The sequence below is a fragment of the Vibrio wakamikoensis genome (genome assembly GCF_050337275.1).
GTDB classification, from domain to species: Bacteria; Pseudomonadota; Gammaproteobacteria; order Enterobacterales; family Vibrionaceae; genus Vibrio; species Vibrio chaetopteri.
Genome location: NZ_JAKJST010000042.1, coordinates 1 through 44,012, shown reverse-complemented (window position 1 = coordinate 44,012; position 44,012 = coordinate 1). Strand labels below are relative to the sequence as shown.

Genomic DNA, 44,012 nt, shown 5'->3' with positions numbered 1-44,012 from the left:
TCACGATTACAGGCACCAATGACTTGCCAGTGATGGCAGGGCAGTCGCAATCAGTGAAAGAAGATGGCGCGGTCTTCCACGGCCAAATGGTGGCAACAGATGTTGACCACGATTTACTGACTTACAGCACCTCAAATCCGATTGATGGGCTGACGTTCAATCCTGATGGCAGTTACACGTTCGATCCAAGCCATGCGTCGTATCAACACTTATCAAAAGGTGACACCCAAGTCGTCACCACTATGGTGACAGTGACCGATACGGCGGGCGGCTCGCATCGAGAACTTCTCAAGTTCACCATCACAGGCACCAATGATTTGCCAGTGATGTCTGGCCAATCACAATCAGTGAAAGAAGATGGCGCGGTCTTCCACGGTCAAATGGTGACAACCGATGTTGATCAAGACTTGCTGACTTACACCACTTCGAATCCAATTGATGGCCTAACATTCAACTCAGATGGTGGTTACACCTTCGACCCAAGTCATGCTTCCTATCAGCATTTGGCGGTTGGCGATACGCAAACCGTGAAAACCACAGTTATTGTGACTGATACTGCGGGTGGAAAAGATCAAAAAGAGCTGTCTTTCGTTATTGAAGGTACTAATGATAAGCCGACGGTGACGCCAATAAGTGCGCAGTTCCATGAAGATCAGTCACAGCATCTTGACATTAACTTGTTATCTCATGCTCAAGATGTGGATGGTGATGCGCTAAGCGTTGGCAGCTTGTTCCAAGTTAAGGTAAATGGACATATAGAGAGGCTTCCTGATGGCTTTGGTATCGTTAATGGTCATTTGCAGGTCGACCCTTCCAGCTCTACATTCCAGAATCTTGCGAAAGGCGAGGTTGCTACATTTGAGTTGAGTTACCAAGTCACGGATAGTCATGGAGCGTCAAAACCTCAAAGTGTCACTGTAAAAATTGTCGGTACCGATGACAAAGCACAGCTGGCTTCGAGTTCGATAAATATCGGTGAAGCCGCTGCCGAGCACACCTATCACGGTACTTCTATCAAAGGGACACTTCAACTGACGGATATCGACACTACAGATAATCCTCAGTTCGTCGATATGATCTATCAATCAAGCTCTAGATTGGGTGCACTCGCCCTGCGTGCTGATGGGCATTACAATTACTTCCTTCAAGGCAATTATGCTGGCACTGTCAATGCTCAAAAAACGGTTGCCGCATTGAAGCCAGGTGAGAGTATCACTGAAACCTTCAATGTGAAGACCGCCGATGGGCAAACAAAACCCGTCGCCGTGACGATTCATGGTGAAGAAGATAGCGCTCAGATTGTTGTTAATTACGGCACGATAGATAATCACTTACACGAAGACTCGATGACGTCTCCGGCATACCCAACTGAGCTATTTGCAACTGGTCTCGTTAAGGCTATCGACCCTGACCATGATGACGATCAATTGAAGCCTCAAACGTTGGTGTCGAGCCACGGAGGCCACTTCACGGTTACAGAAACGGGCATGTGGCAGTATCACATTGACAACAGCTTGTCTGCGATTCAGCAGTTGGGTAAGGGAGAAAGCTTCCAAGAGCAATTTACCGTTGAATCAAAAGATGGTTCTGCGCAAAAAGTTATTACAGTAACGGTGCACGGTACCAATGACGATCCAGAAGTCTCTACGACCGTGACATTACCGCCAGGCAATGAGGATAAGCCCTATATCATCAGCAGCGCCGCCTTGCTTGCCAATGCATCGGATGTTGATGCTAACGATGCTGGACATCTATCAGTAGCCAGTCTTGTCGCGCTCAAGACAGATGGTTCTTCCGCTGGAACCATTACAGATAATCACAATGGCTCGTTCACATTTACCCCAGAACTCAACTATAACGGATCAGTACGTTTTAACTACGAAGTCCATGACGGACATGGTGGAAGCGTCGCTACTTCAGTGAGCGCCGCGCTCAAACCGGTCTCAGATAACGCACAAATAAGCTACGCATCGACCGACCATCATTTGGCTGGCGTGACAGAAGACAGAGGCTACATTGATACCCATGACAAGCTTCACTTTGAAGGCAAACTCGACATCGTTGATCCTGACCAAGGAGAAGCGATGTTTGATATTAACTATGGTCCGCAAACCTATACCGGCATAGGCTATGATACCAAGCTTGGCGGTCATATTTTGTTGATGCGAGATGGCCACTATACCTACACGATCCGAGACCATCAGCCCCAAGTTCAATCATTAGGCCAAGGTGAAGTGCTTACCGATCAATGCGTGGTTCGAGCGAAAGATGGCACCACGTTTACGATTGAAGTAAATATACATGGCACTAATGATGCGCCAACCCTCAGCGCACAAACACAGTCAGTGACAGAGGATGGCAACAGTCTTAATGGACAGATGCAAGGCCGAGATATTGACCATGGTGCGACGCTCACATATTCGATAGCTCACGCTATTGATGGGCTGATATTTAACGCCGATGGCAGCTACTCGTTTGACCCTTCTCATACTAGCTATCAACAGCTCAAAGACGGTGAGCATAAGGTCATCACCATTCCAGTTACTGGAACTGATGAGCATGGTGCAAGTTCGACGCAAAACCTGACAATTAATCTTCAAGGTACAGGAGACACTGCGGTTATTGGTGGTGTAGATACAGGGGATGTACATGAGAATCAGGCAGGGCAGGATAAGTCTCCTGACTATGCACAGCCAGGTATGGGGGTCATTGGTCAAGACTCTCTGACTATGAGCGGCCAACTGACGATTGTGGATCCAGATTCTGGTGAAAGCGTGTTTGATCCCAATGGCCAGGTGTATTCATACAGCGGTCAATATGGGCATCTACTGCTTCGTCCAGATGGGCATTGGGAGTATGCCGTAGCTGCGGGTACTCACGATTGGCACCTAGGCTCCACCAAAACTACCGTTGGCTCGACAATAGACCAGTTGGGTCAAGGCGAAACACTCACTGATACTGTCACCGTGCATTCTAAAGATGGCACAACTCATGACATTGTAATCACAATACATGGCGATAATGATGCGCCATATGTGTCATCGCAAGTGGCCTTGCAGTCTGGTAAAGAAGACATAAGCCAAACCTTCACGAAAACAGAATTGTTAGCAAATGCGGTTGATGTCGACAGCAACGATGCAGGATTGTTGACGGTCGCCAACTTACTCGCTGACCATGGTTCTATCCGTGACAACCACGACGGCACCTATACTTACACACCCGAACTGAACTATCACGGCAAAGTACATTTCAGTTACGACATCAATGATACGCATGGCGGTTCAACGCCAACAGGTGCGTCATTGGATCTCGCATCAGTTAATGACGCAGGTGTACTGGCTGCAGGGCAAGATTCAGGCTCGGTGACTGAAGATCACTTACGATCTGGCACAGCTTCACAGCTATGGTCGGGCTGGACAAACTTGGATGTTACCGATGTTGACGGCGCTTCGGAAACAGAGATTGCGTTTATTGAAGTTAATGGTGTCCAACACGCGGTACCAGCAGATTTTGCCATGAGTCTGACTGCAAACCATGGCTATTTCTCAACGACACACAGCACCGATGGTCATAACAAATGGAGTTACACCGCCGACAACACGAGTTCTGAAATTCAAGGACTGAAAACTGGGCAGCAGCTTCAGGACAGCATGGTGCTCATCACAAAAGATGGTACCCGAATACCGGTAACAGCGACCATTCAAGGTCAAGACGATCATGTCATTATTGACACTCCAGATGCGCTAACAGCGGCAATAGGGACAGTGGTCGAAGATATCAAAACGACGGTTGTTGGGATGCTGCAGGCGCACGATCTTGATAAGGACGATCAAGTCTCTTTTGAATTAGCTGGCTCTGCGTCATCTCAAGCAGGCAGTTACGGAACCTTTTATGTCGATCGTTCTGGACATTGGCACTATGACTTGGATGCTTCAAAAGTTGACTCACTAAGAAGTGGTGATGGTAAGGCTGAGGCATTCAACATCGTCGCTATTTCTAGTGATGGTTCCCGCGCAACTCAGAAAGTGGAAATACTTGTTGAGGGCACGGATGATGCGGCAATCATTACTGGTCAAAGTACTGGCTCAGTGACAGAAGATCTTCACGTGCAAGGCGACGCGAGACACACGGTATTTACTGGCGGTGTTCTAGATGCAAAAGATCCTGATGTCGGTCAGAGCGGTTTCCATCAAACTTTGAATGCTCGCGCGATTAGCGACCCTTATGGTGGCAGTTTATCAATAGGTAAAGCGGGAGGGTGGACCTATAGCGTTCCGAACGCAAACCTGCAGCATTTAGCACAAGGTGAAACTGTTCATGTTCAGTATCGGGTGCAAACTCTTGGTGGTGACATTCATGTGATTACTGTTGATATCGTGGGCACCAACGATACACCGACTCTTGCGGCGCAAACCCAAACCGTGAACGAGGACGGCTCATTGCTCAATGGCCAGATGCAGGGAAGTGATATCGACCATGGTGCGACATTAGCTTATTCCATTGCCCAGTCTGTGGACGGGTTAACTTTCAATACTGACGGTAGCTACACGTTTGATCCGACCAATGCGAGCTACGACCACCTAGCAAAAGGTCAGACTCAGACGCTTACCATTCCGGTTACGGTTACCGACGAACATGGAGCAAGCTCGACGCAAAACCTTGAGATAGTGATAACAGGTTCAAATGATGCGGCTACGGTATCAGGTGTGGACACGGGAGATGTGCGTGAAAACCAAGCAGGTCAGGATATGTCACCTGACTTCGCACAGCCGGGTATGTCTAAAATAAGTCATGATGGATTGATGACAAGCGGTCAGTTGTTGGTTACCGATCCTGATTCGGGTGAAGCGAAATTTGATATAAAAAGCGGGGTCTTTTCTTATCACGGTCAGTATGGACATCTCCTGCTTCGCGAGGACGGCCATTGGGACTATAAAGTCGCAGCAGGCCAGACGGATTGGCTAAGGCAGGGTGCGAGCACCACTGTGGGAACAACCATAGATAAGTTAGGTTTTGGTGAAACGCTCACAGACACCATTACTGTTCAAACCAAAGATGGTACCACCCACGATATTGTTATCACCATTCATGGGGATAACGATGCCCCTTATGTTTCTGGAGAGGTGCAGCTCAAAACAGGCAAAGAAGATCTCCCACAAGTCATTACTCAAGCAGAACTGCTCGCCAACAGTGTCGATGTTGATCATAACGATCAAGGTCTGCTTACCATCACTAATCTTATTGCTGATCATGGCTCAATTCTAGATAACCAAGATGGCACCTATACCTTCACACCAGACAGAGATTACAACGGTCAGGTTCACTTTAACTACGATGTGGTGGACGCTCACGGAGGAAAGACACATACAGGAGCAAATACTACCCTAGCTGCAGTCAATGACAGCCCTGATGTTCAGCCCATTACTGATCGGGTCAAAGAGGATTCAACCAATCATCACGCGGTTGATCTCTTGGCAGGCGCAACAGATAAAGAAGGGGATGCATTGTCTGTGTCCCAAATTAGATATTCAGTCGATGGTGCTACCGCAGCGGCTAGTTTGCCTGACGGTTTGACTTTAGGTGCAGATGGACATTCTGTGATTATTGATGCGACTCACTCGAGCTTTCAGCATCTCGCCGTAGGCCAGACACAGCAAGTTGTCGTGAGTTACCTTGTTGATGATGGGCATGGAGGGCAAACACCACAATCTGCGACCTTAACGGTTGAAGGTACCGATGACAAAGCAGTGTTGACATCCAATGTTATTCAGATGACGGAATCTGAAGCCTTATTAAGTAAAACAAAGATTTATCATGGCAACTTGCAACTTACTGACCCTGATACGGGTGATCATACTCAATTCGCATTCAGCGGAAGATACATGGGACAAGGTTATGCGCCGGGCTATTTCACTATCTGGCCTGACGGTAGTTATCATTTCCGCTTAGAGTCAGCACTGAATCGCCACGCTGATGACAGAATTGATAGTTTACATAAAGGGGAGTCGATGGAGATCCCCTATCAGGTAAGAACCAGTGATGGCCAAAGGCTTAACATCATCGTTAAAGTCATTGGTGAAGATGATCAAGCTCGTATAGTCGTGGGGCAATATTCGTCATTAGATAATCATGCTTATGAAGACAACCTTGCACCGGGAAGTACGCCAAATCAAGTCTGGAGCGGTGGTAGCTTGCATGTGGTAGATCCCGATCATGGTCAAGCGGGATTTGTTACACAGAGTTTTGATACACCAGAAGGTGGGCACTTTTCTGTTAATGTTCGCGGCGGATGGCAGTACACAATAGACAATGCCAAACTACAGCATTTAGGTGACGGGAAAAGCTACCAGAAAACCTTTACGGTTGAATCGATTGATGGCACGGCTCAGCAAACTATTACGGTCACCGTGCACGGTACCAACGACGCGCCTGTCATTACTTCCGCGGTGAGCTTATCTCAAGGCACAGAAGACACGGCAGTCACATTGAACGCGGCGGATTTACTCGCCCATGCCAGTGATGTTGATGACCACAGTCTATTGAGTGTGCACAACTTAAGTGTTGATCATGGGCAGGTGGTCGATAACTTAGATGGAACTTTTAGTTTTACCCCAGAGAAGAACTATTACGGGCAGGTACAGTTTATTTATGACGTTAAAGATGAACATGGTGCTTCAGTATCGACGTCCGCCACAATGAACCTGTCTGCCGTTAATGATGCGGCAACATTTACGGGTGACTCTGGCAGCATAGATGAAGATACAAATATTCACCACAACGTGCGTACCACGGGGTCAGCAACCATTACTGATGCCCTTGTTTGCCATGGACACCTGATTGTTTCTGACGTTGATGGCCATGGCGAAGCTGCATTAGATCTTAAGGGGCAACAGAAATTATCCCAGGATGGAACCTATGGTCATTTCGACATCACTAGTCGTGGGACGTGGGTTTATATAGCAGACAACAAGAGTACACCGATTCAAGACTTGGATAATGGACAAACTCTTACTGACAGTATTGAGATTACCTCCCAAGACGGCACCAAACATTCTATTACAGTGACGATTAGTGGATCAACGGACAGACCCACGATACATAGTTTCACTGATTCGGGCGTTCAAAGTACCGGTCCAATTGAGGGTAATCTCATCTCGGGTGCAGGAACCTCACAAGGCACGGCGTCAGCGGCGACAGATTCAGACTCAAATGCTCACCTTGTTCTTCAAGATATACAGATAAAGGATCCTGTGTCGGGGAGCTACGTGACTGTAACTCCTGGTCATCCTCATGCCATAGCGGGAGTTGGCACACTGGCTATTGAAGCTAATGGTCACTACATCTTTACTCCTGAAGCGGGCTTCACCGGGAAAGTAGCCAACATGGTGTATCGAGTCGGAGACGATGGCGGTACCCCAGTTAATGATTCCTCGCAAAATACGCTATCCATAGAGGTTAAGCCGCCAGCTCAACATGCACCAACGGTGACACCACAAACGGTTACAAGCGATGAAGACCAAAGTCATATTTTCACCGCAGCAGAATTTGGCTACCAAGATGCGGATCATGATGCGCTAAACTACATTACGATTACTCAGTTACCTTCCCACGGTTTGTTAACCTTGAATGGTGTGGCTGTCACTACCAATCAACAAATTTCTAAAGCAGACTTAGACGCGGGTCATTTAACCTTCACGCCAATACAAAATCAGAGCGGCGCTAATTATGCGCATTTTGAGTTCCGTGCCAATGACGGGCATCAGGATTCGACAAGCGCATCCATGAGCATCGATGTGAACGCGATCAATGATGCGCCTATTCTTCACATAACACCGGTGACACCGATAACCGGGCAGTTGACCAATACAGATCCAGACATTGGGGATGTCCATCACTATTCTGTCGCTTCTTCGACGGGTCGTTTTGGTCAATTAACGTTAGACCCAGATACAGGTGACTACAAATATGTGCCAAGCGGCCAACTATTAGGGATGCAGTATCACTCAAGCGCAAATCAGTACACAGCTAAGGATACATTTGAAGTTACTGTTACTGATGGGGCAGGCGCAACTTCAACGCGTTATATGACCTTTGATTTAAATGGCAACATGACTGCGCCTACAATCCAAGGCCAGCGCCCAGGAATCAGTGTACATGTCACAGGTTTGCCGACGGTGACCACTGCTATGCCTAGTCATGGAAGCAGCGTCTCTCAACCTGCGAATCGTGTTTCTATAGATCTGGTGACCGCAAGCGACTCAGGACAGTCACATACCGATAATGTGACTAACCAAACGACACCAACCATTGCCGGGCATACGGATATCCCGTTTTCTGAAGTGAAGCTTTATGATGGCCCTAATGCAGTGGGTAGTGGATATTCGGATGCACAGGGTAACTACCAAATATCCACAACTGCTCTGACAAACGGTGTTCACAATCTTTCAGCAAGAGCGCTGGCGCCCTCTGATCTAGTGCCTGCCGTATCGAGTCTGCTTCCTGTCACGATAGACATTCAACCTCCGAGACCAGCGTTGACTGTCGACACTATCGCAACGGATGATGTTATAAATGCGCATGAGTCTCAAGGCGTCGTCACGATTACAGGGGCGGTGTCAGGTGATGCTCAGCAAGGCGATGTCGTCACCTTGAAGGTAGGTGGCCATTCCTATTCTGGGATCGTCGATGCTTCCCACCATTATCATGTTGACGTTCCTGGAGTTGAGTTAGCCCAGACAACAACTGTTCACGCGAGTATTACGAGCTCTGATCTTGCTGGCAACGTAGGAACAGCATCGGTCGATCATCAAATTGATGTTGATATGACGGTAGCAAGTCCTACTATCAGCTTTGAGAGCGCGGGTTCAGACCATCTGTACAGTAAAGCGGAGATAGCCAGAGGAGCGGCCGGGACAGTTACAGCAACGGTTCATGCTGCGTCAGATGCTAAGGTTGGAGAGCACTTAAACATCAATGGCGTCGATCATGTTTTGGATGCTAACGCCATTCAACACGGTATTCAGTTGGAAGTTGCGCCAAATACCGTAGTGAAAGCAGTGATGACAGATGAGCACGGTAATGTGAGTTCGGCATTGAATGTTTCTGCTGGGGCAAAACCAGAACCTATCGTAGTGATAGCGCCAAGCGGTAGTCATCATATCAGTGCGAACCTTGGCGTGCCGACGCTAATGCCATCGCAAACACCGATCCCTAGCTCACAGCAAGGCTGGAAAATATTGGTCGGTGGACATTATCAAACATCCTATACCAGCCAATGGGGCACACTAAGTATCGATCCGAAAACAGGTCATTTGAGCTACCAAGAACATGCGAATGTTCATACTGGCCCTCACGGCTCTGCGCAGAATGTTGGGGTTCATGAAGACCATTTTCAGATTGCTCTACAAGGCTCACATCATGATGATGTGGTATTGCACGTGCAAGTTAGCATTTTGAGTCACGGACCAGGGCATAGTGGGAAGTTGACGTTGGGTACAGAGGTATTAGATATGACGGTAACGCCGATATTATCTCATAACCCACCGCCGCCACCTCCACCCCCAAGTGTGGCGTATGATGAGCCTGACTTAAGCTCTACCGTTGAGAGTCACCAAGAACTCACGATCATGGCTGAACTTGGTATATCTGCGAAACACATAGATGAAGATAGCACATCCCCGAAACATATCGGCGCGAGCAATTATTTGCAGCGGTTAGGGATTGAGCATCAGGATAGCCACACAGATACCACCGGTTCTGATCTACCTGATGACATTGATATTGTTCTAAATGAAGCGTCCGCTCAGGAATCCCCTATTGATCATCACAGTGATGTTTCCCATCATGATGAGCACTCCGGCATGGAGCATTTGCAGGACTCCGAGAGTCATCATCACGATTTAGACGACCCCACAATGCCAGATGATCCAACGCGCTAATCTAAAAACGCCCTTGCTAAACAAGGGCGTTTGTTTAATTAACGACGAAGAGTATTAGAGAAGATTCAGTTATCGCTCGCCAAAGGCTCGGCTTACATTGGTATAGATCGGTTTCCAAAGATATTGGAATACGGTCTTCTCACCAGTGGTGATGTCGACTTCACCTGTCATACCCGGCAAGATCGCAAAGCGCTCCGGGTCATCTCTAAAGTAGGGTTTTTCCACAGAGACCGTGACTTCGTAGAAGATGTTGCCTTTCTCATCCTTGGTGGTCGTAGGGGAGATGGACTCGACCACGCCGCGCAGCGCTCCAAATCGACTATAATCAAAAGCATCGACCTTGACTCGTGCAGGTTGACCTTCATCTACAAAACCAATATCACGTGGTGATAGCTTGGCTTTAAAGTCCGCTTTGCCACCAATGGGAACGATTTCTACCACAGTGCCTCCAGGTTGAATAACTGCCCCCGCTTTAGTGCTAGGAATGCTTTGAACTAGCCCTTGTACAGGCGAGGTCAATACCGTATTCGACAGTTTTGCTTCTCCCGAGCGAACTCTGGCCTCTAAAGCAGAGAGCTCTGATGCGGCTTTGGAGCGTTGATCTGCCACTTCTACTTTTGCCTCCGCTAAAAGCTGTGAGATCTTCTCATCATTAGAGTCGGCTTGTTTCAATAGCAGCGCTTTCTTACCTCGAGTCTCTTCTATTTGCTGCTCAATTGACGCCACTTTTTGTTGCATCTCTAGCACTCGCAAGCGTGAGATGTTGCCGCTTTTTTGTCCTCTTTGGAGTATGGTCAGTTCTTGTTGTGAGGCTTGAAGCTCGCGCTCATAGGCAGGCAGAGCGTTATCAGTACTTCGCAGCTGTTCAGCGATTTGCTCGGCTTCTTTTTCTAAAACGATACGCTTTTGATAGTAGAGAGCGACCTGCGCGCTTCTCTGCGCTTTTTGCTGAGCGACCAACTCTGGGAATTCTTGTTCATAGTCTGAGAAGTTGGGTTCTCTTTCATCAATCAGTGAGCTAAGGCGCTCAATGGTTAAGTTGAGTGACGCTTGTTGAGCTCTGAGCTCTTCTAGCGCCGTTGTTTGGAAAGTAGCATCAAACTCAACCAGTACTTGTCCTTGCTCGACGAGATCCCCTTCTGACACCGAAATCGTTTTCAATTTTCCGCCAATATCACTTTGTATGATCTGCCTTTCACCTTCAGGGATGACGGTGCCTTGCGCCTTAGCAATTTCATCGACCTTGGTGAAGGCAGACCAGGAAATGAAGGCGATCACAGACAGTGCAATCGCCGACGTAATAACGGATAAGAGTCGACGAGTTTGCTTTGATTCTATCGCCTCAGCGTAATATTCCTTACTCATTAGCAACGATCTCCATAGGTTGTGACTCCTGCTGTGAATCTTGATTATCCAAAGCGCCGAAATAGGCCACGGCTCCTTGATTCAGCACCAGCACCTTATCGGCGAGCTTAATCAACTCGGCGTCTTGTGTGCTGAAGAGGATTGTCGAACGGCCGCGCTTTTCATTTAAAAAGTCGCTAAATAGTTCAACGGAGTTTGGCGCCGAGTCCTGAAGCGGGTTGTCGAGAAGGTAAAGCGGATAATGGGTAGCCAGTGCTTTTGCGGTAATGAGCATTCGAGCTTCAAACCGTGATAATAAGTCGTACATGCTGGCTGGCCATAGATCGGCTAAGTTGCTATCGAGCCCATTCTCTAATGAAGCCAACCACTCTTTCCCTCCGGCTCGTTCGATGGCGGAGATGATTTGTTGATCTTCTATGTCTTGATTGTCAGAAAACCAGTCTCTGATGCTGGTGAGCAAAATCTGTGGATGAGCCGCTTTGTAGAACAGCCAATGTCGATAGAGATGCGGAGCGTATTGGTTGAGGTTTATGCCGTTAATGTTGACCACACCATTTTGTACCGACTGAAAACTGGCGATGGTGTCGATGAGGCTGGTCTTACCGCTATTTGATGGACCAGTGATGGCGACAATCTCTCCCGGTTCAATGACGGCAGAGACCCCACTCAGTGCCGGTTTCGCTTGTTTTGCATAGCGCAGCGTTACTTGATCGAGCTCTATTTGCGGTGGCGACTGGTCAAGCGTGTGGTGATGGTAGCGGTAGCTTTCCTCTGTATTCATGGCCAGTTTGCGATTAATCTGCAGCTCGGTTTGTTTGAGTTGCTGGAGACGAAAGGCGTTGTTGGCCAGTGTTTGTGCTGGCCCGGTAATTCTTGAAATCAACATCATGGTCGCGATCAAGCCACCGGCGGACATGACGTTGGTAAAGATGAGCTCAATTCCCAGACCAATCACGGAGATGGTCGACAAAATGCCAATCGCATAATAAATGGAGGTGTATTTGGCTTGGTGCAAAGACTGTTTAAAGCTGTTGGTTGAAGCGAGGTGATTAGCTTTATCAAATTTGGAGAGCCACCCAACTATCATTTGACTACTGCGCATAAACCCGAGTTGCCCTGATAGCTCAGCGATCAAAGTTTGACGGTTAGCTCCAGCGATAGTGGACTGATTAGCTCTCACTGCGGAATGTTTGATTGAGCGCTTCGCCACCAGATAGTACAAACACAAAGCGACGATTGGCACCACAACCAACCAACCACCTAGTGCAGCAATCGCCACTAAAAACACCAAAACAAAGGGTATATCAAAAAGTGTGTTGCCGAGTGGCCCTGATAGCACACCTGCAATTCGCTGTGAGAAATTCAGCTGATTGACTTGGGTTTGTTGTGCGGTGTTTCTAGTGACTTGATAGCTCTCCGTGAGCAGCTTTTTAACCAGTGCGTCTGATATCTCGCGACTGATGCGATTCGCTACTGTCGCTAAAGTTTGACTTCGTATCACTCGCAGTAGCCAAAGCAGAGCAAATAAAAGCGTGGCGCCAATAGCGATACCAGATAACTCATGAGGCGCATCGCCACCAATAACATGGTCGTAAATGGACATGGTGATGAAAGGGATGGCCAGCGCAAACAAATTAGCGACCAAGCTTGCAAGTGCAACCTTGGGGATGATATGTCGAAATGCGTCGAGGCGGCTGCCGAGCCAGTTAGGATCTGGTTTATCTGGGGGAGTGTCTTCTAAAAGAACGATATAAGCATTGCGGGTCAGGTCTTGCTCTATGGCATCGCTACGCTTGTAGGCTGTCAATCCGGAGTCGGAAACGTGCACAGACACTTTGTAATCGTATTGAGTTAATACCATATCTTGGCTAATGATCCGATAGGGTACGTTAAGGCGATCGAGCATGCTTAAGTAATCCTGCAGATCCGTTAAACCATTTTCTTCTACCCATTGATTTGCAAACACATCAATGTTGCTGTTCACGTCTAAAAGCCTGAGTGATTTGAGTGCGGCGGTTTCGAAGTTATTCATTTGACTCACCTCGCTCGCCTGCACTTACCTCAGAAACACTGATGACGTCGCTCGTCAATTGCTTAAATAGGGGATTATGAGTAACCAAAGCAATACATCGTCCAGAGCTAGCTTCATTTTCCAGAACCGCAGCTAATTTAGGCCAAGTGTCGATGTCCAGATCGATTTCTGGTTTATCGATAAACAGCAGCGGAGTCGGTTTCGCCAATTGGAAACAGAGATTAATCAAACGCATACTACTGTGGCTGAGTGGGATCGTTGGCAATTGCGCCAGTTTAGTTTCAAGACCATCTGGCAGTTGTGTTAACACGTCGTACAAGCCTAGCTGTTTACTGTATGACAGGGCTTTCTCAGAAAGCTCGGGGTTGAAGCCACACAAGTTATCCAAAATGGAGCCTTGTAAAATAGAGCCTCGGGCACTGACATAAGAGGTTATCGATGCCATTGAATGTGGAGCTACCGTTAAGTCGTCGATCAACACCTCTCCGCCTGCAATGGTATTAACCCCAGCCATCGCTGCCAGCGCTTGTCCAGACACTTCGTTATTGCGGTGTTTAACAAGGGCGATGCGACCACAGGCCAGCTCGTGGCTGATGGAATAAGTTTTTCCGTAGCGGTCGAACTCGATATCGCGATAGGTAATTTGGCGCAAAGACTCAATGCTAGCAGGAAGGCTTTCTTTTTGTGCAGAGAGAGTGAGTAGTTCCCGTACGCTCTGAATCGATGTTTGCATATTTGCGTAGCGAATATTGAGATTGGTCAGTGCAGTCAGTGGTGCTACCGCTCTCCCTGCGAGTATTGAACAGGCTGCTAAGCCACCGGTTGTCATTTCTCCAGACAAAACATGTGATGCACCAGCGATCACTAGAACCACTGACGTACCAAGTGATGCGAGATAAATACATTCTTGAGCAAACGCATTCTTTCTTTCGTCGTCTGCCGTAATGAGACGATACTTTTGATTCAGCTTTTTGAATGTTGAGAAGGTACGGTATTCGCTTGCCTGACGTTTGATACCGAGTAGGTTACGAGAGAGTTTGACTAAGAATCCTGCTCTTAAGTCGTCGAGTTCAGCGTGCTTTTGGCTGCGATTTTTTGCCCGTTTACCAGACAGCCACACAATTGAAAACGTCACCGTCCACACGACAACAGGCACTAGAACCAGCGCTCCGCCGACATAGTAAATTAAAAACAGGAACAGCAATGCAAAAGGAATATCTATGAGTCCAGATAACAGACCGCCAGAGTAGATATCTTTGATTTTTGAGATCGACTCTAGGCCATTTTGTACGCCGCCAACTTTTAACTGTTTGATTTCCGCCGTAGGTGCACTGGCGAGCACTCGAACCGCCGAAGCATAGCGCGCTTTTTCCATGTTGGCGGACTCCGCGGCCAAGACCCAACTTCGAACATAACGCAGCAAAGCATCAAGTAATACCGCCAGTGTTGCCCCCAAGAGAAGCAGCGTTGCGGTTCCATAGCTTTGATTGGGAATAATACGATCATAGATCTGCAGAACCGTTAATGGCACGGCAAGGGAAAGAATGTTGATCAATATTGAGGGTATAAGAACTTTTCTTATACCCGATACGCCAGCCGAAAGTGTCGTCTCCATACGCAACCCACTTATGATCCATATGAATTAAGATTCGGACAGAAACTGCCAACTTTCAAATAGTAACCGAGGAAAAGATGGGTTTAAGAGAAAGCACTATGTAGATATGAGATTCGGGGACAGTAAAAGTATCGAGTAAAGCCTCATTGTGAGGATTCTTTTTATCGCTATCTTGAGAAAAGTCCTATTTTTATACAAGAGATAGCCATAGACAGGGAATGAAATGAAAGTCTCCAACAGGTCGTTTCCAATTCATGTTCATATTGTCACTATCATTATATTTGTCGTCGTCCTCGCGGCTGGCAGTCAAATCGTGCTAACCAATCAAGCGATGTCAGAGGTAATCTATAAGGCCAATGGTAAAATCTTTGAGCGGATTGCCGAGCAAACTAAACACCAGCTAAACAGCCACTATGGTACGGCATTCGCAGCGCTGGGTAGTTTCTCGAACAGCCACGGGTTAAATACATCGACAGGTTCTGACAGGTTAAGAGTCCTGCCAGAAGTCGTGCACTTACTATCACAGTTTGAACATGTTCAAACTTACGCATTTGAGTTTGAAGATGGCGATAGCATCATTGTCAAAAGGATAAACGACGCGCTCTCCCCTGATATTCCAGTTACCCACCCTGATTCTCAATACCTTATTACACACAAAATTCGTGGAGTGGGCGAAGCTTACACGTTCGACAACAACATTAACCTCGTTGAACGAATTGAGTTGGATAGTGTTCATTTTTATACTAATTCTCAAGAAACAACGGACATCTCGCCGAATACTAACCGCATTTCAAAGCCGACTAAACTTGCACACTCAACCAGCATGGGAATCGTTATTTCTCGAATCAATACGTTTGGAATGCGAGTGTCGGTGGATGTATTGCTTGAAGACTTGGGAGATACCCTGCGAGATACCCTAGCCAATGACACGTCTATTAGAGTGTTATACAACGATGATGGTGCGGTTTATGCGTTTTCAAGCGGAGATCGCAACCAGCAAGATAGTCGAGTCCTGCACATCTCTGAAATCAATAAAGACATCGTTCCTCATGCCATCGAGCGTAAAAACGGTGGCGAGACATTAGGCCGCTTTTCCTTTCAAGGGGAGGACTGGTTTGGGCAAATCGTAACGATTCAACCGCTCGATAGTGAGCACATCCATCTACTGATGGCGACCAAGGCCTCATCGATATTCGATGAAGGGGAGTTGATTAAGCGACAAACGTTTTATGCGTCAGTGCTGGTATTTCTAATTACGTTGCCTTGTATCTATTTAGTCTCAAGGCTTATCTCTAAGCCGATAGTAAGAGCAACGGCGAAAGCCAAAGCGATTGAAAACTTCCAGTTTGACAATGCGCCTCTGCCACACAGTTACATTAAAGAGATACAGGAACTGAATCATGCTCAAGTGTCGACGCAGGGCACTATCTCGCGGTTTATTACCCTGACAGATGGCATTGCTCGCCAGAAAGATCTAAACACTATGCTTGAGCTGGTCTGCAGTAATACTGCTGCGTCTGTGTCTGCCGACGGGGTATTGCTGTATCTGCTGAACTCCAAAGGTGACCACCTTGTTCCTCATGTCGCTCAGTCTAAGCAAACCGAGAATATTCATGCAGAGCCTATTTCGGTGAAGGATGTGACTGGATTTATTGAGCACATTTTTAACCATAAAAAGACTCAAGCATTCCTTTTCAATGAGCTTACTCATTTGAGAGCAAAACAACCCATTAACGATCGCTGTGAGGTGATATACATTCCGCTTCAAAATCGGGAAGGGATGGTGATTGGTTCACTGGGTTTGATCTTTGAACAGGGCGGGGCGGACGAAATGTATCGACAACATGCCGACTACTTGCAAACGTTGCTTGGTTATGTGTCTGTTGCTATCGAAACCCAGCAAATGCTCGAGTCGCAGCGGGCACTGTTAAATTCCTTTATTAAAGTGTTCGCAGGCTCTCTTGATAAAAAATCCCCATATACAGGAAACCACTGCCAGCGTGTACCGATCTTAACTGAGTGGTTAACCCAAGCCGCACACGACTCGTCATTGCCGCCTTTTAAGGACTTCCACCTGAGTGAAAAAGAGTGGCAAGAGCTCAAAATGGCAGGTTGGCTGCACGACTGTGGCAAAATCACTACACCTGAGCACGTTGTCGACAAATCGACCAAACTTGAGACTATTTATGATCGTATTCATGAAATCAGAACCCGTTTCGAGGTCATTAAACGTGATCGTGAAATTGCGTTGCTCAAAGCGCATGGCGTAGACCTTAGCGAACAAGCAATGCAAGAATTGGATAAGATTCACAAACAGTTGGATGATGATTTTGAGTTCATTGCATCGCTTAATCTTGGCGGTGAATTTGTCAGTGATGAAGAATTAGCGAGATTGAAGCAAATCGGCTCGATGCCTTGGACAAGAACGCTCAGCAAGCAGTTAGGTATCTCTTGGCTTGAAAAGCAGCGCTATCGAGGGAAAGAGCGATTACCAGAGCAAGAAACGCTGCTATCGGATAGGCCTGAGCATTTAATCCCGTGGGATTCCCCTCTATCCAATGATCCTCGTTTTACAATGAAACCAACAGAATACAAAGCAAACCAAGGAGAGAGATATAACCTCGCCACACTGAGGGGAACGTTAACGGAAGAAGAGCGCTTCATTATTTATGATCACATTATCCAAACGATTCAGATCCTTGAGTCATTGCCGTTCCCTGCGCACATGCAAAATGTTGCCAATATTGCAGGTGGTCACCATGAAAAAATGGATGGAACCGGTTATCCAATGGGGCTAAAAGGGGATGAAATGCCGTTGGCGGCGAGAGTCATGGCTATTGCCGACGTGTTTGAAGCGCTTACCAGTGCCGATCGTCCTTATAAAAAAGCGAAGTCATTGTCGGAATCGCTGCAAATCATGAGCTATATGGTAAAGGACAACCATTTGGACAAATCGCTGTTTGAGCTATTTTTAACGTCGGGTGTGTATTTAAGATTCGCTGAAGAGTACATGCTAGATGAGCAAATTGATGAGGTTGATATTACCAAGCTGATATAGGATGTGACCTTGGGCTCTACATATTAACCATCGACTCAACGAGTGAGTGGGCCTTTACGTCAAAGCATACAGATAGGCAATAGCTATCTGGTTCTTCAAGTCAATAATCTAAGGCGCGCCGCATTCTTGGATTTCTGCTGCGCGCGTATCATCACAGGGTTTTGAGCAATTGATATGCTAGGTAGTTACACTCCCCGCAATCAACGCTAGTTCGCGTATATAGTAAGAAGGATTTGTCGTGAGTAAACCTAGATTACACTTTGATGTGCTTAACAGCGCAGATGGCTCGCTCAAGCTCAATATCGTGCTAGAAAATAGCACAGACACGGAACTTAAAGATTTTGTGCTTTGCTTTGATATGCCTCGCTTTATCGACAAGCAAACCGTGTTCAATGGACACGTTACCTCGCAGGTTGGGTCGCACATTGAGATGGCACCTCCGGTGAATACTGCGATAGGAAAAGGTGAGCGCTGGCAGACCACCATCGAAAGTCAAACTTGTGGTTTGTTTAATCTTTCTGAGCGCCCAAATCATCCCTATTTACGACTTGGAGAAACAATAGTCGATGTTAACATGGGGACACATAAGATGAGCCAGCCAGAAGACTTAGATCTTCGTGTGTTGACGCTTCCCGCAGCAAGCTCTGGTGTTATTCCTCAGCCGCAGTCTATTGAGGCTACTGAGGGTGAATTTCGATTAGCCAGTCAGTTGACCTTCAAGGCAGAGCTGACAGAAACCAGCAACGCCATCGACTGGCTTTCAAATCAGTTTCCTGAGGTTACCTTTGTCAAAACAGAAGGTGATGCGACGCTGTCGTTATTGAAGGTAAGTGCAGAGCACATCAAACCTGAAGGCTATGAGTTGACGATTGGCGGTGAGTCTATACAGATCAAAGCGGCGACATCGGCAGGGTTCTTTTATGGCGCGGTAACGTTGGCGCAGCTGTTGGTTACAGGTCAAGGTGTGGTCACCTCGGCTACCATTATCGACGCGCCGCAATACCATCACCGTGGGCAGTTTTTAGATTGTGCGCGCTCCTTTCATGGCATCGACACTGTGAAGTCAGTTATCGACCAAATGGCGTGGCTTAAGCTCAATACGTTCCATTGGCATCTCACCGACGACGAAGCATGGCGCATAGAAATCGACGCTTTCCCTGAACTCACGGAACTGGGTGCTTGGCGAGGCGAAGGAGAGTTGCAGCCTTCTCAATTTGGCTCCGGATCAAAGCGATACGGCGGCTTTTTTACTAAGCAGCAGATCAAAGAGGTTGTTGAGTACGCAAAAGCACGAGAAATCACGGTGATTCCTGAAATTGATATTCCAGGTCATGCCCGTGCTCTTATTATGGCGTTACCCAATTTGCTGCGCGAAGCTGACGACAAGTCTGAGTATGTCTCCATTCAGCAATACCAAGATAATGTGCTCAATCCAGGATTGCCCGGCACCTATCAAGTGCTGGAAACCATATTGGATGAAGTATGCGAGTTATTTCCATCCCAAGTCATACACTTGGGTGGCGATGAAGTACCGAAACACGTATGGGAGAAATCTCCCGCGTGTATTGCCAAGGCGCAGGCAATGGGACTGGACGATGTACGCTTGCTAGAGGGGCATTTGATTTCTCACTTAGAGCAATATCTAGCCCAGAAAGGCCGAAATATTTCCGTGTGGGAAGAAGCCAGTCATGGCAATAAGATCACCAAAAATGCAACTGTTTGTGCATGGTCAAACGGAGCTGAAGGGCAAAAAGCAGCGCAAGCGGGATATCCAGTCATTATGTGTCCTGCTCAGGCTACCTATCTCGATATGGCATGGAACAAGGACATTAATGAGACAGGGGTGCTTTGGGCTGGCGCCATTGATCTTAAAACGGCTTACGATTTTGAACCTGGCAGTATTGAAAACAGTGAGCAAGTCATTGGTACCCAAGCATTGGTGTGGACGGAGTTCGTTAAAGATAGAGCCAAATTGGAGTATTTGCTGTATCCAAGGTTGTTCGCTGTCGCGGAAGTGGCATGGACCGCCAGCGAGAACAAGTCTTGGCAACGTTTTTTGCCAAGAGTCGCTGCTCAGTTAGAATACCTTGATAAGCGCAACATCAATTATAGGCACATGTCATCTTAGTATTGATGTAGAAACTATAGAAAAACCGCCCTTGATAGGGCGGTTTTTCTATTTGAATCAAATTTTGGACTAAAGTTCGAGACCTTGGCACTTTTCACACACTTGCTCTACTTGAGCTTCGTCCTTGTGCTGCTTATTGTCTACTTCGAATGCGTCGTGCGGTGTCACTGAGTTGCAACGCGGGCAGTAATCGTTAACCAAGTAAAACTGTAAATCGTCCATTGTGCCTCCTTGCATGAATCTACCACTCAAGTCTAATCTCATTCGGATGCACTGCTCAAGGTGGTATTAACAAACTCTTTACATGTATCACGTTTTAACGTTTTTTACCGGCCTTACCTTGAACCGCTTTAAATCTTGGGTTCGATTTGCAAATAACGTAAATTCGGCCACGTCGCTTGACGACTTGGCAGTCAGGATGACGTTTTTTTGCACTTTTTATTGAACTAAGAACTTTCATGATACCTGCCTTTCTGACTTAGTTTTAATGCCACCAAATCGACGGTTAAAGTTGGCTACGCGACCTTCTTTGCTAATAACACGCTGCTTGCCCGTGTAGAACGGATGAGATTCTGATGAAACCTCAATAGTCATGTACGGGTAGGTCTTGCCATCTTTCCATTCAATCGTACGGTCGGTTTGTAACGTAGAACCTACGATAAAATATTCGTCTACAGTGGTGTCGTGAAAAACGACTTTTCTGTAATCAGGGTGGATATTTGGCTTCATTATACGATCCTTTTGTTATATTATAACGTTTGAAAATGATAATTGTTATCGATAGCAAGGTCTGCTGTTTTTTTTAGTTTTACTGATCAATCAGCAAACCATAAGAATAATGGGGTTGAAAATTAAATGATAATCAATATCATTTAATGGGTTTTGATTACGATGGAGATGATGTTGTGGATACAGAAAAGTGGGAGCAGCACATCTTATTGGCCGATGAGGCGAATCAGCAAGGTGAACTAATGACGGCCGTGACGCATTATCAAGCGGCGCTTTCTGAGTCCAAACAGATGGACGTGACGATCAGTGATTCGGATGAATTCGAAGATCTGCTAGCGATCAAAGTCATGTCTTGTCACAATCTTGCAGACTTCTGGCGTGCTCAAGGTGACAGTGATTACGAGCTCAAGTATCTGCAGTTGGCGTCTGAAGAGATCATGACCTTGATTCCTCAATGTCATCAAGTGAATTGTGACCGATTTATCTCTTCACTTGGTTGCTGCAAATCGGCCTTGGTAAGCTTCTTAAAACGACACCCAAATCCGCAAGTGGCAAAACATGTCGAGAGCATGCAAGCGGTCAGTGATTGTAAGATCATTGCTCGATTTAAGTTTCAGTAAGGCATGATTTGATTAGCGAAAGGGCTGCTTAACAATAACCAGCCTTCGTATTAATAGAGGAGTTAGTGACTTACCGAGGAAGAGAAGATGTTAATGATCAACGTGCCCACTAGGATAAAGCCAATCCCTACTATCGCGTAGAGATCAAGTTTTTGCCCGTAAACCAACCAAGAAAAGCCGGCGACCAAGACAATACCTGCTCCACACCAAATAGCGTAGGCGACACCAAGTGATAAGGTTTGCACTGCGACCGCGAGTAAGTAAAACGCCAAACCGTAACCAATCAACACGGCGAGCGTAGGAACAAGTGCGGTAAACTGCTCAGTTTTAGGAAGCCAAGAAGTAGCGAAAACTTCAAGGCCAATGGCTATTGAAAGTGCAAGGTAAGGGGGAATAGAAAGCATGTAAGTGCTCTATTTGAAAATCGATGCGGCACCTTATCACATCAATATTTCAATTGAGTGGCGTAATTGTAAGGTGATGCGTGCCAGCTGAAATTATAACAAAAAATTATCAATAAAATAATTTATGATAATTTAACTTAATTCAATGATTTCCATATACTCTCCCCATCGACACAAGGTCTGACACAAACAATACGAATTAAGGGTAACTGAATATGAAAATGAATCACGTAGGCATCATGGTTGGTAACATGGACAAAGCAGTAGAGTTTTACACTAAGGCGCTTGGTCTAAAAATCGTTATGAACAACACAAAAGTCATCGAAGAGCGTGAAACTGCGATTGGCAGAATGTGTATTGCAGTATTCGGTGAGGGTTTTAAAGGCTTCAATATCGCGCATCTAGTGACGACTGATGGCATCGGCGTAGAACTATTCGAAATGAAAGAGCGTCAAGAACGCCATGAAGTGGACTTCTCTCGCCTAGGTATCTTCCACTTCTGTCTACAAACAGACGATTTTGCAGGTGCAATTGCTCGCACTGAAGAGTTTGGCGGTAAAGTACGTATGGATATCATGCGTTACCACCCGGAAGATGACAGTAAGCCGGCGAAAATGGTTTACCTAGAAGACCCGTTTGGCAACCTGTTTGAACTTTACTCGCACACGTATGAAGAAACATACGCGTCTGATTACGAATAATTGACTGCGAAAAAATCAGAAAAGGTTGGCATTGAGCCAACCTTTTTCGTTTCTGAGTGTATCGCTAGTAGGATTATTTATACGAGAGTTATTAAGTTGATTGAGTGACATTCATTGTGACCTATATGATTTTCCTATAGTTAGGTGATTTATGTCTTCGTGGTTAATCAAGAATCAACGAGTTACTGAAATGTATCAGTTAACCTGATGCTGTCTGTTTTCATCGGTAAACTGTCTTTCGATATAGTTGTCAGCAACAGGCGGGGTGATGGAGTATTCGGCTATTCACTACAGATTTAAAGGTGAGGCGGTTACGATGAAAAAGTTAACTCAATGTGTACTGGCAGTGTGCTTGATTTCAATGTCTTCTTTCTCTTCAGCGAGCAGTGAGGATTTGACTTACGGGGCTTATGTCGGCGAGAAAGAAGTCGTAATACGCGACTATGTCAGTACAAAGGTGAAAACTTGTCTCTATAAAGGCAGTACTGAACAACCACTTGAACTCAAGTGGGGTAAAGCACTTGAATGTCCTGAGCATATCAACATCGACGGCAAAATCATTCATGAGGGCGATGGTCTAGAGACATCGGGCTATATCCGTATCTAGTATCGATTTTATTGATGAAGAAACGAAAACCACCGAGTCATACTCGGCGGTTTTTGTGGATCTGTCTTAAAGATTTGCTACTCATCAAACATCAGCTTGTCTATCTGCGCGCTATCAAACTCGGCCAGCGAACGTCTAGCGAGCATTCGAAATGGCAGCGCCTTAACAATTTCTTCTATCGGCTGTACGGCAAACGCCCAAAAGATCGAACCATCTAACCCCAAGATAATAAACGCACAAAGTGGAATCGAGATAAGCCACTGACCAGTAAAGTTGATTTTAAACACCGCCGTAGTTTTTCCAAGCGCTCGCAATACATGACCATGTACCGTGTTGTAGCCGCGAACCAGAGGAAGAAATATATATAGCGGAGCGATTACCGAAAGCGCATCATAGGTCGCGGGATCTAGGTCTGGGTAGATATCTGCCAGCGCAAAGTGAAGTCCAGCAAAGAAAATCGCGCAAGCAAAAGAAGCCCAGACCGCGACATCAATACTGGTATCGATGTTTTTTGCCATTCCATCGGTTTTTCGAGAGCCAATTGCCTGGCTAATGGTGATGGCAGTGGAGTGCGCCCAAGCTGTTATAAATTGGGTACCGGCTCTTATCCACGGGAAAATGATAGTAATAGCAACATAAGAATGGAGACTGAGTTGAGAGTAGAGCAGCTGATAGGTCGTCGCACCGATCGACAAGATGGTCACATTGGCAGCGACAGGAAATACCTCAATAAAGTGTTTCTTTAAGTTGGTTCTCGTTGGGGTCGTAAATAAGGTACCGTGGCCGCTAAATGTTGGTTCTTTCTGTATGTTCCACCCGAGGTAAATCATGCGTATTGTAATAGCAATGACACTACCGAGTGCAGCGCCACTGACTCCTAACCCTTCAAAAGAGATCGCGCTAGAGCCTGAAATCCCATTGATCAACACATACGAGAGTGCCGCGTTAATAGGCAATTCAATTAGATAGCCCTTAAAGGGAATCTTGCTTCGCCCCATACTATTAAAAAGTGCGATGAAAATTTGCGTGATGGCGGTAAACAGCACTAGGTATTTCGAGATGCCTACGTAATCACTTATCTCAGATTGCAGCTGAGAATCTTGGGTGATTATAGCGAGCAGAGGTGCTTCAAACAGGGAGAGCAAAGTCCAAAAAAGCAAAGCAACCGCAAAGTTAATCAGCATCCCTGAGGATACCGCACTCGATAACGATTGAGGCCTTCCCGAGCCGACCGCACGGCTTAACACCAGTTGAGAGCCGTTAGCCAGCGCCATCTGTATTCCCAAAATAAAGGCAACGATCGTTGTTGCAATCCCCATCGCAGCAAGCGGTCGTTCGCCAAGTGGGGATACCAACCAAATATCAATCATTAGCATGGATTGCATGAGCAATGCATTTAAAGCGAGAGGCCACGCAATGGTGAAATTGGTACGGATATAGTTTTGAGAAGACACGAGAAACCTTGACCTGTAACGGTGTGTAAACGGATGGAAAGAGTCAAAGTGGTATTGTAATACAAAATGACGCTTTAAACTAAGGGGTGCGTCACGCTATTTTGGTCAATCCTAGGGCATGATAGAAAGCTTTTGGGTGCTCCTTTTTAAAATCAGTAACTTAGATTTTGTTTTTGTTCATAATTCTGATTTTATGTGCGTCATATCTCAAACTAGGCGTCTCATCGTGTTTTTGTGGTCGATGGTAATTGCGAAACCAAAATAGACGGGATATAGTAATTTGCACAAATAGTCATACAATAGTATTTTAGGAGTGCCACATGACAAAACCAGTTATTGGTTTCATCGGCCTAGGCCTGATGGGCGGAAATATGGTTGAAAACCTGCAAAACCGCGGCTTTCAGCTCAATGTAATGGATCTGAACAAAGAAGCAGTTGCAGCATGTGTTGCTCGTGGTGCTAACGCTGTTCAAACGCCTAAAGAGCTTGCTGAAAATAGTGACATCGTCATGCTTTGCCTAACAACGTCTGCCGTTGTAGAGAAAGTGGTGTACGGCGACGAAGGTATCCTTGAAGGTATCAAAGAAGGTTCGACTCTGATTGATTTCGGTACATCTATCCCAGCTTCTACTCGCAAAATTGGTGAAGAGTTGGCAGCGCGCGGTGCTGGCATGATTGACGCACCACTTGGTCGTACTCCAGCTCACGCGAAAGACGGTTTGCTGAATATTATGGCCGCTGGTGATATCGACACATTCAACAAAGTGAAACCAGTACTTGATGAACAGGGTGAGAATGTATTCCACCTAGGTGCGCTAGGCTCCGGTCACGTCACTAAGCTTGTTAACAACTTTATGGGTATGACGACAGTTGCAACCATGTCACAGGCGTTTGCTGTAGCTAAACTAGCTGGTGTTGATGGTCAACAGCTGTTTGACATTATGTCAGCAGGTCCTTCAAACTCTCCGTTTATGCAGTTCTGTAAGTTCTATGCAGTGGATGGTGAAGAGAAACTAGGCTTCTCTATTGCAAATGCGAATAAAGACTTAGGTTACTTCCTAGAAATGGTATCGGATCTAGGTACCGAGTCGCTTATCGCAGAAGGAACATCACGAAGCCTGCAAGCTGCAGTAGATGCAGGTCTTGCATCGAATGATGTACCCGTTATTTTTGACTACTTCACTCAGTTGAAAAAAGACGCTTAATCAAAAATACGTCTAGTAATACTCCCACGTATTAGACGGTATATCCCCCAGGCACTACATTAGCCCCGCTTTGCGGGGTTTTTTTGTATCTACAAGTTATAGCGACATATGTAGATTATTTGTAATACAATTTTAGTGCGATTATTGAGTTGAATCTACGTAAAACATGAAAAGAGTTGGTTTCAAAGTAGGTGAAGATTAATCACTGTATATCCCGTCAAGTAAGACACTTATGCCTATATCTTCTATGTGATTGACGTCTGCTTTCTTCCATGAATAGATTTAAATCTTAGTTATATTGTATTACTTTATTGTAATTGAGTCCGGGATATAGATTGAAGGTGAAAATGTCTACGTTAGTTCAGCCAATACTGCTTACAGGCAATGAAGTACAGCAACTCAGTAAAGAAGTCGGCCGTGATACGCTCATGGGAAAAGCCATCGCTAAGAATGTTAAGGATCTGGAAGCATTTATGAGACTTCCAATAGAGGTTCCTGGGCATGGTGAAGCGGGTGGTTACGAGCACAATCGCCACAAACAAAACTACACCTATATGAATCTTGCGGGTCGTTTGTTTTTAATCACGGGTGAAGAGCGTTATGCTCAGTTAGTGCGTGAGCTACTGGCATCGTATGCTGACTCGTACTTGACCTTCGATTTTCATGTACAAAAAAATACCAATCCAACCGGACGTTTATTCCACCAAATACTCAACGAACATGTATGGCTGATGTTTAGCAGTTTGGCGTACTCATGTGTTGCATCGACCATGACAGAAGATGAGCGCCAACATGTGATTGATAATCTTTTCAATCCAATGCTTGATATGTTCACAGTGAAGTATGGTCATGACTTCGACCGAATTCACAATCACGGTATTTGGGCAGTGGCCGCTGTGGGTATCTGTGGCTTGGCTGTGAATCGTCGCGAGTTTCTTGATATGTCGGTCTATGGTCTGGATCGAGATGGAAGTGGAGGTTTTCTGGCTCAGATCAGTAAGCTGTTTGCGCCTTCAGGCTACTACATGGAAGGGCCTTACTATCACCGTTACGCAATTCGTCCATTGTGTGTATTTGCTGAAGTTCTGCATCGTCATATGCCAGAACTCGATATCTTCAATTACAAAGATGGTGTGATTGGTAGAACTGTCGAGGCCATGCTAGCGACGGCGTATCCAAACGGTCAGTTCCCTGCGTTAAATGATGCTTCTAGAACCATGAGTATTAATGATGCTGGTGTTCAAGTGGCCGTTAGTCAATATGCCGAACACTATGGTATTGATGAGAACCTACTTGGTATGGCCAAGATCCAAGACTCAGTATGGATGCATGGATGTGGTTTAACGTTATCGAACGCGTTTGAGAGCAAGAGTGATGTCGGCCTGCCTTTCTGGCCAAGCGTTGAGCTGAATGAAGGCCCGACTGGCGATCGCGGCGCTCAGGGTTTCATGCGCGCCCAAGATAAAGACAAAGATGTGTTCCAGTTGGTTATGAACTATGGTCAGCATGGTATGGGGCACGGCAACTTTGATACTTTGGGTATCTCTTACTTTAACCGCGGCAAAGAGGTACTGCGTGAGTATGGCTTTGGTCGCTGGGTAAACGTTGAACCGAAATTTGGCGGTCGCTATTTAGATGAAAATAAGACGTATGCACGTCAGACGATTGCTCACAATGCAGTAACCGTCGATGAAACCTGTCAAAACTATTTTGATGTGGAGCGCGCCGATAGCGTGCACGGTGAGCCCCACTTCTTCTGTGCTGATCACCAACAAATGGTCGGTATGAGTGCATTTGCCAATGCGCATTATGATGGTATTGGTCAGCAACGCAGTGTGTTTATGCTGAAGCACGAAGACTTTGAAGCGCCTTTACTCATTGATCTGTTTCGACTGACCAGTGATTGTGCTCATCAATATGATTACTCACATCAGTTTGACGGTCAGATCATCAGAACCAACTTTGATTATCAAGCACACAAAGAGCTGAATGTGGTCAGTGATGCTCTAGGCTATCGCCATCTTTGGAATATTGCACAGGGTAACGTTTCAGGTAGCGCATTGGTGAGTTGGCTTCAAGAAAATAGTTATTACACCTGGCTAGGCACCAGTTCAAATCCAAATGGGCAAATCTTTTTCACCCGCACTGGCGCTAACGATCCAAGTTTCAACCTGCGTAGCGAGCAGAGCTTTATTTTCCGGACGCATGGAGAAGATACCTTACTTGCGTCCGTGGTTGAGACTCATGGTTACTTTAATGAAGAGCTTGAACAGTCCGTCAATGCTCGTGGTGTGGCAAAAGAGATTCGAGTTATCGGACATTCAGGTTCGGCCTCTGTGGTGGAAATTGAGACAGAGAAAACGCGATTCACTTTAATGGTAAGTAATGACCCTAATGTGACCTGTGATAGTGTGAATCACGCGGAGATAGCAGGTAAAACCTATTCATGGGTTGGCTTCTATGCGATTGAGCAAGCGGTATTAGTTTAGCCCGTCTTCAATCGAAATCTTGGAGTAGTCATGTGAACCGGACGTGCGATTCTTGTTGACAATTTCGCATAGAGTCCGTTTTACAATCATACAAATAATCAAAGCCAGCGACATGCTGGTTTTGTTGTTTCTGGCCTATAGTTCTGATGTTAATTAACAATTCACAGGTTATAAAAAAGATCTGACCGTTATCTCATTTGAGAGCTTTTTGTCTTATTTGTAATACAAAAATATGAGAGTATTATTTGTAACAATAAAGGCATCAACGTAACACTTCGTATTGGTGACGCCTATTGTTTTCAATTTGATTGGACAACTCAAAAGTGATGGAACCATGAATAAAAATTACTTTAAAACCCTACTCGCTTCATCCATTGTTATCGCTCTGACCGGTTGTGTATCGACCGGTGACAACGCCACCATACAAACGCCAAAACCTACCTCTGTTGTAGCCTCCAGCCACGATGGGAACAGCCCTGAAATGGTTCTAGATGGCGACGCCAAGACGCGTTGGTCAGCAAATGGTGTGGGTGAAACCATGACGTTTGACTATGGACAAACGGTCGCCTTCGATGCCGTTAAACTATCGTTTCACAAAGGTGACAAGCGCACGACCAAATTTGATATTGAAACTAGCCTAGACGGGACAAGTTGGACAAAAGTCATCAGCGATGGTGAAAGCACGGGTAAATCACTGGATTTAGAACGATTCGATTTCGCCGAGATTCAAGCGCGTTACATTCGCTATGTTGGTAAAGGAAACAGCAGCAGCGCGTGGAATAGTGTGACGGAGTTTATCGGGGTTAACTGTAAGAGTGATTACTGTTCCGACCAAGAGCTACCAAGAGTTGATATTTTAACGCCTGTCGCCATCGAATCATCCAGCCACGATGGCAATGGTCCAGAGCGTTTGTTTGACCAAGATATCAAGACTCGCTGGTCTTCCAATGGAGTAGGAGAGACGGCCACCTATGATTATGGCAGCATTAATCAGTTTGATGCCGTGCGCCTAGCATTCCATAAAGGTAATGCGCGTTCGACTTTGTTCGATATTGAAGTCAGTGTTGATGGCAATAAGTGGAGCAAGGCACTTGAAGGTGGCATGAGCTCTGGTGCCGTTAATGGTTATGAGCGTTTCGAGTTTGCTCCGGTAGAAGCTCGCTACGTGCGTTATGTGGGTAAAGGTAACTCAAAGAGCAGCTGGAATAGTGTCACTGAGTTTGCGGCTTTGAACTGTAAGATTAATGCTTGCCCAACCAATCACATTATTACTGAAGATGTCATTGCGGCAGAAAAGGCGGCTGAAGAGAAGCGCAAAGCCACCGCGAAAGTTGATGATAAACGCAAAGATCTTCGTAAAGGCAACTTTGGCGCGGTTGTCGCCCTACCTTGTGCGACAAGTTGTGACTGGGATGTGCCTTTAGCGGAGCCTAAGTTACCGAGTACGCCTCAAGCGGGTAACAAACCAGGTGAAAACTTTGACCTCACTTCATGGTACATCTCTATGCCGTTCGACCATGATAAAAATGGCAAGCCAGACAATGTGTATGAGTGGGATCTTGCCAACGGGTACGAGCATCCAGAACTCTTCTATACTGCCGATGACGGTGGCCTGGTGTTCAAGACCTTTATTAAGGGCGCGCGCACTTCGAAAAACACTAAGTTTGCGCGTACAGAGATGAGGGAAATGCTGCGCCAAGGAGATAAGAGCGTTGATACTAAAGGCGTAAACAAAAACAACTGGGTATTCAGCTCGGCACCAATGGAAGATCAAAAAGCCGCTGGTGGCGTTGACGGTGTTCTCGAAGCGACACTTAAAGTCGATCACACGACAACGACGGGTGAGCTCAATGAAGTTGGTCGATTTATCATTGGTCAGATCCACGATAAAGATGATGAGCCAATTCGACTTTACTACCGTAAGTTACCAAACCACGACAAAGGTACGGTCTACTTTGCTCATGAAAACACCAATAAAGGCACCGACAATTATTACAATCTAGTCGGTGATATGACAGGTGTACCAAAAGACGGTGATGGTATTGAACTCGGTGAGACCTTTAGTTATCGCATTCAAGTGGTCGGTAACGAAATGACCGTGACTTTGATGCGTGAAGGTAAGCCTGATGCAGTCCAAATTGTTGATATGTCGGACAGCGGATACGATGTTGGTGGCAAATACATGTACTTTAAAGCCGGTGTTTACAACCAAAACATCACTGGCGATCCAGATGACTATGTCCAAGCGACTTTCTACAAGTTGAAGAAATCGCACAGCAAGTTTGCTGCAAAGTAGGCGTTAAAGTGAATTAGTGTTTGAGCCAGCGGTTTTTACTGCTGGCTTTTTTAGTAGAAGTGTTTTTTCAGTAGCACCGGTGAAGTGGTAAATTGTGCGGTTTCTATAAGAATGATTCACTTGTTTTTGTGGGAATCACGGTATTTCTTGGCAATCCACTGATGTAGATGAAGTCCTGTTTTACGCTTTAGGAGTATGTCGACCCCAGCTAAGACTAACAGTCCAACTATCGTTCCCATATTCATCTCCAAGCTTAGTTGTAGTTTGATAATTCATAACAAGGCAATTTTATAGTTAATCCATAGACTTCATTAGCTTATCTATGTTCAGTACTCCAAGATCTTCTAAATTACCTTTAATCTCTTCATCGATTGATAGATGGCGCTCAACCTTCTTTACTTCCTTCTCAAGGAACTTCTCAACTTCTTTAGAAACGTTGAACATCAATCCTTGTTCACGCGCTGCTTTTCTCGCTCGTTTAAGACGAAAATCTAAGTCTGATGAAATCTTAATGTTCAGTGATACTTTAGATTGCTTTTTCTGTAAAGACATGTCGATTCTCATTGTTCACTTAATAAAACTATAAATTTTTCTACCTTTTTAGCAAGAAGCTTGAGTGATAGTTGTGATCGAATTGGAATTTGAGCTGATGGCGTCGTTTGAATATCGCGCTGAGAATATTCGTCACTGATAAAAAACTGAGCACCTTGTAAGACATTCCCTCCTTAAAGGGGGGAATGTGTTTCTTAAGAGGAGGTAGAGAAAGGGGCAACACTTTTGTCGTAGATGCAGTCATAGCAACAAACTAGACATCATTATGGGTAAGATGAATGACTTTATATTGTGGCGAATATTAACGATACAAGCGGCGCAATTATGAATCTTATCAACCGAATATGAAACTAGCACTGCCACAAAATCTGGACTAGCTTTAAGGCACGTTCTTCCATCTTTTAAACCAATTTAACTACTTAATAGTATTAGTAAGAAAAAGGATAGATTATGCCTCTTCATAAAAAGTCAGCTGTTCGTGGTTCAATGCTAGATGATGTTTACTCTTCGAAAGACTTGTCTGTGGTCATGCCTAAGTATCGAATTCCTCAAAATGAGCACGCCCCGGAACATGCTTATCAAGTTGTTCACGATGAACTTATGTTAGACGGTAACTCACGTCAGAACTTAGCGACATTTTGTCAAACATGGGTCGAGGATGAGGTTCATCAATTGATGGATGAATGCATCGATAAAAACATGATTGATAAAGATGAATACCCACAGACGGCCGAAATAGAATCGCGCTGTGTCCATATGTTAGCTGATCTTTGGCATGCGCCAGATGCAGAAAACCCAATGGGCTGCTCAACGACGGGTTCAAGTGAGGCTGCAATGCTTGGTGGGATGGCATTGAAGTGGGCTTGGCGCGAGAAAATGAAGAAACAAGGCAAGCCAACTGATAAACCGAATCTTATTTGTGGTCCTGTGCAGGTTTGTTGGCATAAATTTGCGCGCTATTGGGATATTGAGCTTCGTGAGATCCCAATGGAAGGTGATCGTCTTATCATGACGCCAGAAGAAGTGATCAAACGTTGTGATGAAAACACTATTGGTGTAGTACCAACGCTGGGCGTGACGTTCACATGCCAATATGAGCCCGTCAAAGCGGTGCATGAAGCGTTAGATAAGCTACAAGAAGAAACCGGATTAGATATTCCTATTCACGTTGATGGCGCCAGTGGTGCGTTTTTAGCCCCTTTCTGTGACCCGGATTTAGAGTGGGATTTCCGTCTACCACGTGTTAAATCGATCAATGCTTCTGGCCATAAATTTGGTCTTTCACCATTGGGTGTGGGCTGGGTAGTTTGGCGTGATGCGGATGCGTTACATGAGGATTTGATCTTCAATGTAAATTATCTGGGCGGTAACATGCCGACATTTGCATTGAACTTCTCTCGTCCTGGCGGACAAATCGTTGCGCAGTACTACAACTTCTTGAGACTGGGCAAAGAGGGCTATAAAAAGATCCATGATGCTTGTTACGAAACGGCGCGCTACATTGCCAAAGAGGTGGAAAAAATGGGCATGTTTGAAATCATTTACGATGGTCATGGTGGTATTCCAGCGTTAAGTTGGTCTATCAAGAAAGATGCAAACCCAGGTTTCAACCTCTATGACTTGTCAGATCGGATCCGATCGCGTGGATGGCAGATCGCTGCGTATGCCATGCCAGCTGATCGCGAAGATCTGGTTATTATGCGTATTCTTGTGCGCCATGGTTTTAGTCGAGATATGGCGGACTTATTGATCTCTGACTTGCAACACTGCGTTGATTTCTTTGGCAAACATCCAATGGTTAACGGCAGCGATGCTGATGAGTCGAGTAACTTTAACCACGGTTAATGTTACGGCTGCTCTAGGTAATCGGCAGGGCGATTCCTTATATCGCTCTGCTGCTTCAATCACAATGTAGCAGGTGAGATCATGTCTTTTCTTTTTAATTACTTATCTGAAAACCCTTTTGTTTTTCTATTTCTATCACTCGCAATTGGTTACCCATTAGGACGCATTACTGTTAAAGGCGTGAGCCTGGGGACGACGGCAGGTACATTGATTGTTGGTGTTGCATTGGCGCTGACCTCTTTCTCTGTATATGGACTAAAGATTGAAGAGCCGGGGCTAGTCTCCGATATTTTCTTAATGATGTTTATGTATGCCATCGGTATGAAAGTCGGTCCTCAGTTCTTTTCGGGGCTGGCAAGAGGTGGCTTAGATTTTGTGGTGATAGGGCTAATTGTTGTCTTTAGTAATTTCGCCATTGTTGTAGTGGGTGCCAAGCTCTTGGGGTTAGAGCCTGGGTATGCGGCAGGCATTATCTCGGGAAGTTATACTGTTACAGCGGTTATGGGCGTGGCTCAATCGGCGATCTCCTCTGGCGCTTTTGTACCGCCAGCCGGTATGAGTGCAGACCAAGTCAGCGCTAACATCGCAGCGGGTTATGCTATCAGTTATGTGCTGTCTACTGTTCTTATTATTCTGTTGATCAAATACTTACCTTCTATGTTTGGTATTGATCCTATCAAAGCCGGTAAAGATGCTGAGAAAGAGTTCTCTAACGGTGATGACAATGAAAAACTCCCTAGCACTTTTGGATTCTCCGATGTTGGTGTTTTACCCATCGATGTCCGTGCTTACAAAGTAACGCATGAAGAGTTGGTTGGGCAGTCGGTTCAGGATCTTTATAAACGGTTTTCCGATGCTGTTGTGCTAAAAGTTGTGCGCGGTGATGAAGTGTTGGATGCATCGGATAACCCAATATTACAACTTGGCGATGTTATCGGTGTTCGTGGCGAGTACAGTGCTCTTATCAAAGAAGGTGAGGCAGATATTGGCAATGAAGTGGATGAGCCTCGAGCCCGCAATGTTGATATTGAAGTGGCTGATATCCATGTTGGCAAGTCAGAACATGCAGGTAAAACTGTCGCTCAGTTGCATGCGGAGGTTGGCTTCGGTGTCTATTTTAAAGCGCTATTTAGGCAGGGTCATCAACAGCCGTTACTGCCTCAAACCACCGTTGAAGTGGGAGACGTTGTACGTATTGCAGGCTCGCAGTGGTGTGTTGAACAGACCGCATCTCAGCTTAACAGCGTGCCAATAGTCGAAAGTACGGTGACCGAAACGTTCTATTTAGCCACTGCTCTACTGGTGGGCTATGTGTTCGGCCACTTGAGCGTAACGGTTGCGGGTATCCCATTTGCATTAGGGACTTCGGCTGGCTGTATGCTTACCGGTATTGTGTTTTCGTTCTTGCGAACTCGAAACCCTGCGTTTGGCGGTCCTATGAGTGAAGGAGCGAGAAGCTTTTTGCAAGATATCGGACTTAATCTTTTCGTAGCGGTGCTTGCTGCAACCGTAGGTCCTAAAATCCTCGCCTCCTTCCAAGGCATTATCGTGATTAAAATTGCGCTACTCGGTGTCACTGCTGCGCTTGTTCCGCCTTTACTGGCTTGGTTATATGGGCTGTACATTCGCAAGATGAACCCAGCAATTCTTGCCGGCGCTTGCGCTGGTGGTCGAAATAGCACGCCAGCAATGAAAGGGGCGCAAGATGCCACCCAAAGTGACATGCCTGCAATTGGTTATCCCGTCCCTTATGCATTGACATCGGTTCTCGTATTGATTCTTGGCTATATCGCGATGGTGATCAGCTAAGAGGGGAGATGTGTACATTTATTGTTCGACTTGTCGTGAGGAGAGCGGTAAGGTTGTGGGAGGTATGTGCTAGATGGCATAGCACAACGCAACACTTATAAAACAGGGAGGACTAAAATGGAATGGAGTTTATGGTTGGCGTACGTTGGGGTCATTACGGTTTTGATCTCATCTCCCGGCCCCTCAGCGATGCTGTGCATTGCCCACGGTGTTAAATACGGGAAATCGAGTGCGCTAGCGACGGTGTTTGGTGGAACGTTTGCTTCTCTGACACTGATGGTCCTCTCTGCTGTCGGTTTGGGTGCTATATTGGCAGCATCATCGAAAGTATTTTTGTTGCTGAAAATCTTTGGGGCGCTTTATTTGGTCTATCTCGGGTACCAGACTTGGAGAGACACGGGTACAGAGTCCGCATTTAGCACTGATACTAAGCAAGAGAAAGCCTCATTTACTCAGCGTGGTATCCTCAAGAAAGCCTATATGGTAGGTATCAGTAATCCTAAAGACTTGCTGTTTTTTACCGCACTGTTTCCTAACTTCATTAATGTGAATTCACCTCAACTTACGCAGTTTGTCGTGCTGGCTCTGACGTGGATTGTAATCGATACTTTAGTCATGTTGGTGTATGCAAGGCTTGGCGCCAAGGTTAACCCTTGGCTATCTAGTAAAAAGAACATCAAGCGCTTTAACAAGGTGATGGGTGGCTTCTTTATGTCTGCAGGTGGCGCACTGTTTGCCTCTAGCACAAAATAGTGAAATTAGGTCTCCCTCACTAATGTGTGCAGGCCACTATACTCAAATGAAAAGACCCGCTTGTCGTCTTCGAAGCGGGTCATTGCGTCGGTTTTAGGTTAAAAGCTAGTTAGTTTTATAAGCTCTATCGTAAGCAGCTTGCATCGCACTTACTACTTTCTTATAGCCCATACGCTCTATGCTCTTTTGGTAATTCGGCCAGTCTTTCTCTATATCACGAGAGCCTAGGATCCAAGCTTGTTGCATTTCAACCATGTAGTCACGAATGGTGACCCAGTGCTTGTCGTAAATGTCTTTCTCTTTCGTATTTAGAGAGACACCCATGAATGGTTCCAACAAGTAATCACCTTGGTCGTACAGAGCAATACCTTCAAGCGCGTATTTGTTCGACCATTGGACTTCGTTCTGATAATCCATTGGGAAACCACGTTGAACCTGAGCACCAATCGCCCACATTTGTGCGTTAACCGGTGTATCCGCTTCTAGGATCTCTTTTTTAAACACTGGCTTGCCATCGACTAGCTCATAGTGCTCACCTTGGATACCGAAGTTTGCTAGGCGTTTGCCTTCTTGAGTGAACCAGAAATCGAAGTACTTAATGGTCTCGATTGGATGTTCGTTAGTGTATGAGATAGCCCAGCCGTCTGGCTTCACTTTAGCGCGGCGATGCTCTTCTACACGTTTACCACTGATGGAGGCTGGTGGCGCGAATGCTTTGAATTGAAAGCCTTCTACTTTGTCCGCCAACGAATCGTTGTAGCCAGAGGTTGAGGCGAACCAGTCGTGTGTCATACCGCCTAGGTCGGCTGACAATAAGTACTCACGAGAACGACTGCCCCGAGTGAATACTTCAGCATCAATCAAACCTTCTTGGTACCATTTGGCGAGGTTCTGAATACCGACTTTGTAGTTTTCTTGCGCATAGCCGTGCTTGATTTGACCATCGATCACATGAAAGTCGTGGAACACGTCAGAGCCAGACGTACGACCATCCCACAGTGTCACTAGACGAACCATCTCTTGCCAGTGTCGAGCAAAGAAAGGGACTTCATCTTTTTTGCCATTGCCGTTTGGATCATTGTCACGGAATGCTTTAAGCACCTCATACATTTCGTCGACATTTTTCGGTGGTTCAAGGCCAAGTTTCTCTAACCAGTCATAACGAACAAAGTAGCCACGACCGTATTTACCATCAGGTAGGTACGGGATGTAATACACGTTGCCATCGGAGGCTTTGATGGATGCCCAAACATCAGGATTGGCGTCAAAGAATGCTTTAATGTTTGGCGCATGCTCTTCAATCAGTTTGTTAAGGGGAACAAACGCACCTTCAGGGCCGTAAGTGTTTACGTTGTTCTTCATGCTTGAACCGCCGACGATATCAGGCAAGTCACCCGATGCGATCAGCAGGTTGAATGCTTCTTCACTCTTGGTTGTTGCCATTGAGGCTACGTTGTTTAGGTGAACGTTAGTTAGACGCGCCGCTTCTTTCTCCACAGGCCAGTCGTTGTTATAGACGAACTTCTTTTGGTGTAGGTGGATGTCGAGTTTAATTGGTTTATCCGCCACTTTGTATGCACCATCTTCCGCTGCAAATGCTGGGGCAGCAAGCGTGGCAGCGATCAGGGTAGACAACGCAGTGATTTTTACATTCATCTTTTGTTTCCTTTCTCGTTATTGTGTTTTGTATTAGGCAGAGGGGGTTACTCTTTAACCCCACCCAACATAATTCCCTTGTTGAAGTACTTTTGAATAAATGGATAAATCAGAAGCACTGGAATGATGGAGCAGATCATGATCGCCGCGCTCACCGTCTCGAAGGAGTAAGCTGAGTTAATCAAGGTACTGGCGAACGTATCGTCATCGGTAAGCTGGGTGATGATCTGACGCAGATAAACCTGAAGTGGCACTTTGCTTTCATCGCGAAGCAATACCATGGCCCAGAAGAAGCCGTTCCAGCGCGCGACGATACAAAACAGCGTCACTGTCGCGAGGGCAGGTTTTGCTAGTGGGATGAATACCTTCCAAAGTACTTGGAAGTCATTGGCGCCATCCATTCGAGCTGCTTCTTCAAATGACGTTGGGATGGCCTCAAAGAAGTTACGTAATAGGATGATATTGAACGCGTTACAGGCAAAACCGATGATGATACCGAAGTAGCTATCGAGTAGACCCAGATCGCGCATGTTTAAGAAGAACGGAATCATGCCGGCGTTAAACCACATGGTGAAGGCAACTAGGATGTTCCAGTATTTGCGACCAAGTAACTGGGGTCTAGACAACGCGTAGGCACCAGGAACAATAATCAATAGACTAACAAGCGTACCGCCGAAGGTGTAGATAAAGGTATTTTTATACGATATCCAAAAAGCAGGATCGGTGATGACCTTCTCGTACGCGGCGAACGTGATATCGACAGGGGTAAGCACAACCTGACCTGCTGTTACGGCATCACCAGCACTGATAGACATCGATGCCACATAGATGAAAGGGTAAAGCGTACTGATGGTGAAGATACCCACGAGGAACATATTCAGATAGACAAACGCCTTATCGCCTCGGGAGTACAAGTTCATATTCATTGCTTGGCTCATAACTTACTCCATTACCACAGCGATGTTGAAGAGACGCGACGGCTGATCTTGTTGGCGGACATCACCAAAATAAAGGCGATAACAGCGTTAAAAAGACCAGCGGCAGCGGCGAGATCGTATTGAGCAGCTTGAATACCTTGACGGTAAATAAAGGTGCTGATGACGTCTGCAGTCTCGTAAGTGGCAGGCTGATAGAGCATGATGATCATCTCAAAGCCAACCTCAAGGATGTTACCGATTCGAATGATCAACATGATGATGACCGTCGGTAGGATGCAAGGTAGGGTGATCTTCCACATCATTTGCCAACGCGAAGCGCCGTCCACGACTGCAGATTCATAGAGTGATGGGTTAACGCCAGCAATAGCCGCTAGGAATACGATGGAGCTAAAGCCCGCTTCCTGCCAGATACCGGTGCCGACGAAGATCGTGCGGAACCACTCTGGTTTTGTGAGGAAGTACACCGAGTCATAGCCAAGGGCATTGAGGAACAGATTCACCACACCGGTTGAGGGTGAAAATGCGGTGATCACAATACCGGCAATAATAACGGCTGAGATAAAGTGTGGGAGATACACAATCGTTTGTGCGGTGCGTTTAAACTTCGCATTGAGGATCTCATTGAACATCAGAGCAAGGATAATTGGCACTGGGAAGCCAAAGATAAGGCTCGCGCCACTTATCATGACTGTGTTGCGAATTGCGCGTAAAAATTGATCGTTTTCAAACAGCGTAACGAAGTGCTCAAACCCTACCCAAGGGCTCTCCGTGATGCCACGGAACACACTGTAGTCTTTAAAGGCGATTTGTAATCCGTACATGGGCTTATAGAGGAACACTAAAAACCAAATAACGGTTGGAGCGAGTAGCAAATAGAGTTGCCATTCTTTTTTAAAGTGATGGATGAGCCACTTGGTCTTTTTCTGCAACTTGCTTAGCGAATTAGGCGCCTTGAGTGTCTCATCTGTGTTTTGATGAAGGTTTTCCATAACACACGCTCCGTCTAGTTCACCGCGATACGCTTGAGCGCATTGCCAGTCGATTGATCAAAGACGGTGATCGCGTCTTCTCGGAAATACAATGTGTTGATTTGATCCAGGTGATCGATGCGGCCATGAGTTTCGGTTTTAACGACAAACGGCTTACCAACAAATTTAGTGTGCAGCAAAGCCTCTGAACCGAGTGTCTCGACGAGATTGATGTGAACAGGAATCGTACTCGCTTGGTCAACTGGTTCGATGTGGATATATTCTGGCCTGATCCCCAAAAGGATATTCTTGTTGTGCTCAAGTCCAGCAACGTTCGGCAGTTTGCATTGGATCTCTTCAAACTCTGCGTACCACCCATCTTCACGTAGTGACGCGCGAGCCTCGATAAGGTTCATTGGCGGCGATCCGATAAAGGTGGCAACAAAGGTGTTCACTGGATCATTGAATAGCTCCATCGGCGTGCCAATTTGCTCGATTTTACCGTTGCTCATAACAACAATTCGGTCTGCCAGTGTCATGGCTTCGACCTGGTCGTGGGTGACGTAGACGCTGGTTACGCCTAAGCGGTGGTGAAGGCGTTTAATTTCCGCACGCATTTGAGTGCGAAGCTTGGCATCCAAGTTAGAAAGGGGCTCATCAAAAAGAAAAACTTTAGGATGTCGAACAATTGCGCGACCCATGGCAACACGTTGACGTTGACCACCAGAAAGGTCGGCTGGGCGACGCTCTAGGAGCTCAGTTAGACCTAGAATTTCCGCCACATCATTAACAGACTTGGTGACTTTATCTTTGGGTACTTTGCGAATTCTTAGGCCGAAGGCGATATTCTCGAAAACACTTAAGTGGGGATAGAGTGCGTAATTCTGGAATACCATGGCGACATCGCGATCTTTGGGTGCGACTTCGTTGACTCGTCGATCCTCGATATGAATATCGCCATCGGTGATCTCTTCTAGCCCAGCTAACATGCGTAGCGTCGTCGATTTGCCACAGCCCGAAGGACCAACCAGTACGATAAATTCTTTCGACTTTACTTCTAAATTAATGCCATGCACGACACTGGTATCGCCATACGCTTTAACGATGTTATTTAACTGAACACCAGACATAACTACTCCTTGTCTTCATTACAGAAAACAGAATTCTAAAACTGTTTGTTGGTCAATTAGCAGGAAGTTAATTTATGACAAAGTGGAGCAATATAACTTCCTTGCTATACTGAAAAACTTTATTGGAATGTGGTTGATTTGACAGGAGCGAATTAATACCGATAGCTTCAGTATTAATTCGCTCATAAGATTAAATGAAATTAAGTAATTAGAAGCTGTACTTAATACCTGCTCGAGTTCTTAGCTGGCGCTCGTCTGAACTACTGCTTACGTCAATCGTCCAAAGTTCGATATAAGGTTGGAATGCTCCTAGCTGATAGCCAGCTTTAAGACCAAGATCCCATTCCCAGTTTTTACCGTTGTATAAAACCAGATCATCGTAGTTGTAGTTGTAGTTTGCTTCGTAACTCAGCTTTAAGTCCTTAAACTTCGAATCTTTTGCAAACTTATATGAACCTGTTAAGGTAAGTTTACCTTGTTGAATGGTTTTATCAGCTATAACAACCGTGTTGCCGTTCATGTCTGTTTTGTCACTGTTGTTTTTGTTGAACATCTGCAACTCGTGACGGTAGCGAAGCGCTGTCGTTAGGCCAAAGTCTGCTTTGTACCCAACTCGGAACTGAGGCTTCCACGTGGTTTTAGTACTGCCAAAAGTGACGGGCATACCTGGTTGAATGTACCACTTTCCGCTTTCACCGACTGCTTTAGTCCAATCCCAAGAGAACTCAGAGTCGCCACGTGAAACGCCATCCCAGAAATCTTGAGTACCTTGATCATTGTCTTGACTCTGAAATTTCTGCTCAACACCAAATGCCAATTTACCGCCAAATGCTTTTGTTGAATCACCAATTTTGATACGGTGAGCCCAGTCTTCAGCTGTATGTTTATATTCCGTACGGTAATCGAGACTCGTCGCTGCGGCAGAACCAGCTAATAATACAAGTGCAACACCAAGAGCAGATTGCTTAAGTTTCATACTGATATTTCCCTAGTTTATCTAATTTATATTGTCATTTCTTTGAGGCGATAAACATCGAGTAACCTAACGGGGTGCTAGGAAAACATTGTGTTTATAACCTTTATTAGAGGGACTATGTTACTTGTTCACGTGATAGTTCATGCAGAGTGCGTTCCCTTTGATTCCCGAAACATCCGACAAAAGCCTATCTCGTGGTCGTCCATGTCATTAATTTTCTGTTATTGAATTAATGTATGACAAATACTAGGTTGCTTCATTCGAACTTTCTGTGAATTGGCTCAATATTTCATCTGAATAGGTGTGTTTTTTATTGATATGAAGATTTGGGTCACACTTTTTACACTTTGAAATACTTGCTTTGAATATAGAGAAAGAGTGGGGTACCAAGTCTAATGATATAACTATCTTTTTATGATTTTGTTTTTTTTGATGTTTTTGTGTTTTCGTTGCTTAGCAGGGGCACCAGGGTAGTTAGTTAGGGATGTGCGGCGCTTCGTTTTAGGGACTGTTCTTCGAACAAATTTCGCTTTGTCATGTTTGTAACCGTAACAAAGTTTGATCAAGGTAACTATGTAGACCCATTTCTACATCAAAAACGATATCCATGTCACGAATAGGTATATTGTATTACAAAAAGGTCAATTTGGTCGTTATATTAATCATACAACAAGTAAAAACGACAAGGATTCACATATCATGGATTTAAACACAGTTATTGTGGGCGTCTATTTCCTATTCCTAATGGCAATAGGCTGGATGTTCCGAACATTTACCAATACAACCAGTGACTACTTCCGCGGGGGCGGTAACATGCTCTGGTGGATGGTGGGTGCTACCGCCTTTATGACTCAGTTCAGTGCTTGGACATTTACCGGTGCAGCGGGTAAAGCCTATAACGATGGTTTTGCAGTGGCCTTTATCTTCCTTGCTAACGCGTTTGGTTATTTTATGAACTACGCGTATTTCGCGCCTAAGTTCCGTCAGCTACGTGTAGTGACTGTTATTGAAGCCATTCGCATGCGTTTTGGTGCAACGAACGAGCAGGTATTTACTTGGTCTTCAATGCCAAACAGCGTTGTTTCTGCGGGTGTGTGGCTAAATGCTCTAGCGATCATCGCATCGGGCATCTTCGGCTTCGACATGAACCTTACCATTTGGGTAACAGGTTTGGTTGTATTGGCGATGTCAGTTACGGGTGGTTCATGGGCGGTAATCGCATCTGACTTTATGCAGATGGTTATCATCATGGCGGTAACCGTGACATGTGCTGTTGTTGCTGTTGTGCAAGGCGGTGGTGTTGGCGAAATCGTTAACAACTTCCCTGTTCAAGAAGGCGGTTCATTCCTAGCGGGTAACAACCTGAACTACCTGAACATCTTTGGTCTATGGGCATTCTTCATCTTTGTTAAGCAGTTCTCTATTACTAACAACATGCTTAACTCTTACCGTTACCTAGCGGCGAAGGACTCAAAGAACGCGAAGAAAGCAGCGCTGCTAGCGTGTGTACTCATGCTTTGTGGTGTATTCATTTGGTTCATGCCTTCTTGGTACATTGCAGGTCAAGGTGTTGACCTAGCGGCTGCTTACCCAGAGCAAGGCAGCAAAGCAGGTGACTTTGCTTACCTTTACTTTGTTCAAGAGTACATGCCAGCAGGTATGGTGGGTCTTCTCGTTGCAGCAATGTTCGCAGCAACCATGTCTTCAATGGACTCAGGTCTTAACCGTAACTCAGGTATCTTTGTTAAGAACTTCTATGAGCCGATTGTCCGTAAGGGTCAAGCGTCTGAGAAAGAGCTAGTAACGGTTTCGAAAATCACGTCTACAGTATTTGGTTTTGCTATCATCCTAATCGCACAGTTCATCAACTCACTTAAGGGTCTGAGCTTGTTCGATACAATGATGTATGTAGGTGCTTTGATTGGCTTCCCAATGACCATTCCAGCGTTCCTTGGCTTCTTCATCAAGAAAACGCCTGACTGGGCCGGCTGGGGTACACTAGTAGTGGGTGGTATCGTCTCTTATGTAGTTGGTTTTGTTATCAATGCAGAAATGGTTTCAGCAGCATTTGGTCTAGAAGAGCTAACTAAGCGTGAATGGTCTGATGTGAAAGTAGCGATTGGTCTAATGGCTCACATTTCACTAACAGGTGGTTTCTTCGTACTATCTACGCTGTTCTACAAGCCACTTACTGAGAAGCGTCAAGCTGATGTAGACAAGTTCTTTGGTAACCTATCTACTCCACTTGTTGCCGAGTCGGCAGCTCAGAAGAAGCTGGACAACAAACAGCGTCAAATGCTTGGTAAGCTAATCGCGGTTGCAGGTCTTGGGGTGTGTCTAATGGCGCTATTGCCTAACCCACTATGGGGACGCGCCGTGTTCATCTTGTGTGGTGTTATCGTGGCCGGTGTTGGTGTTCTACTTGTGAAAGCGGTGGATGAAAGTGCTGAAGCGAACCTAACGGAAGCAGAAGCAAGCTAGATACATTGAAATGTAGTCACATTGAGTAAACGAAAGGAAGGCTTAAAGCCCTGTCTCTTATACACAAATCCTCGAACTTAGTTCGGGGATTTTTTTGAACTCTTTTCCAAGGCTGCGATCTGATCACTTAAGCAATATTGATTAGGTAGCTAATATGGAAAACTTAACACCAATGAAGTGGGCACAAGTACAGTTTGGTCTGGCAAAGCTTAACGACCCTAGACGAACTCAACGATTGATATCAATGGCTGCTTCACTTGTTG

The 44,012-nt window shown here is 45.7% G+C and carries 28 protein-coding genes and 1 pseudogene; 15 read left to right on the top strand and 14 right to left on the bottom strand.

Features of this window, described 5'->3' with window-relative positions:
- The first annotated feature begins 29 nt into the window (after positions 1 to 29).
- Positions 30 to 9,938, top strand: coding sequence for a VCBS domain-containing protein (locus tag L4C42_RS21700; protein WP_489686900.1), 9,909 nt, complete (start codon positions 30 to 32; stop codon positions 9,936 to 9,938).
- 69 nt (positions 9,939 to 10,007) lie between these two features.
- Here the strand turns inward: L4C42_RS21700 and L4C42_RS21695 are convergent, their stop codons facing one another.
- The 3 genes from L4C42_RS21695 to L4C42_RS21685 are packed head-to-tail and all read right to left on the bottom strand — an operon-like array spanning position 10,008 to position 14,950.
- Complete coding sequence (locus tag L4C42_RS21695; RefSeq protein WP_353499862.1) at positions 10,008 to 11,303, bottom strand: HlyD family type I secretion periplasmic adaptor subunit; 1,296 nt, start codon at positions 11,301 to 11,303, stop codon at positions 10,008 to 10,010.
- Positions 11,296 to 13,335, bottom strand: a complete 2,040-nt coding sequence (locus tag L4C42_RS21690; protein WP_429761734.1) for an ABC transporter transmembrane domain-containing protein — start codon at positions 13,333 to 13,335, stop codon at positions 11,296 to 11,298. Before L4C42_RS21690 ends, L4C42_RS21695 begins: the two co-directional genes overlap by 8 nt.
- On the bottom strand, positions 13,328 to 14,950 hold the full coding sequence (locus L4C42_RS21685; protein WP_429761733.1) for an ABC transporter transmembrane domain-containing protein: 1,623 nt from the start codon (positions 14,948 to 14,950) through the stop codon (positions 13,328 to 13,330). The genes L4C42_RS21690 and L4C42_RS21685 overlap by 8 nt, the downstream gene beginning before the upstream one ends.
- Before the next feature lie 223 nt (positions 14,951 to 15,173).
- On the opposite strand from L4C42_RS21685, the gene L4C42_RS21680 reads away from it, so the two are divergent.
- Together L4C42_RS21680 and L4C42_RS21675 are read left to right on the top strand one after the other, a co-directional pair.
- Entirely contained in the window at positions 15,174 to 18,008 is a 2,835-nt protein-coding gene (locus tag L4C42_RS21680; RefSeq protein ID WP_429761732.1) for an HD domain-containing phosphohydrolase, read from the top strand.
- A 238-nt stretch (positions 18,009 to 18,246) separates the two neighbouring features.
- The gene (locus L4C42_RS21675; RefSeq protein ID WP_353499858.1) at positions 18,247 to 20,136 is read left to right on the top strand and encodes a beta-N-acetylhexosaminidase; all 1,890 of its coding nucleotides are present in this window, start codon (positions 18,247 to 18,249) and stop codon (positions 20,134 to 20,136) included.
- A gap of 69 nt (positions 20,137 to 20,205) precedes the next feature.
- Here the strand turns inward: L4C42_RS21675 and L4C42_RS21670 are convergent, their stop codons facing one another.
- From L4C42_RS21670 to L4C42_RS21660, 3 genes are all read right to left on the bottom strand, one after another.
- On the bottom strand, positions 20,206 to 20,358 hold the full coding sequence (locus tag L4C42_RS21670; RefSeq protein ID WP_353499857.1) for a hypothetical protein: 153 nt from the start codon (positions 20,356 to 20,358) through the stop codon (positions 20,206 to 20,208).
- Between the two features lie 94 nt (positions 20,359 to 20,452).
- Positions 20,453 to 20,596, bottom strand: coding sequence for a type B 50S ribosomal protein L36 (ykgO, locus tag L4C42_RS21665; RefSeq protein ID WP_418642771.1), 144 nt, complete (start codon positions 20,594 to 20,596; stop codon positions 20,453 to 20,455).
- Positions 20,593 to 20,865 carry a type B 50S ribosomal protein L31 gene (locus L4C42_RS21660; RefSeq protein ID WP_353499856.1) on the bottom strand — a complete coding sequence of 91 codons (273 nt, stop codon included), beginning with the start codon at positions 20,863 to 20,865 and terminating at the stop codon, positions 20,593 to 20,595. Before L4C42_RS21660 ends, ykgO begins: the two co-directional genes overlap by 4 nt.
- 176 nt (positions 20,866 to 21,041) lie before the next feature.
- Here L4C42_RS21660 and L4C42_RS21655 point away from each other — a divergent pair, with 176 nt between their 5' ends.
- Positions 21,042 to 21,485: a DUF2753 family protein gene (locus tag L4C42_RS21655; RefSeq protein WP_353499855.1), complete on the top strand. Its 444-nt coding sequence runs from the start codon at positions 21,042 to 21,044 to the stop codon at positions 21,483 to 21,485.
- Between the two features lie 62 nt (positions 21,486 to 21,547).
- Here the strand turns inward: L4C42_RS21655 and L4C42_RS21650 are convergent, their stop codons facing one another.
- Positions 21,548 to 21,889: a DMT family transporter gene (locus L4C42_RS21650; RefSeq protein WP_353499854.1), complete on the bottom strand. Its 342-nt coding sequence runs from the start codon at positions 21,887 to 21,889 to the stop codon at positions 21,548 to 21,550.
- A 215-nt stretch (positions 21,890 to 22,104) separates the two neighbouring features.
- Between L4C42_RS21650 and L4C42_RS21645 the strand changes: the two genes are divergently transcribed.
- Complete coding sequence (locus tag L4C42_RS21645) at positions 22,105 to 22,590, top strand: VOC family protein (RefSeq protein WP_353499853.1); 486 nt, start codon at positions 22,105 to 22,107, stop codon at positions 22,588 to 22,590.
- A gap of 316 nt (positions 22,591 to 22,906) precedes the next feature.
- On the top strand, positions 22,907 to 23,197 hold the full coding sequence (locus L4C42_RS21640; RefSeq protein ID WP_353499852.1) for a hypothetical protein: 291 nt from the start codon (positions 22,907 to 22,909) through the stop codon (positions 23,195 to 23,197).
- Positions 23,198 to 23,274: 77 nt separating this feature from the next.
- Here the strand turns inward: L4C42_RS21640 and L4C42_RS21635 are convergent, their stop codons facing one another.
- The gene (locus L4C42_RS21635; RefSeq protein ID WP_353500159.1) at positions 23,275 to 24,615 is read right to left on the bottom strand and encodes an MATE family efflux transporter; all 1,341 of its coding nucleotides are present in this window, start codon (positions 24,613 to 24,615) and stop codon (positions 23,275 to 23,277) included.
- Between the two features lie 356 nt (positions 24,616 to 24,971).
- Here L4C42_RS21635 and L4C42_RS21630 point away from each other — a divergent pair, with 356 nt between their 5' ends.
- The 4 genes and pseudogenes from L4C42_RS21630 to L4C42_RS21615 all read left to right on the top strand — a co-directional run bounded on the left by L4C42_RS21630 (position 24,972) and on the right by L4C42_RS21615 (position 30,641).
- Entirely contained in the window at positions 24,972 to 25,856 is an 885-nt protein-coding gene (locus L4C42_RS21630) for an NAD(P)-dependent oxidoreductase (protein ID WP_353499851.1), read from the top strand.
- Positions 25,857 to 26,203: 347 nt separating this feature from the next.
- On the top strand, positions 26,204 to 28,345 hold the full coding sequence (locus tag L4C42_RS21625; protein WP_429761731.1) for a heparinase II/III domain-containing protein: 2,142 nt from the start codon (positions 26,204 to 26,206) through the stop codon (positions 28,343 to 28,345).
- Between the two features lie 334 nt (positions 28,346 to 28,679).
- Positions 28,680 to 29,129, top strand: a pseudogene (locus tag L4C42_RS21620) (discoidin domain-containing protein); the annotation flags it as partial.
- A gap of 12 nt (positions 29,130 to 29,141) precedes the next feature.
- Positions 29,142 to 30,641, top strand: coding sequence for a polysaccharide lyase family 7 protein (locus tag L4C42_RS21615; RefSeq protein ID WP_418643027.1), 1,500 nt, complete (start codon positions 29,142 to 29,144; stop codon positions 30,639 to 30,641).
- Between the two features lie 294 nt (positions 30,642 to 30,935).
- On the opposite strand, the gene L4C42_RS21610 is transcribed toward L4C42_RS21615, so the two are convergent.
- Positions 30,936 to 31,193: a hypothetical protein gene (locus tag L4C42_RS21610; RefSeq protein WP_353499848.1), complete on the bottom strand. Its 258-nt coding sequence runs from the start codon at positions 31,191 to 31,193 to the stop codon at positions 30,936 to 30,938.
- 450 nt (positions 31,194 to 31,643) lie between these two features.
- Between L4C42_RS21610 and gad the strand changes: the two genes are divergently transcribed.
- From gad to L4C42_RS21595, 3 genes are all read left to right on the top strand, one after another.
- A complete protein-coding gene (gene gad / locus L4C42_RS21605) occupies positions 31,644 to 33,038 on the top strand; it encodes a glutamate decarboxylase (protein WP_418642772.1) in 1,395 nt (464 codons plus the stop codon).
- Between the two features lie 81 nt (positions 33,039 to 33,119).
- Positions 33,120 to 34,847, top strand: coding sequence for an aspartate:alanine exchanger family transporter (locus L4C42_RS21600; RefSeq protein ID WP_353499847.1), 1,728 nt, complete (start codon positions 33,120 to 33,122; stop codon positions 34,845 to 34,847).
- Positions 34,848 to 34,964: 117 nt separating this feature from the next.
- Positions 34,965 to 35,600 (top strand): LysE family translocator, encoded by a 636-nt coding sequence (locus L4C42_RS21595; protein WP_353499846.1) that lies wholly within the window; start codon positions 34,965 to 34,967, stop codon positions 35,598 to 35,600.
- Between the two features lie 105 nt (positions 35,601 to 35,705).
- On the opposite strand, the gene L4C42_RS21590 is transcribed toward L4C42_RS21595, so the two are convergent.
- The 5 genes from L4C42_RS21590 to L4C42_RS21570 all read right to left on the bottom strand — a co-directional run bounded on the left by L4C42_RS21590 (position 35,706) and on the right by L4C42_RS21570 (position 41,268).
- A complete protein-coding gene (locus L4C42_RS21590; protein ID WP_353499845.1) occupies positions 35,706 to 37,256 on the bottom strand; it encodes an extracellular solute-binding protein in 1,551 nt (516 codons plus the stop codon).
- Positions 37,257 to 37,303: 47 nt separating this feature from the next.
- Positions 37,304 to 38,194 (bottom strand): carbohydrate ABC transporter permease, encoded by an 891-nt coding sequence (locus L4C42_RS21585; RefSeq protein ID WP_353499844.1) that lies wholly within the window; start codon positions 38,192 to 38,194, stop codon positions 37,304 to 37,306.
- 11 nt (positions 38,195 to 38,205) lie between these two features.
- Positions 38,206 to 39,183: an ABC transporter permease gene (locus tag L4C42_RS21580; protein ID WP_353499843.1), complete on the bottom strand. Its 978-nt coding sequence runs from the start codon at positions 39,181 to 39,183 to the stop codon at positions 38,206 to 38,208.
- Positions 39,184 to 39,197: 14 nt separating this feature from the next.
- On the bottom strand, positions 39,198 to 40,292 hold the full coding sequence (locus L4C42_RS21575; RefSeq protein WP_353499842.1) for an ABC transporter ATP-binding protein: 1,095 nt from the start codon (positions 40,290 to 40,292) through the stop codon (positions 39,198 to 39,200).
- A 208-nt stretch (positions 40,293 to 40,500) separates the two neighbouring features.
- Entirely contained in the window at positions 40,501 to 41,268 is a 768-nt protein-coding gene (locus L4C42_RS21570; protein WP_353499841.1) for an oligogalacturonate-specific porin KdgM family protein, read from the bottom strand.
- Between the two features lie 699 nt (positions 41,269 to 41,967).
- Here L4C42_RS21570 and L4C42_RS21565 point away from each other — a divergent pair.
- Positions 41,968 to 43,749 (top strand): sodium:solute symporter family transporter, encoded by a 1,782-nt coding sequence (locus L4C42_RS21565; protein WP_353499840.1) that lies wholly within the window; start codon positions 41,968 to 41,970, stop codon positions 43,747 to 43,749.
- A 154-nt stretch (positions 43,750 to 43,903) separates the two neighbouring features.
- Positions 43,904 to 44,012 (top strand): transposase DNA-binding-containing protein (locus L4C42_RS21560; RefSeq protein WP_429761735.1); only part of this gene is annotated, 109 nt, incomplete at its 3' end.

Bases quoted from the DNA above. Each gene is read 5' to 3' on its own strand.
- L4C42_RS21690 (WP_429761734.1), bottom strand. From the start codon at position 13,335: ATGAATAACTTCGAAACCGCCGCACTCAAATCACTCAGGCTTTTAGAC.
- ykgO (WP_418642771.1), bottom strand. From the start codon at position 20,596: ATGAAAGTTCTTAGTTCAATAAAAAGTGCAAAAAAACGTCATCCTGAC.
- L4C42_RS21610 (WP_353499848.1), bottom strand. From the start codon at position 31,193: ATGTCTTTACAGAAAAAGCAATCTAAAGTATCACTGAACATTAAGATT.
- L4C42_RS21585 (WP_353499844.1), bottom strand. From the start codon at position 38,194: ATGAGCCAAGCAATGAATATGAACTTGTACTCCCGAGGCGATAAGGCG.
- gad (WP_418642772.1), top strand. From the start codon at position 31,644: ATGCCTCTTCATAAAAAGTCAGCTGTTCGTGGTTCAATGCTAGATGAT.
- L4C42_RS21575 (WP_353499842.1), bottom strand. From the start codon at position 40,292: ATGTCTGGTGTTCAGTTAAATAACATCGTTAAAGCGTATGGCGATACC.
- L4C42_RS21680 (WP_429761732.1), top strand. From the start codon at position 15,174: ATGAAAGTCTCCAACAGGTCGTTTCCAATTCATGTTCATATTGTCACT.
- L4C42_RS21565 (WP_353499840.1), top strand. From the start codon at position 41,968: ATGGATTTAAACACAGTTATTGTGGGCGTCTATTTCCTATTCCTAATG.
- L4C42_RS21640 (WP_353499852.1), top strand. From the start codon at position 22,907: ATGAAAAAGTTAACTCAATGTGTACTGGCAGTGTGCTTGATTTCAATG.
- L4C42_RS21670 (WP_353499857.1), bottom strand. From the start codon at position 20,358: ATGGACGATTTACAGTTTTACTTGGTTAACGATTACTGCCCGCGTTGC.
- L4C42_RS21660 (WP_353499856.1), bottom strand. From the start codon at position 20,865: ATGAAGCCAAATATCCACCCTGATTACAGAAAAGTCGTTTTTCACGAC.
- L4C42_RS21685 (WP_429761733.1), bottom strand. From the start codon at position 14,950: ATGGAGACGACACTTTCGGCTGGCGTATCGGGTATAAGAAAAGTTCTT.
- L4C42_RS21600 (WP_353499847.1), top strand. From the start codon at position 33,120: ATGTCTTTTCTTTTTAATTACTTATCTGAAAACCCTTTTGTTTTTCTA.
- L4C42_RS21570 (WP_353499841.1), bottom strand. From the start codon at position 41,268: ATGAAACTTAAGCAATCTGCTCTTGGTGTTGCACTTGTATTATTAGCT.
- L4C42_RS21590 (WP_353499845.1), bottom strand. From the start codon at position 37,256: ATGAATGTAAAAATCACTGCGTTGTCTACCCTGATCGCTGCCACGCTT.
- L4C42_RS21650 (WP_353499854.1), bottom strand. From the start codon at position 21,889: ATGCTTTCTATTCCCCCTTACCTTGCACTTTCAATAGCCATTGGCCTT.
- L4C42_RS21595 (WP_353499846.1), top strand. From the start codon at position 34,965: ATGGAATGGAGTTTATGGTTGGCGTACGTTGGGGTCATTACGGTTTTG.
- L4C42_RS21625 (WP_429761731.1), top strand. From the start codon at position 26,204: ATGTCTACGTTAGTTCAGCCAATACTGCTTACAGGCAATGAAGTACAG.
- L4C42_RS21645 (WP_353499853.1), top strand. From the start codon at position 22,105: ATGAAAATGAATCACGTAGGCATCATGGTTGGTAACATGGACAAAGCA.
- L4C42_RS21695 (WP_353499862.1), bottom strand. From the start codon at position 11,303: ATGAGTAAGGAATATTACGCTGAGGCGATAGAATCAAAGCAAACTCGT.
- L4C42_RS21630 (WP_353499851.1), top strand. From the start codon at position 24,972: ATGACAAAACCAGTTATTGGTTTCATCGGCCTAGGCCTGATGGGCGGA.
- L4C42_RS21580 (WP_353499843.1), bottom strand. From the start codon at position 39,183: ATGGAAAACCTTCATCAAAACACAGATGAGACACTCAAGGCGCCTAAT.